Annotated in this window: 47 protein-coding genes and 2 pseudogenes (2 of these 49 only partly in view); 18 read left to right on the top strand and 31 right to left on the bottom strand. The window is 47.4% G+C overall.

What is annotated here, in order from left to right; translation table 11 throughout:
* From L4D19_RS05650 to L4D19_RS05635, 4 genes are all read left to right on the top strand, one after another.
* Window positions 1-5, top strand: partial view of a helix-turn-helix transcriptional regulator gene (locus L4D19_RS05650; protein ID WP_428451607.1) — the final stretch only. It extends 838 nt beyond the left edge of the window; 5 of the gene's 843 nt are visible here — the last part of the coding sequence; its start codon lies off the left edge, out of view; its stop codon occupies window positions 3-5.
* A 362-nt stretch (window positions 6-367) separates the two neighbouring features.
* On the top strand, window positions 368-682 hold the full coding sequence (locus tag L4D19_RS05645) for a PTS fructose transporter subunit IIB (protein WP_428451606.1): 315 nt from the start codon (window positions 368-370) through the stop codon (window positions 680-682).
* Between the two features lie 13 nt (window positions 683-695).
* Window positions 696-3,185, top strand: coding sequence for a phosphoenolpyruvate--protein phosphotransferase (ptsP, locus tag L4D19_RS05640; RefSeq protein ID WP_428451605.1), 2,490 nt, complete (start codon window positions 696-698; stop codon window positions 3,183-3,185).
* Window positions 3,186-3,340: 155 nt separating this feature from the next.
* A complete protein-coding gene (locus L4D19_RS05635; protein ID WP_428451604.1) occupies window positions 3,341-4,573 on the top strand; it encodes an iron-containing alcohol dehydrogenase in 1,233 nt (410 codons plus the stop codon).
* Here the strand turns inward: L4D19_RS05635 and L4D19_RS05630 are convergent.
* Together L4D19_RS05630 and L4D19_RS05625 are read right to left on the bottom strand one after the other, a co-directional pair.
* Entirely contained in the window at window positions 4,570-5,325 is a 756-nt protein-coding gene (locus L4D19_RS05630; RefSeq protein WP_428451603.1) for an alpha/beta hydrolase, read from the bottom strand. The genes L4D19_RS05635 and L4D19_RS05630 overlap by 4 nt on opposite strands.
* 4 nt (window positions 5,326-5,329) lie before the next feature.
* On the bottom strand, window positions 5,330-5,704 hold the full coding sequence (locus tag L4D19_RS05625) for a DUF2784 domain-containing protein (RefSeq protein ID WP_160648927.1): 375 nt from the start codon (window positions 5,702-5,704) through the stop codon (window positions 5,330-5,332).
* A gap of 817 nt (window positions 5,705-6,521) precedes the next feature.
* Here L4D19_RS05625 and amyS point away from each other — a divergent pair.
* On the top strand, window positions 6,522-8,054 hold the full coding sequence (gene amyS / locus L4D19_RS05620; RefSeq protein ID WP_428451602.1) for an alpha-amylase: 1,533 nt from the start codon (window positions 6,522-6,524) through the stop codon (window positions 8,052-8,054).
* A 105-nt stretch (window positions 8,055-8,159) separates the two neighbouring features.
* Here the strand turns inward: amyS and manA are convergent, their stop codons facing one another.
* On the bottom strand, window positions 8,160-9,359 hold the full coding sequence (gene manA, locus L4D19_RS05615) for a mannose-6-phosphate isomerase, class I (RefSeq protein WP_428451601.1): 1,200 nt from the start codon (window positions 9,357-9,359) through the stop codon (window positions 8,160-8,162).
* Window positions 9,360-9,678: 319 nt separating this feature from the next.
* Window positions 9,679-11,580 (bottom strand): PTS fructose transporter subunit IIABC, encoded by a 1,902-nt coding sequence (locus L4D19_RS05610; RefSeq protein WP_428451600.1) that lies wholly within the window; start codon window positions 11,578-11,580, stop codon window positions 9,679-9,681.
* 455 nt (window positions 11,581-12,035) lie between these two features.
* On the opposite strand from L4D19_RS05610, the gene L4D19_RS05605 reads away from it, so the two are divergent.
* Window positions 12,036-12,881 carry an AraC family transcriptional regulator gene (locus L4D19_RS05605; RefSeq protein WP_075766714.1) on the top strand — a complete coding sequence of 282 codons (846 nt, stop codon included), beginning with the start codon at window positions 12,036-12,038 and terminating at the stop codon, window positions 12,879-12,881.
* Here the strand turns inward: L4D19_RS05605 and L4D19_RS05600 are convergent.
* The 7 genes from L4D19_RS05600 to gltS all read right to left on the bottom strand — a co-directional run bounded on the left by L4D19_RS05600 (window position 12,850) and on the right by gltS (window position 27,945).
* Entirely contained in the window at window positions 12,850-13,689 is an 840-nt protein-coding gene (locus L4D19_RS05600; protein ID WP_428451599.1) for a PTS sugar transporter subunit IIA, read from the bottom strand. The genes L4D19_RS05605 and L4D19_RS05600 overlap by 32 nt on opposite strands.
* Before the next feature lie 37 nt (window positions 13,690-13,726).
* Entirely contained in the window at window positions 13,727-14,029 is a 303-nt protein-coding gene (locus L4D19_RS05595; RefSeq protein WP_075766716.1) for a PTS fructose transporter subunit IIB, read from the bottom strand.
* Between the two features lie 182 nt (window positions 14,030-14,211).
* Window positions 14,212-19,572, bottom strand: coding sequence for a hypothetical protein (locus tag L4D19_RS05590; protein ID WP_428451598.1), 5,361 nt, complete (start codon window positions 19,570-19,572; stop codon window positions 14,212-14,214).
* Between the two features lie 174 nt (window positions 19,573-19,746).
* A complete protein-coding gene (locus L4D19_RS05585; protein ID WP_428451597.1) occupies window positions 19,747-21,903 on the bottom strand; it encodes a type I secretion system permease/ATPase in 2,157 nt (718 codons plus the stop codon).
* On the bottom strand, window positions 21,903-23,288 hold the full coding sequence (locus L4D19_RS05580; RefSeq protein WP_428451596.1) for an HlyD family type I secretion periplasmic adaptor subunit: 1,386 nt from the start codon (window positions 23,286-23,288) through the stop codon (window positions 21,903-21,905). The genes L4D19_RS05585 and L4D19_RS05580 overlap by 1 nt, the downstream gene beginning before the upstream one ends.
* On the bottom strand, window positions 23,282-25,345 hold the full coding sequence (locus L4D19_RS05575) for a type I secretion system permease/ATPase (protein ID WP_428451595.1): 2,064 nt from the start codon (window positions 25,343-25,345) through the stop codon (window positions 23,282-23,284). Before L4D19_RS05575 ends, L4D19_RS05580 begins: the two co-directional genes overlap by 7 nt.
* Before the next feature lie 1,370 nt (window positions 25,346-26,715).
* Entirely contained in the window at window positions 26,716-27,945 is a 1,230-nt protein-coding gene (gltS, locus tag L4D19_RS05570) for a sodium/glutamate symporter (protein WP_428451971.1), read from the bottom strand.
* A 1,122-nt stretch (window positions 27,946-29,067) separates the two neighbouring features.
* On the opposite strand from gltS, the gene L4D19_RS05565 reads away from it, so the two are divergent.
* Both L4D19_RS05565 and L4D19_RS05560 read left to right on the top strand, forming a co-directional pair.
* A complete protein-coding gene (locus L4D19_RS05565; RefSeq protein ID WP_428451594.1) occupies window positions 29,068-29,883 on the top strand; it encodes a winged helix-turn-helix domain-containing protein in 816 nt (271 codons plus the stop codon).
* Window positions 29,884-29,938: 55 nt separating this feature from the next.
* Complete coding sequence (locus L4D19_RS05560; protein WP_428451593.1) at window positions 29,939-30,352, top strand: hypothetical protein; 414 nt, start codon at window positions 29,939-29,941, stop codon at window positions 30,350-30,352.
* A gap of 123 nt (window positions 30,353-30,475) precedes the next feature.
* Here L4D19_RS05560 and L4D19_RS05555 read toward each other — a convergent pair whose 3' ends face one another.
* The 12 genes from L4D19_RS05555 to L4D19_RS05500 all read right to left on the bottom strand — a co-directional run bounded on the left by L4D19_RS05555 (window position 30,476) and on the right by L4D19_RS05500 (window position 39,399).
* The gene (locus L4D19_RS05555; RefSeq protein ID WP_428451592.1) at window positions 30,476-31,252 is read right to left on the bottom strand and encodes a hypothetical protein; all 777 of its coding nucleotides are present in this window, start codon (window positions 31,250-31,252) and stop codon (window positions 30,476-30,478) included.
* Between the two features lie 10 nt (window positions 31,253-31,262).
* On the bottom strand, window positions 31,263-32,246 hold the full coding sequence (gene sctE, locus L4D19_RS05550) for a type III secretion system translocon subunit SseC family protein (RefSeq protein WP_428451591.1): 984 nt from the start codon (window positions 32,244-32,246) through the stop codon (window positions 31,263-31,265).
* Complete coding sequence (locus L4D19_RS05545; protein WP_428451590.1) at window positions 32,221-32,733, bottom strand: SycD/LcrH family type III secretion system chaperone; 513 nt, start codon at window positions 32,731-32,733, stop codon at window positions 32,221-32,223. Before L4D19_RS05545 ends, sctE begins: the two co-directional genes overlap by 26 nt.
* A 15-nt stretch (window positions 32,734-32,748) precedes the next feature.
* Window positions 32,749-33,249, bottom strand: coding sequence for an EscF/YscF/HrpA family type III secretion system needle major subunit (locus L4D19_RS05540; protein ID WP_428451589.1), 501 nt, complete (start codon window positions 33,247-33,249; stop codon window positions 32,749-32,751).
* Between the two features lie 12 nt (window positions 33,250-33,261).
* Entirely contained in the window at window positions 33,262-33,540 is a 279-nt protein-coding gene (locus L4D19_RS05535; RefSeq protein ID WP_428451588.1) for a hypothetical protein, read from the bottom strand.
* A 9-nt stretch (window positions 33,541-33,549) separates the two neighbouring features.
* Window positions 33,550-34,551 (bottom strand): DUF1521 domain-containing protein, encoded by a 1,002-nt coding sequence (locus L4D19_RS05530; RefSeq protein WP_428451587.1) that lies wholly within the window; start codon window positions 34,549-34,551, stop codon window positions 33,550-33,552.
* Between the two features lie 28 nt (window positions 34,552-34,579).
* Window positions 34,580-34,891, bottom strand: a complete 312-nt coding sequence (locus L4D19_RS05525; RefSeq protein ID WP_428451586.1) for a hypothetical protein — start codon at window positions 34,889-34,891, stop codon at window positions 34,580-34,582.
* Window positions 34,892-35,030: 139 nt separating this feature from the next.
* Complete coding sequence (gene sctV, locus L4D19_RS05520) at window positions 35,031-37,103, bottom strand: type III secretion system export apparatus subunit SctV (protein WP_428451970.1); 2,073 nt, start codon at window positions 37,101-37,103, stop codon at window positions 35,031-35,033.
* A gap of 5 nt (window positions 37,104-37,108) precedes the next feature.
* On the bottom strand, window positions 37,109-37,441 hold the full coding sequence (locus L4D19_RS05515) for a hypothetical protein (protein WP_428451585.1): 333 nt from the start codon (window positions 37,439-37,441) through the stop codon (window positions 37,109-37,111).
* A gap of 15 nt (window positions 37,442-37,456) precedes the next feature.
* Window positions 37,457-37,885, bottom strand: coding sequence for a peptide chain release factor family protein (locus tag L4D19_RS05510; protein ID WP_428451584.1), 429 nt, complete (start codon window positions 37,883-37,885; stop codon window positions 37,457-37,459).
* The gene (locus L4D19_RS05505) at window positions 37,878-38,300 is read right to left on the bottom strand and encodes a hypothetical protein (protein WP_428451583.1); all 423 of its coding nucleotides are present in this window, start codon (window positions 38,298-38,300) and stop codon (window positions 37,878-37,880) included. Before L4D19_RS05505 ends, L4D19_RS05510 begins: the two co-directional genes overlap by 8 nt.
* Complete coding sequence (locus L4D19_RS05500) at window positions 38,290-39,399, bottom strand: TyeA family type III secretion system gatekeeper subunit (RefSeq protein WP_428451582.1); 1,110 nt, start codon at window positions 39,397-39,399, stop codon at window positions 38,290-38,292. Before L4D19_RS05500 ends, L4D19_RS05505 begins: the two co-directional genes overlap by 11 nt.
* Window positions 39,400-39,671: 272 nt before the next feature.
* Here L4D19_RS05500 and L4D19_RS05495 point away from each other — a divergent pair, with 272 nt between their 5' ends.
* The 10 genes and pseudogenes from L4D19_RS05495 to L4D19_RS05450 all read left to right on the top strand — a co-directional run.
* A complete protein-coding gene (locus L4D19_RS05495) occupies window positions 39,672-41,000 on the top strand; it encodes a FliI/YscN family ATPase (protein ID WP_428451969.1) in 1,329 nt (442 codons plus the stop codon).
* Window positions 41,001-41,002: 2 nt separating this feature from the next.
* On the top strand, window positions 41,003-41,473 hold the full coding sequence (locus L4D19_RS05490; RefSeq protein ID WP_428451581.1) for a flagellar FliJ family protein: 471 nt from the start codon (window positions 41,003-41,005) through the stop codon (window positions 41,471-41,473).
* Window positions 41,379-42,044 (top strand): hypothetical protein, encoded by a 666-nt coding sequence (locus tag L4D19_RS05485; RefSeq protein WP_428451580.1) that lies wholly within the window; start codon window positions 41,379-41,381, stop codon window positions 42,042-42,044. The genes L4D19_RS05490 and L4D19_RS05485 overlap by 95 nt, the downstream gene beginning before the upstream one ends.
* Window positions 42,041-43,147: a hypothetical protein gene (locus tag L4D19_RS05480; RefSeq protein WP_428451579.1), complete on the top strand. Its 1,107-nt coding sequence runs from the start codon at window positions 42,041-42,043 to the stop codon at window positions 43,145-43,147. The genes L4D19_RS05485 and L4D19_RS05480 overlap by 4 nt, the downstream gene beginning before the upstream one ends.
* Before the next feature lie 3 nt (window positions 43,148-43,150).
* The gene (gene sctR, locus L4D19_RS05475) at window positions 43,151-43,807 is read left to right on the top strand and encodes a type III secretion system export apparatus subunit SctR (protein WP_428451578.1); all 657 of its coding nucleotides are present in this window, start codon (window positions 43,151-43,153) and stop codon (window positions 43,805-43,807) included.
* 24 nt (window positions 43,808-43,831) lie between these two features.
* Entirely contained in the window at window positions 43,832-44,098 is a 267-nt protein-coding gene (sctS, locus tag L4D19_RS05470; protein WP_075766738.1) for a type III secretion system export apparatus subunit SctS, read from the top strand.
* Between the two features lie 12 nt (window positions 44,099-44,110).
* Entirely contained in the window at window positions 44,111-44,887 is a 777-nt protein-coding gene (gene sctT, locus L4D19_RS05465) for a type III secretion system export apparatus subunit SctT (protein WP_428451577.1), read from the top strand.
* Window positions 44,884-45,918, top strand: coding sequence for a type III secretion system export apparatus subunit SctU (gene sctU / locus L4D19_RS05460; RefSeq protein WP_428451576.1), 1,035 nt, complete (start codon window positions 44,884-44,886; stop codon window positions 45,916-45,918). Before sctT ends, sctU begins: the two co-directional genes overlap by 4 nt.
* 164 nt (window positions 45,919-46,082) lie before the next feature.
* Window positions 46,083-46,430, top strand: coding sequence for a DUF6404 family protein (locus tag L4D19_RS05455; RefSeq protein WP_428451575.1), 348 nt, complete (start codon window positions 46,083-46,085; stop codon window positions 46,428-46,430).
* 591 nt (window positions 46,431-47,021) lie between these two features.
* Window positions 47,022-47,144 (top strand): annotated as a pseudogene (locus L4D19_RS05450) (methyl-accepting chemotaxis protein); the annotation flags it as partial.
* Between the two features lie 164 nt (window positions 47,145-47,308).
* Here the strand turns inward: L4D19_RS05450 and L4D19_RS05445 are convergent.
* From L4D19_RS05445 to L4D19_RS05410, 8 genes and pseudogenes are all read right to left on the bottom strand, one after another.
* A pseudogene (locus L4D19_RS05445) lies at window positions 47,309-48,258 on the bottom strand (IS3 family transposase); the annotation flags it as partial.
* A gap of 140 nt (window positions 48,259-48,398) precedes the next feature.
* On the bottom strand, window positions 48,399-49,244 hold the full coding sequence (locus L4D19_RS05440; RefSeq protein ID WP_428451574.1) for an OmpA family protein: 846 nt from the start codon (window positions 49,242-49,244) through the stop codon (window positions 48,399-48,401).
* A 2-nt stretch (window positions 49,245-49,246) separates the two neighbouring features.
* Window positions 49,247-50,851, bottom strand: a complete 1,605-nt coding sequence (locus L4D19_RS05435; RefSeq protein ID WP_428451573.1) for a hypothetical protein — start codon at window positions 50,849-50,851, stop codon at window positions 49,247-49,249.
* A gap of 32 nt (window positions 50,852-50,883) precedes the next feature.
* Window positions 50,884-53,088 (bottom strand): hypothetical protein, encoded by a 2,205-nt coding sequence (locus tag L4D19_RS05430; protein WP_428451572.1) that lies wholly within the window; start codon window positions 53,086-53,088, stop codon window positions 50,884-50,886.
* Window positions 53,085-55,928 carry a hypothetical protein gene (locus tag L4D19_RS05425; RefSeq protein WP_428451571.1) on the bottom strand — a complete coding sequence of 948 codons (2,844 nt, stop codon included), beginning with the start codon at window positions 55,926-55,928 and terminating at the stop codon, window positions 53,085-53,087. Before L4D19_RS05425 ends, L4D19_RS05430 begins: the two co-directional genes overlap by 4 nt.
* 5 nt (window positions 55,929-55,933) lie before the next feature.
* Complete coding sequence (locus tag L4D19_RS05420) at window positions 55,934-56,365, bottom strand: hypothetical protein (RefSeq protein WP_428451570.1); 432 nt, start codon at window positions 56,363-56,365, stop codon at window positions 55,934-55,936.
* 217 nt (window positions 56,366-56,582) lie between these two features.
* Entirely contained in the window at window positions 56,583-57,590 is a 1,008-nt protein-coding gene (locus L4D19_RS05415; RefSeq protein WP_428451569.1) for a hypothetical protein, read from the bottom strand.
* A gap of 68 nt (window positions 57,591-57,658) precedes the next feature.
* Window positions 57,659-57,671 carry the final stretch of a hypothetical protein gene (locus tag L4D19_RS05410; RefSeq protein WP_428451568.1) on the bottom strand. The gene runs 590 nt beyond the window's last position, so the window shows 13 of its 603 coding nt (coding positions 591-603); the start codon falls outside the window, past its right edge; it ends in the stop codon at window positions 57,659-57,661.

Genomic DNA, 57,671 nt, shown 5'->3' with positions numbered 1-57,671 from the left:
ATTAAACCTACGTTTTAATATAGACGTAACATAGTTAATTTTACTGACTGAATATATCTTAGTCCCATCTAATTCAATCACTACCCTCTTATCAAAAAATTCTCTGACATAAGATTTCCTTCGAGTAGCAAAGAGACAGTATCCATTACCGAAACAGAACTCTTTACACTGTTTTTCGCACGTTTTGTGCTACTTCATCAGTCGATACAAATAACGACGGCTTAAGAACACGAGAGTGATCACCATCACGCATATTTATCGTGGTTACAAATGTCCAGTAAAGGGTTGTTTTATCTTCTACCGTATAACAAGGCAACTTCTTATATTGGCACTATCACCAATAAATACTGTATGTAAGGAGACACCGATGAGAGTCGTCGCAATTACCGCCTGCCCTACCGGAATTGCCCATACCTATATGGCAGCAGACAAACTCACCGAAACCGCCAAGAAACTTGGCATTACGATCAAAGTTGAAACCCAAGGTGCGATGGGTATCGAAAATCGCCTGACCGAACAGGACGTCCAGCGTGCCGATGTGGTGGTAATGGCAACCGATATCAATATCGAGCATAGCGATCGCTTCGACAACAAAAAATGCCTGAAGGTGAATATCCAAGATGCCCTTCAACAACCCAAGCGTATTTTTTCCCAATGTAAGCAGCTGTTAGCGCATCAGTAATAAGGCAGTAACCATGAAAAACCAGATTCAATTCCGCTGTGTTCTCCCTAACGGCATCCATGCTCGCCCAGCCAGCCATCTAGAAAAAGTATGTGGCCAGTTCCAGTGCCAGATCAGCCTGACCAATCTGCGTAACGGCAACACCGCAGACACAAAAAGTGTCCTGGCGCTTGTCGGGACTGACACCCTGCTGGACGATGACTTTACCCTGTCTTTTGACGGCGAGGACAGCCAGCAGGCCATGGCAATGCTGGCCGACTATATCAGTAATGAGTTTCCCCACTGTGACGAAGCCCTAGATACACAGGCTGACGATGAATCTGTCACCTTACCGCAGTCTCTGCTGCGTCATCAGCCAACCTTGCTGCAAGGTAAGCGACTGGCACCGGGAATAGGCAAAGGGGTATTGGTCGGCTATCGCGATATTGATCTCAATACCTTTGTTACTGATATTCAAAATGACGAAGTGACCCGCTTTGAACAAGCGCATTTCCAGGTCTGTACCTTCCTTGAGCAGGCAGCCAGTAAGACTAGCGGACATGAAAAAGAAATCATCACGGCCCATATTTCTATAATTAATGACTGCACTTTTGTCGACGGTATCAAGGATAATTTAGCGTCCAACTCAACCGCCAATGCCATTCTCGCCGTGGTAGAGCAAATCACCACCCAGCTTAGCCAGTCGTCCAGCGCCTATCTGCGCGAGCGCGTATTGGATATCCGTGATGTAGCCATTCAGCTGCTGACTGCAGCATACCCAAGTATTGATATTAATACCGACTTCACCCTAACCGAACCAAGCATCGTTATTGCTAACGACTTAACCCCAAGCCAATTCCTCGGTCTTGATAAAGAATTGCTCCAAGGCCTAGTGCTCACCCATGCCGGTAGCACCTCGCACACGGTGATCCTTGCTCGCGCCTTCAATATCCCGACATTGTCTGGTATCGAAGCCAAGCAATGTACCGATGCCATCAATAGCCAGATCTATCTCGATGCCAACCTTGGCGTTGTCGCAACCCAGCCCAACGAAGGTGTCTGTCGTTATTTCGACCGTGCCATCACCCTAAACAAGCAACTGAGCGAAAAACAGCACGCTTTTGCTAACCAGCAGGCGCAATCCGCAGACGGTAAAACAATTGAAATTGCCGCCAATATTGCCTGTTCGATCGAAGCGCCAGCCGCCTTTGAAAAAGGGGCTGAAGGTATTGGCTTATTCCGCACCGAAATGCTGTTTATGGATCGCAGCGAAGCGCCGGATGAAGACGAACAGTTTGGCTATTACCGTGAAGCACTGGAAGCGGCAACCGAGAAGCCAGTGATCATCCGAACCATGGACATTGGTGGTGACAAGCCGATTGACTATTTGAACCTGCCTCAGGAGAACAACCCGTTCCTTGGCTATCGCGCGGTACGTATCTATCCAGAGTTTCTCGCTCTGTTCCACACCCAGCTGCGTGCTATTTTGCGGGCTGCCGTACATGGCAATGCCAAAATCATGATCCCAATGATCCAGAGCATTGAAGAGATCCGTTGGGTGAAAGAGCAGCTTGAGATCATAAAAGAACAGCTGGCTCAGGAAGACCTGGCATTCAACGCCGAAGTCCCGCTGGGGATCATGGTTGAAATTCCTTCCGTAGCCTTTATTATCGATCAGTTCTGCAAGGAAGTTGATTTCTTCAGCATCGGTTCCAACGACATGACCCAATACCTGCTCGCCGTTGATCGTGACAATGCCAGTGTTGCCAAGCTCTACAACAGTCTCGCTCCGGCATTCCTGCGAATGCTGAACCAGGTTGTCCAGACCGCCCACCAGCATGGCCGCTGGGTCGGCTTATGTGGTGAACTCGGTGCCGATGCCAAGGTACTGCCACTACTCATTGGTGCCGGTTTAGACGAGATCAGTATGAGCGCACCCAAAATTGCCGCCACCAAAGCAACGCTATGCAAGCTCAACAGCGAAGATTGTAAAGCACTGTTTGAGCAAGCCTGTCAGTGTCCGACAATTACAGATGTTCAGGCACTACTTGATAACGCCTCTGCCAACCAGGAAAGCAAGCCTCTGCTGGCCACAGAATGTGTCATGAAACCAGCCGACTTTGCCAGCAAAGAAGAAGTGATTCAGGCAATGGTTGGCAACCTCGGTTTGGTTGACCGCACGGACAATGCCTACAAGCTGGAAGAGGATGTCTGGGTACGCGAGAAGGTATTCTCTACCGGTCTTGGCCATGGCTTCGCCATTCCGCATACCAAATCCGATAACATTCGTCATTCGAGCATCAGTATTGCCCATCTAAACCAACCGATAGACTGGCAATCAGATTCTGGCGACGTCGACTTTATCATCATGCTGACCTTGAACAAGGCTCAGGGCGATCAGCATATGCGGATCTTCTCAACCCTGGCACGCAAACTGATCCATCAAAGCTTCCGCGATCAGCTCAGATCCAGCAAAGACGATGCAGAAATCATAGCGATGCTGAAGAAAGAGTTAGGGGTCTAATATCCTTAATCTAAAAAACGCGTTTATATAGCCGCTCTAGTTTAAAGCGACTTTGCAGCAATACTTATCACTAATGCGTAGAAATATGAACCCTATCTAATACAAGCCCATGCTTGACGCCTATAATTCAAACGTCTGTTTAAAAGGATTTTGATATGTTGATATATAAAGCAATGGTAGGCGTCAACAAACAGCTCAACAAACTCGTTACCATCCCCTTCCCTCACCTTGAAGCTGGGATAAACAGCCTCGAAAAAGCGGGCGAACTGATGGCATCGGCCGGGGCGAAGAAGGCCATGATTGTTACCGGCAGGAGCAGTTCTGCAGCCATCATTCCTGCACTTTGTGATTCACTGGATGAACATGGCATCGACTACGCTATCTTCAACCAAGTGATGCCCGACCCGACAATCGCAACAGTAGCAACCGGTGCCGATTTCTATAAGCAATTTCACTGCGATTCAATTATCGCCCTCGGCGGTGGATCACCCATCGATTGCGCCAAAGTGATCGGAGCTAAAGTGGTCAGAGACAGGCCAGTGAGAACCATGGCCGGAAAACTCAAAATCAGACGAAAACTACCGCTATTTCTTGCGATTCCGACCACGGCTGGCACTGGCTCGGAAGCCACTGTCGCCGCAGTTATTTCCGATCCAGCAGCACGGCAAAAGTTCGCGATCGTCGATCCTGCATTGCTGCCTGATTATGCGATCATCGATCCCAAGCTGATGATTGGGCTGCCGCAAGATATGACAGCAGCAACCGGTATGGATGCACTCACCCACGCAATAGAAGCATTTATCGGTACGTATAACACGCCACTGAGTGACAAATATGCCAAGCAGGCAATAGAGAAAATCTTCGAGTTCCTACCTAAAGCCTATAACAATGGCCAAGATCTGGAAGCGCGAGAGCAAATGGCGATGGCATCTTATGAGGCTGGCTGCGCCTTTACTCGCGCATTTGTAGGCTATGTGCACGCTATCGCCCACCAGCTCGGCGGTATGTACCATATCCCGCACGGACAGGCGAACGCGATCCTACTGCCCGAAGTGCTACGCTTGCTGCATCCATACTGTAAGGCGCGCTTGGAAGAGTTGGCGAAAGTCATTGGCCTAAGCAGCGGCAGTGAGTTCATTGAAGCGGTGGTTGAGCTCAATAAAAAACTCAACATTCCGAATGGATTTCCTGAATTAAAAGCCGAAGATATAACACTTATCAGTCAACGGGCACTGGCTGAAGCCCATGGTACCTACCCTGTTCCGGGTTACTTGAGCCAAAGTCAGTGCGAACAGTTGCTAAAGCAGTTTCTTGTTGTGACACCGGAAAAGGCTGCACCTGACGTCGAGGCTTCCAAAAAAGCCCTTACGGAACATGCCGAAGGCTAGTCCAGCGCCCGCTTAAGCCCTGATACATAATCAGGGAACTGAGAAATTGTATTGTGGCCTGCATTGTCCACAATAACTACCTCCACCAGCTGATCGCCAAAGTGAGCGATTAGCTGGTCGGTTCTGGCACGGGGGATCACCCGATCATTTTCGGCTATAAAGATGTAGGTTTGGGCAGTTATATCCTTAACTCGATCCGCTGAACGAAATGTGTCTTTGATCATCAGAGAGACAGGAAACATCCAGTAGATATCCTTTGCTACGTTCTCAATACTGTCGAACGGGGTAACCAGGATCAACGTATCCACGTTCCGGTTTACCGCCACATAAGTCGCTACACCGGTGCCCAAACTTCGTCCCATCAGAGATACCGAATCATGTTGGCTTTTTACTGTCTTATAAATATGAACAGCATCACTGTATAGCACCTGTTCAGTAGGACTTCCTGCATTGCTGCCATAGCCTCGATAGGGGATAAGATAAACGGTATAGTCGGGCACCACTGCCTCGAAGAAGGGGATGTTCGCTTCTATGCTTTCGGCATTGCCACCATAATAGATTAATGCCTTCGTTTGCCCCTTGTTTAACGCCCAGCCATTGAGTTGTACCCCATCCACGACAAAGCTAACATTCATCTCACCATATACATTGCTGGCAGGCTGAGGAAAATACAGAAATTTCCGTTGCAGGGAACAGAAAGTGAGAGCGAAAAGTGCATAGAGCACCACAACGGTTACCAATATACTTTTCATTCCCCTACCCAGCTCGCCTGTTCATATAGCAATAATAGACGAGCAAGTAGATTGCAATGTTGATCCCGACTGCAACAACACCCAGTACAACCTGAACATCAATACGTAGCCCGACCGGGTAGATAATGGGGATCAAATAATGTTCGACAAAGCCTCCAGAATATCCCTCGCCACCAGCTAAGTGCCTTAACCGGTTTTCCAACGGCGTTAATGGGCAAATCCAACCTTTGAAGCTGATCACTGCAACCCACAGCGCAGCAGGAATATGAAAAAGTAACAGGTAGCCTCGCCAGATCACCAGCAACCCACCCAATAGCGCGAAGACGATAAATACGAGATGAAAGATAACAACCAGATCAGCCAATATGCGATAGACCATGAATAACGACCTCTTATCTTAGGTCAAACATAGCCTATTAAAGGCAAAACGTTATCTACTTAGACATTGAGCGGTAAAAGTTATACCGACCCGAAACACGTGGCTTTCGAGGGTTATCAACAGAAGCTGGGGATAGATTATCTGGGATCAGATAAAAGAAAGTTGAGATAGAGGAAAGAAATCTTTTTCATCAAGCCTATGAAAACCTTGATCATAAATACCCCACTTCTATGCTGGGCATTTACTGAATCAAGTTTTCACTGACCTGACGGCTTACTATTTCTGTGTTCAATCAGAAACAGTAGAAATACAACGGGATACTATTGCTGAAATGTACTGTTCGCACGAACCGCAAACTGGCTACGGTCAAAGTTCAGCTGAGTTGAAAATAGTGACATGAAGTTACGTAGTTTTTTCATTTTAAGCTCCAAGTATTTATCTGTAACTAATAGTTCAAACTGATTGGCATTCTTACTTAACAGTTCGATTGTGTAACCCAATTCCGTAATTAAATTACAGATTAACTATATACGAGCTTAAAAGTGTGATCAAGATCTATTTGAAATGAATTTTAGCAACATTGCAGATAGCCGTTCAAAGCCTGCCCGTGGTAAGTGAGCGAATGACTAGATTTCACACTGACATCACATTTCGTAGCCCTACCGCACATTGGTCAAAATTTGCACTAAGATCAAAAACTTGCTTTTAATCCCCTCACCAAATGTTTGATCTATCAAGCATTTCCCACAGCGATATATGAAAGAAAAAAACAATGACTTATAAAGCGCGTTAATAATAAAAAACAAAGGTATAGAACATGACATGCTTTAAAATAAAACACGGCCTCACCCTATCCGTCACTCTACTGTTATCGCTTAATATCCATGACGCCTGTGCATCACAAAATGGCACCATGATGCAGTACTTCCATTGGTACAACAGCAATGACGGTAGCTTGTGGAACGAGGTTAAAGACAATGCCGCTTCACTCTCTGATAATGGTATTACCTCACTTTGGCTTCCACCGGCATACAAGGGCGCAGGCGGTAGTAATGATGTAGGCTACGGGGTCTACGATATGTATGACCTTGGAGAGTTCGACCAAAAAGGATCGGTACGCACCAAATACGGCACCAAGGCGCAATACCTTGCTGCAATTAACGAAGCACACAAAAACAATGTTCAAATTTATGGTGACGTTGTTTTCAACCACCGTGGTGGCGCTGACAAAAAGCTTTGGGTTGATACCGTCAGGGTCGACTGGGATGACAGAAACAAAGAGCTAGGCGATAAATGGATCGAGGCCTGGGTCGACTTTACCTTCCCGGGAAGAAACGACCAATACTCAAGTTTCCACTGGACGTGGTATCACTTTGACGGCGTAGACTGGGATGATGCTGGTAAAGAGAAAGCCATTTTCAAATTTAAAGGCATCGGCAAGGCGTGGGACTGGGATGTCAGCTCCGAGAAAGGCAATTATGACTACCTCATGTATGCCGATTTAGATATGGACCATCCTGAAGTAAAACAGGAGCTTAAATACTGGGGAGAGTGGTATCTCAATACAACGGGCGTCGATGGCTTTAGGCTAGATGCCGTGAAGCACATTAAATATCAGTATCTACAGGAGTGGATCCAATACCTCAGAGGCAAGACGGGCAAAGAGTTGTTCACCGTCGGTGAATATTGGAACTATGACGTCAACAACCTGCACAACTTCATCAGTAAAACCCAGGGCACAATGTCGTTATTTGATGCACCATTGCACATGAACTTTTATCAAGCGTCACGTTCTGGTGGTCACTACGATATGAGACGCCTGATGGATGGCACCCTGATGAAAGATAACCCCGTCAAGGCTGTCACAATTGTAGAAAACCATGATACCCAGCCACTACAAGCACTAGAGTCACCGGTTGACTGGTGGTTCAAACCATTAGCCTACGCCTTCATCCTGCTAAGGGAGGAAGGTTACCCGAATGTCTTCTACGCCGATTATTACGGTGCGCAATACTCCGACAAGGGACACGACATTAATATGGCCCCGGTACGTCACTTAAAAGAGCTCATCACGGCCAGGAAGAATTATGCGTACGGCAAACAACATAGCTACATGGATGATGCAAACATCATCGGCTGGACCCGTGAAGGCGATGCTGAACATCCTAAATCGATGGCAGTTATCATGACGGATGCAGCAGGGGGCGGCAAGTGGATGTATGCCGGCAAGCCAAGTACCGAATTCAAAGATCACCTTTCGAACAGAACGGAAAGTGTCTGGACCAACAGCGATGGCTGGGCGTATTTCCCGGTCAACGGTGGGTCCGTATCAGTATGGATAAGTCAGTAAAAAACACCTGAATGACAAACTAAAAAAAGCCAGTCACTTTGACTGGCTTTGAATCGATTTCTATAGAACAAACAATCGATTATTAAAGAAAATATCTTCTAAAACTCAATTGTAAGCACGGGCAAATCGTCCCGTTGAGCTTGCGGTATAACCCTTGGCATTAGTCGGAATAAACACGGACTCCCCTTTCTCGATAGTCAGAGTCTCACCGCTTGCATGTGTAACAGTTACCGCCCCATCAATCGCGAACAGTATTTCAGCGCTGGTAGCTGTCAACGCGATATTCTGCTGGCTGTGATAAACACTGAATTTAAAGTCAGGAACCGGGATCGGGTAATGCAAACCACCTTCCGATACGTCCGGAGCAAGCAACAGTTTATCTTCCGGCATCGGTACGAAGCGCGTACTTGCCACTAACTCTGCAATGTCGATGTGCTTAGGGGTTAGCCCCGCTCGCAATACGTTGTCGGAGTTCGCCATAATCTCCAGGCCCGTGCCATTGATATAAGCATGCGGCGTACAGGCATGCAGGAACATTGCCTCACCCGGCTGTAGGGTCAACACATTGAGCATTAGCGGCGAGAACAGGCCTATATCGCCCGGATACTGCCCGGCAAGTTCCAAGATTAAAGCAAACAGTTCATCGTCTTTATGTTGCTCGGCGTATGCCAGAAGCCCGGCCAAAGCAGTTTCTTTCACTTCCCCCTGAAGCGAGAGCATTGCCTCGAAGAACTGGCGCAAACCTGTTTCATTCTGGTTTTCTTCCAGTGCAACAACCAACTCGTGCAAGTCAGCAATTTCCAGACAACGGAACAGGCTAACAATCTGATCAATCTCGCGGAAGCCATTCATTGCCTGATACGGCGTCAAAGCATAGACCAGCTCAGGTTTGTGATTAGGATCTTTGTAATTACGGTGACCGGCGCTCAGGGGGATGCCAGCGTCTTGCTCTTTGGCAAAACCGACTTCGGCTTGTGCCTTGCTTGGGTGAACCTGGATCGACAGCGCTTTCTCGGCAGCCAGCACCTTAAACAGGTACGGAAGCTCACCAAACTGGTTATCGGTATCCACGCCAATAGTCGCGGCTTTATCTGCTGCGATAAAATCGGCAAGGCGGGTAATCTCACCCTCAACGTCTATCTGTGAACAACCGTTCGGATGGGCACCCATCCAGATTTCTGCCTGCGGATTACCCTCAGGATTGGCAATCCCAAACAGGGATTCAATGGATGTCGTGCTTCCCCATGCATAATCTTGGATAACATTGTGCATGCGGAAAAAACAAGGAGATGTGGAAACGGTCATTGTTTTACCTTACGTTAAATACTGATTTCATCAGTACAATTACTCATGGGATCAGTATCAGTCGCTATTTTACAGCGCTATTAAGCAACGCGAAATTTTAGCAGAATCTGATGATTTTGAAATGGGATTTGTCTGTCAATTGTTGAGCACTCATACCGAGTAAATTACCAGATAAAAAACGCCCTTCTTGCCCCATTAAGAGAGGAAAGAAGGGAGCATACATGCCAGCGTGGGGGTTAAGTACATATCACTCAGTGTACTGGCATGCTCTTATTACACTTTAATGGTTTGCTCTTTATTGACTTAAGCGAATCTTGACTTAGGCCAGAGCCGCCTGCGCTTTAGCCTGACGCATTTTCTTCAGAGAAATTGCTACCAGTGCTGTTACCACAGAGCCCGCAATCATACATACGATGGCCATTAGTGGTTTATTCATCGCACCCAGCAGGGCTACAACCGGACCACCGTGCGCCACACTGTTAGTAATACCGAAAGAGAATGCCATTACTGCGGCTACCATCGAGCCCAGTACGTTGGCCGGAATCACTGACATCGGGTCTTGCGCAGCAAACGGAATTGCACCTTCGGAGATACCCACCAAGCCCATAGCACTTGCCGCTTTACCGGCTTCAAGCTCAGACTCTTCGAACAGGTTAAGCTTACGGCCAATAATGGTTGCCAGACCCATACCCAACGGTGCAACCGGGATAGCACACGCCATCGCACCCATGAATTGTGTTTGGCCGCTGGCAATCATGCCGACCGAGAACAGGAAGGCAACCTTGTTAAACGGACCGCCCATATCAAAACCGGCCATACCACCCAGTACGATACCCAGCAGAACCACGTTACCTGTGCTCATGCTGGTTAGCATGGCGTTCAGGCCATCCATCAAGCTGGCAATCGGGGCACCGATAACAAAGATGAACAAGCTAGAGATAAACAGGCTACCTGCAATCGGTGCAATCATGATTGGCACCAAAGGCTGGATAAATTTGTGATAGTTGATGCTCACCAGCCACTTAACAAAGTAGCCTACCAGCAGACCAGCGACTATCGCACCAATAAATCCGGTACCCGCCTCGGCACCGTAGAATGAACCGTTATTAGCAATCCAGCCACCGATCAGGCCCGGAGCCAGTGCAGGTCGGTCGGCAATCGCGTAGGCAATGTAACCGGCCAGGATAGGGATCATCAGCGTAAAGGCCACCACACCGACATCGAGAACTTTCTGCCACATGCTACCTTCAGGAATAGCCATTCCCGCTTCAGATGGCTGACCGCCCAAGGCTAACGCCAAGGCAATAAGCAGACCACCGGTTACCACGAATGGGATCATGTGCGATACACCATTCATCAGATAGCGGTATAGATCTGAACGGGCCTGAGAGACTTTACTCTCAGTCTGTGCAGGTGCATCATCGCCAGACACTTGGTAAGTCGCAGCCTGCAGAGCCTGGTTGATGAGCCCCTTGCCATCTTTGATCGGCGCTTTCACACCAGTTTTAACCAGCTTTTTGCCTGCGAACCGAGTCATATCTACCTGCTTGTCGCAGCTGACGATAATCGCTTCTGCGCGCTCGATTTCTTCGGCTGTCGGGCTGTTCTTTACACCAATCGAACCATTGGTTTCGACTTTCATTTCGTAACCAAGCTCGGCAGCGGCTTTTTCCAGCGCCTCCGCAGCAAGGTAAGTATGGGCAACGCCTGCAGGGCAGCCAGTCACACCAATCAGCAACCCTTTGTCAGCTACCGGTGTTGTTTCACTCGGCTCTGTTTTTGCCAGCAACAGCTCAAGTGCCTCCTGCGCGCTTTTTGCCGACATAAATTCATCAATAAAACCGTCCTCAATCAGCTTCGAAGACAATTCGGCCAGCACTTCAATATGGTGATTTGCGCCGCCGTCTGGAGAAGCAATCATGAAAAAAAGTTTGGATGGCAGGCCGTCTTCCGCGCCGTATTCAATACCGCTGCGGCTAATACCAATGGCTACCGCAGGTTCGGACACAGCACCACTTTTCGCGTGAGGCAGCGCAACACCTTCTTCAAAACCGGTATTCCCCAGCTCTTCACGTGCGTGAATATCCGCTAAAAACTGGTCCTTGTCGTTCACTCGGCCTTGCTTGTGCAGCAAGTCGATCATTTCGACAAAAACCTCTTCTTTGGTCGTCGCCTGAAGGTTCAGGCAAATCAACTGCTCATTAATCAAGTTGGTGATCATGAGTGTTCCCCCTGTATTTATACTTTTAAGTTCAGCATTCGTGTTGCCGTTGGGGATATTTTCAGCGATCCGGCTCCACTCTTATAGTGTACCAGAGAGGCATTTACTGGATATTTGTAACATCAAAACCATTTTGTGATCTAACCCTCACCTCACCAACCTCAGTTCAACACTAATGGGAGTAACATGATATTCGTTATTAATTAATGGTTTAAATGCATATTTTATCTACTTTCCACAGCAAAAACGACAACTACGATTACTCCAAAAATAATAAAAGACTAGACAGTAGTAACCATAAAAACGAGGTCGACCAGAAAATTTACGTGACCCAGCTCACGGATAATATTCAATTCTATTTTCCGGGTAGCAACTCTACACCGGACAATGAATAATAATGCCGACAATAACCTAACCAATACGCTGAGCCAATCCCGCCAGGAGGTACCATTACCATGGGCAAGGTATTCCATGACCTTATCGATACCCTGCTTTCTGAAAGGGAGCACTTCAACCGCATTTGGTTTGCCGGGGATCAGGTCACGCCGCCTCCATTTAGCTATCAGGTTAACTTCCCGCGCCTGGAGCTGGTGATCAACGGTGAGTACATTAACGAGCTGGAAGATCCGGAGCTTGGGATCACAGAAGTCAAAATCATGGCTGGTGATGCGCTCTATATCCCGCCAAACAGCTGGAACAAGCCCAATTGGGATACGGATTGTTCAGTATTGAGTCTATTATTCGGTCGTCGCCAGCTAGGCTTTAGCCTGGTTAGTAAGGCAAAAGATCAAACCAACTTTCATGATATTCAAAAGCACAGTATCCAGACACGTACCGGTCATGCCATTGACCATATACTGTCGGCACTTAATGCCCTGTCCAAAGAACCACTCCAGCAACCAATGGACGAGCATCTGCTATTGGCCCTGATGAGCTATTGCCAGAGCATGCTTTCAGTGCCGGAAAATTCGACTAAAAAGCGTAGCGAGGATCTCTATCAGGGGATCTGTATTTACATCCAGGAAAACTTTCACCGGGCAATCAGCCGTGACAGCATTGCCACACGATTCAATATCAGCCCCAATCACCTCTCGCGCCTGTTTCGTCAACAAGGACATATGCGCCTGGCCGATTACATTACCTGGGTGCGGATCGAGCGAGCCAAGTTCATGCTAAAGAAATACACCTTCCGATTACACGAAGTGGCTACCCGATGCGGATTTCAAGATGTGAACTATTTCTACCGGGTATTTAAGAATAAAACAGGGCTTACCCCTTCGGAGTATCGCAGTTCGCTGTAAACGGGCGGGACAAAGTATGCAGCAACAGTGCTTTCAACGCCTCGGCCTGAATATTTTCCGTCAGCAAACGACAATACTCGGGGGCCAATAACGCCTGTGAAAAATGCGCAAACGCCTCGATATGTGGGCGCTGAGCAGGAAAAGGCAAGGCCATGGCGATCACTCTCGTCACCGGGCCACGATTTGAGCCCCATTCTATGGCTTGCGGTATCTGAATAAGCGCCATTGCAGGCAGCTTGATTTCTGATGACATGATATGAGGCAATGCAATTCCGTTCCCCATGCAGGTCGACGAGACGCGCTCACGCTCTTGCATCAACTGACGCAACAAGTCTGGATTTTCCGGATTAAGCATCCTGCAAAGGCGGGCTAGAACCATCTCTTTTGCTTCTGTTGGCTGTACGAGGCCTATCTCTTCAACTTGCAAATCGCGGGTTGAAATTGCCAGTTCAAACGGCAAATAAAAGGCCGTATTGGTCTTATCACGGCTATCGACACTGCAGGCATTACGGTTCTTTTTCTTACCACTGGTTTTCACCAATAGAAATTGCTCTGCGACAAAGTCAGTTAGCACCATGTAGGCCAGTTCGGCATCAGAGCCCTCAATAACCAGCTGGCACAAATCTCCCGGCATACAACCCAAGCTCATGATCCTAACCGGCTGCTCGGCATTAGCCTGGCACAAACGAGTGACATTTTGCATCACCACCACGGCACGAAAGTACCCAGCCAAGGTTTTCAGCTGATTGAGTTTCCAGGAAGGGATACCTTCATCACCAATAATGAAGGTGATACGACGTTCGATCATAGCGATTAAGTCATAACTTGTTAGTCAGGAGTTTGAATCAAAGTTCTTGGCAACGGCGCAACACGCTCGCCGGATCGGTCAGCACTTCTTCAATGGTAACGCAATGGATCTTGCTGCCGGTAAAGCGGGCACGGTGTTCAATTTCAATGTCGGAAGCAATCAGCACCACATCGGCCCGGCCAATATCCTGAAAGCTCAGCTGATTTTCTATCCCCATCGCACCTTGTGTTTCAACCATGATCTGGATACCCAATGGCTGCGCCGCCTTCTTTAGCTCGGCAGCTGCCATGTAAGTATGGGCAATCCCGGTCGGGCAAGCTGTAACCGCAACGATTCTCATAAATTCTCTATAGATAACGGTGTTTAGGGTGATTGTCTCGATCCGGTGGAGATAGTCAAGGAATCAGAAAGGAAAAACATATATCTCTGTGGTAAGTCATCTCGCACACAACTATTTTGAACAAGTTATGTTTGTCACTAAAATACAGGGGAGGCAAGCCTCCCCATTATCCTATAGGCTAATTATACAACTGCAGCGGTTAGTTCCGGCTGCAAATTATAACGGCCATCCAGCACTTCGTTGCCACTCGATGTCCCGTCATTGCTGCTATCAAAGGCAGCCATTGCTCCAGTCAGTTTGGCCAGACGAATGCTATCAGCATCGCTATTCGCTACGCTCGCGATCTGCTCAGAGAGCAAGGCATTACTGCTAACCTCTTCATTACCGGGTAACTCACCATGGTCGATAAAGTTAGCCAGATCATCGCCGTGAAGCCCGACATCACCAAAGCGAACTCCAGCGAGGATTCCTGACAGGTATTGACCCGCAGTTTGTGAGGTACCGTCACTGGTTGTAGGTATCGCTTCAGAGAAAAGCACGTCACTTCCGGCCTGCAGACGGACATACTTTTTACCCTCCACAGTGTCTTGATGAACAGTCACCGATGCTGCATCGACGCCAGCTAGGTTCAGGATCGCACTATTATCCGGCGTCAGTTCCCAGCGGTGAGTAAACGCCTCACCCTTGGTTCTTGCCGCATAGTAAGCATTCACATCCTTAACTAATATTCGGCGTCCGTTATCCTCAAAAATCAGACTCTCTGGTTTTTGCGGCAACGTCAGTTGACCGCCGTCTTGATGGATAAGTGACAGGCCATCTTGTCCCGGAGTCCACTCGTTAAGATCAGCATTGAGTACCAAGGAGAAAGTTGCATCTGGCTTTGACTTAAGCACCTCCAGGTTCGCTCCTGCATCCACTTCGATAGCATCGAAACCTTCAATATAAACTTTTGCCTGATTAGTGGCACCTGAATCGAATTGCAATGACAGCCCTTCGAGACGAGCTCCCCACTGACCAGCCCAATATTCCTGATCTTTACCAGCATCCGTCACTTCAACATAGTGAGTCTGGCTGCTGTAGTTTTGCAATGTGTGACTCACCTCGGCAACATCGGTAACCGTCTGCTCCCCGGTGCTCCATTGATGTAACTCATTACCGTCACTGTCCAGTAGCCTAACCGTCAACTTATAGCTATCGGCGGTATAACCGACCTTACGGAAAGTCTCCTTGATATTGATGGCATTGTTACCATAAGTACTAACCAGATTAGAAATATCGAAACGACGAGTCCGACTACACCAACCGTAAGAGGATGTCAGGCCGTTAGCATCAACCGCAAAACCATTACCACCATTTTGTACCTGCCAGCCGTTCAGGGAATTAGGATCATCTAGCAGTTCGATAAAGCGCTCTCCCGCCTGCGGCGCAGATGCCAGATCAGTATTACCGCTAAAATCAACGTAATCGTTGCCACTACCGGTATGAACCTCCGGCGTTCCCGCACCGATTAGTAGCTGATCATCTCCCCCTCCGGCATTGATACTCGTCAGGGCAACGCCAGCAGTCAGTATATTTGACAGCTCGTTACCACGAAGGGTGGAATCCGCTTGCCCGGCATGTGCTTCAACCAACTGGCTGCTCAACCAGTCAATCGTTTGCTGGCTCGAAAGTACCCGATCGCCAATACGGATTGTTGAGAAGCGACGAATGAAACCACTCAGTAATTCGACCGTCTGTTCGCTGGACGCTTGACCACCCCACTCGGTTAATTGGTCCCCGGAGGCAACATCTTCCACCAACGTTTGACCATTGCGACGATCAAATAACTGAATCCGGTGTGATTGCCCATCAAACCTCAAACCAACATCGGCCTTGCTGATCCCTTCGAGGATAATGGCATTCCCTTCGTCCGTGTCATCAATAATCGCGCTGCCACCCTCTGATACTTTGATTTGGTAGATATCTTTACCTGTCCCGCCAAACAAGTGATCTACATCTCCATCCGCCACCAGCACATCGTTATCACCACCGCCGCGCAGAATATCGTTTCCTTTGCCGCCATAGAGCACATTTTTGCCGTCATCACCAATGAGAGTATCTTCCATCTCGCCGCCAACCAGCCCTTCAATATGACTGAAACGGTCTAGCACGGTTTTCTGTCCATCTTTAACGGCATAAGAGATCCCTTCTGCAAGATCGACATATAGGGCGTTCTTACTATCTTGACCATTCAGGCTATAGTCCAGAATATCAGCGCCTTCGCCGCCATCGATAACATCCACCCCGTCACCCGCCGAGATACGATCATTGCCGCTGCCACCTCTTAACGTATCCGCGCCATCACCGCCAATCAGAGTATCATTACCTCCTCGTCCTTCTAGGGTATCCTGACCAGCGTTGCCAAACAGAATATTGCTCTCATTATCTCCCTTGAGGGTATCGGCACTGTTACTTCCCATAAGGTTTTCAAACCCCTTAAGGCTATCACCATCACTGTTTTCGCCGGTTTCAAGATCAACGGTTACTCCGTCACGATCCGTATAGGCCAACGTATCGACTCCGGCTCCGCCATCTAAGTCATCGGCACCTTTACCGCCATCAATCAGATCGTTGCCGCCACCACCGCGTACCGTGTCATTTCCGTCCTGGGCAAAAATCTGATTGTTTGAGTCATTACCTGTCAACGTATCGCCATGTGCAGAGCCAATCAGGTTTTCAATCCCTGCCAGAGTATCGGTATTATTATTGCCTTTGTGAGCCTGGCCGCTTTGCAAGTTCGCTGTTACTCCCTGATTATGAACAGCATAACTTGCAGTATCAGTACCTTCACCACCATCGAGGGTATTGTTGCCGGTACCGCTGCCATCCAACAAATCGTTACCACCGCGGCCATACAACTTGTCGTTACCGTTTCGACTAAACAACTGGTTATTGTTGTCGTCTCCCTTCAACACATCGTCGAACTCCGACCCAGCGACATTCTCCATTCCCGTCAGCGTTGCATTCGCGCCGACTTTCTCCATCAAATAAAGGAAGAACCCTGCTGCTGAACGGTAATTGCCTTCTTCGCCCCCCAACATCTGCTGCAAATTGGATGCATCGAGCTTCACATAGCCCATAACAGGATCAAATAGCATCACCTCTTTACCATCGGTCAGCACTTCCATTTTCATGTAACCGAAGTTTGGATCAAATTTAGTCAGAGCCTCCCCTAGCAGATAAACCTCACGCCCTTGTTCTTTCGCCTGACGCACAAAACTGTCATAAGCGGACTTAATCTGCGGATCTGGGTTATTGGAGAATAGGTAGGTATTCCAGCTGTCATGATGGTTATAGGCGATATAGCTGTCGACCGAGTTTTCCCGGAGCTGGGTCATCACAGAAATATCTGGCAGGCTGTCCAGTAGATAGTGGCTGGAAAAATCACGGTGATAATCATTCCAGGCACCATCCTTCTTCGCAAAGACAGTAGTGTTATACAGCCCGGCATCCAACGCACTGATCGCTTGTTGATTCGGATTTCCCGACGCTGTTCCAGCCTGTAGATCAACGTTATAGCCAATTGCGGGCTCGTGGTCCGGCGCATAGGCCGACCAGTTGGATTGATTTGCCACCTTTTCGGCAAGCTGATCCTGAGAAGACTTCCAATCCGGATTCAGCTCGCGGGACTCAAGGTTCTTGAACAAATCTTCAGTATACAAAGTATCTGTATCATCACCGCCATCGATACTATCGCTACCCAGCAACCCGATGACATCGTCATCACCTGGTCCCATGTTGATCACATCAGCACCAAGACCACCACGCCCAGTATCGTTACCCTCTCCGCCGTTGATCGTATCGTCACCGCTGCCACCATTGGAGTTGTCGTTACCGTCGCCACCATTGAGCTCGTCATTCCCGGCTCCACCCATCAGGATATCATTGCCGCCATGGCCATTGATGATGTCATTGCCACTGCGCCCATCCAGGTAATCGTCATTTTCCCGGCCGTTTAAGGTACGCCCAATACTCGAACCATCAATCAAGGCAATTCTCAGTTGTTGATCTTCCAGGTTTTTCTTAGCCTGATCAGTCAGCGCACGTGTCTCCTCCTTCCAGATGCTTGAACCATCAACACCTTCCTCTCCGAGACCAGCCGATTCGGCATCCACCATATATTTAAAGATGTCGTAGCCTTTTTCTTTGTAGAACTCACCTTGCTTGGTCATAAACTCCTTGAAGGCATCGGAGTCCAGATAGCTGTCGAAGTCCGCTTGCAGTTTCTCCTCTGGCGTACGGGTATCGACCATATCCGCAAAGAATCCCAACACGGTATTAATCAGACTCAAACCGAAATTAACAACATCCAGCACCAAAGAGGCCAAGTTACCGATCACAGGGATAAAGTCACACACCAAGCTAACGACATCGAGGACCATGCCAACGCCGTCGAGCGCGGCCATCACACCATACATCGCGGCACGGCCATGATTCCCGCCACGACGTGCCTCATCGGCGACCATCGCATTCTTTGCAATGCTGACAGCCCCCATACCGATAGCCAACGCACTACCAACACCAATAGCAAAACCAACACCGGCTTTTGTCAGGCCAGAAGCAGCATCCAGTCCCACATCTGCCACTTCCTTCGCCACCATGGTCTTACTCAGGAAGGTCGCCACATTTTTCGCCGTCCCTCCTCCTGCTCGCTTAGCAACCTGAGTCGCAACGACATTGGTTAGGGAGTAAAGCCCTTTTGCCATGCCGATCGTCCCACCGGCAATACGCAGGTCCTTCCCCATATCTGCCCCGGCTGCGATATTAATGCCGCCATGTACCACGCTGAACAAGGAGCCGGCAACCGTGGTACCGGTTCCGATGTTGTTCAATACACCTCGGGCTGAAAGACGACTACTATTTAACTCGGTACTTTCGTTGACAGCGTTTTTCAGCAAATTATGAGCCGTTACTGACGTAGGGTACTTCTTCAGGTGCCCGTCCAGTTCATTGACCAGGTTATCGTGCTTCAGCAACATTCCATTGAGTACAATGGAAGCGCCATCATTCAGATCGGAAGGCAACCCAACCATAGTTCCTCCGAAAGTCGATCCTGCTCCGGAGATATAATCACTGTATTGGTTGAGGGTCTTGACGTTGCCGTTCAGGCCGGGATCAATGGTAGGGCCTGGGTTTGGATTCGGCATCGCCGACTCAAAATCGGGAAGCAGCTCACCAGATGCACCGACATCAGCCATGTCAGCTGTACCCTCCAGCCCCTGATCAAAAGCCGTCAGCGCAGACAAGATCTCAGGATCCGTTGCCAGGCTCTTAAGCTGGCTGACAACCTCAGGATCCGCGCCTGACTTTCGAGCAGCCTCCGCCACCACATCAGCCATATCTGTCGGGCTCAGGGATGAGCTGTCTCCCTGGCCTGATACCATTCCCCGAATTGCCGTTGTCAGATACTCAGTAAAGCCCTCCATGAAGTTGGCCTGCATCGCGGTATTTATACTGTCGCCTGTATTGTTGATTGCATTACCGAATGAAGTAACTTGCTCCATCGTGCTCAATCCTCTTATTGTTAAGTTTGCACCCCGGTTGCTTCCTGTTCTTCAACCTGAGGCAGGTGATCCTCGCCTTAAAGGCAAGGTATGACCCATCACAGACATACGCAGTGATGGGAACATTCAGTAGACGAAATGGATGCGAGATCAGGCACCCACATCAAAGAGCAGCTATGAAGCTACCTGTAGCTTCCAGAGCCGGGCATAGGTACCTCCTTGCTCCAATAGCCAATCATGGGTTCCCTGCTCGACAATCTGTCCGCCATCGATCACCAGGATGCGATCAGCATGGCGCAAGGTATTGAGTCGATGGGCAATACTGATCACCGTGCGACCTTGGGTGATAGCCTCCATATTTGCCATCACTGCCGCTTCCGACTCGTAGTCCAATGCACTGGTGGCCTCGTCCAGCAGCAAGATACCGGGATCAGTCAATAGCGCCCGGGCGAGGGCAATACGCTGGCGCTGGCCGCCAGAAAGGCGCCCGCCCTTTTCACCCACCTGGGTCTCATAGCCCTGCGGCAATTCACGGATAAACTCATCGGCCCCTGACAGGGCTGCGGCCTCAGCCACCTCAGCATCAGTCGCCTGCGGACAACACAGACGGATGTTCTCGGCTACGGTACCCGAGAACAAAAGACTTTCTTGCAGCACCACGCTCATATTGCGGCGCAATGCCACCGGATCGGCGATGGCCAAATCGATACCATCCACCAAAACCTGTCCATGCTGGGGCACATACAGACGCTGCAACAAACGGGTAAGCGTTGATTTTCCTGATCCAGAAGGGCCGGTGATCCCCACAAACTCGCCGGGCTTTATCTCCAGATTCAAGTTGCGCAGCACTTCCTGACTGTCTTCGCTGTAGCGAAAACGCACGCCACTAAAGCACACACCACCACGCAGCTTGGGGACGGAGGCCAATCCGCCGTTGCCGTCTTCATCATCCTCGTCAAGAATGTCGCCAATCCGGCGCAACGAAATAAGGGTGTGCTGAAAATCCTGCCAGACCTGAGCAAGCCTCAGGATCGGTTGAGTGACATGTCCCGACAGCATATTGAACGCGACCAGCTCACCCGGGCTCAGCAGGCCGTCCATCACCAGGGTGACGCCCCACCACAGCAGCAGTGCCGACGTCAGCTTCTGGATCAATCCGATTCCCTGTCCGGCCCAAATCCCAACCACCTTGGCCCGGAACGAGGCTTTCACGAAACTTGCCAGCTGGCGCTCCCACTGATGGAGAAAACCGGACTCCGTAGCGGTTGTCTTGATGGTTTCAATCCCGGTAACAGATTCGGCCAGAAAAGCGGTATTATCCGCACCCAATTCGTACTCCCGGGTCACGCGGGCTCGCAGTACCGGGCCGACAGCCAGCCAGAAAAAGAAATAAACCAGCAACGAACCGAGTACCAGCCAAGTCAGCTTCGGGGCATAGCCAAACATCACGGCAAGAAATAAGCTGATGAAAGCCAGATCCAGCACCATGGTTAGTGCCGACCCGGTAAGGAACTGACGGATCTGGCCCATCTCTCTCACTCGGGCGATAATTTGCCCGGTTTGTCGCTGCTGGAAATAACCGAGAGGAAGGGCGACTAAGTGTTCGTACAAACGGCTGGACAGCTCTGAATTGACCTTGCTGGCGAGGTTGGCAAACAGCCAGGATCGGAGGAAGCCGTAAATGGGCTCGAACACGGCCAGAGCCAGCATCGCAATCCCCAGCACCTGAAGGCTGGAAAGGCTTCTGCTGACCAGTACCCTGTCAATCACGTTCTCAAACAATATAGGAGTAACCAGAGCAATCAGCTGCAACATCAGCGACACCAGCAACACCCGTCGAAACTGAATCACATGTTTGCGAATGGAGGGGACAAACCATCCAAAACCAAACTTTTGCTTTTTGGGCAGCTCCTCGGTATCGGCCAGCAACAGGGCTTCACCGCGCCAGTGCTGACCAAACACACTAATCGGGTAGCTCCGACTGTTCTCGGTAGAAGGGTGATACAGGGTAACCATATCGTCAGTAACTGCCTCCAGCACAACCCAACCCTGCTTTGTATTGAGCAACGCCGGTAACGGCAGTGCCGACAAGCGTTCCAACTGAGTGGAAATACACCGCGCCCGAAGCCCTATCCAACGCGCACACCGGCAAAGATCAAGGCTGTCCACCGCCCCCTCGCTTCGGCCAAGCTGATGTACCAACTGCTCGGGCTCTACCGCTAAATCAAAGCAACGTGCAGCCCGTACCAAGGCAAGTAGCGCCAGATCCCCTGTTGCTCGGTCAACATTCACAGCCAGATCATCTGTCTCAACCGTTTCTGCTACAGCCATTACCGCTCCCTCATAGCTTCAGACTGATACTGCTGCAAAGGGCTCAGCAGGTAGTCAATCACTCGGCGGTCACCGGTACGAATTTCTGCGGTGATGCTCATCCCCGCCTGTAGCGGGACTTCTTTGTCATCCACAGCAATCGTATGGCGATCTATTTGTACCCGGGCAGGAAAGACCAGGCCCATCTGCTCATCTTCCACTGAGTCTCGCGACACATGGGCCACTTCTCCGCTAATCGTGCCGTAGCGGGTATATGGAAACGAGTCCACCTTGATTTCCACTGGCTGTCCGGCCTGAACAAAACCGACATCCTTATTCAATATCATCACTTCTGCCTCAAGCGCGGCATCATCCGGTACAATCACCAGCAATTGCTGGGCAGCCTGGATAACGCCCCCGAGGGTATGAACTGACAGCTGCTGAACCACACCATCCACCGGCGATAGCAGGGTTTGCAGTCGGTGTTTCTCATTCGCCTTGACCAGTTCCTGCCTGATCTCGGCTATTGCACCCTGCGCCTGATTCAGTTTGTCGTAGTACTCTCGACGAATTTTGGACAGATAGCTTTCACGTTGCTCCTTCAGGCTCAGGTATTGCGCTTTCAACACATCAATCTCGGCGTGTTGCTTGGAGAGGGCACGCTCTGTTTCCAGTTGTTCTCGTTCCTGCTCCAGAAGCTCCATTCGGGGGATCAGCTTGTTGGCCGCCAAAGTCTGGCGAGCGTGAAGGCGAGCACGGATATTTGTCATCAGCATCTCCAACCCCGCGATATCGGCACGCCGAGCCTGCTGGTTGGCCAGGTTGACACTCATTTCACCATCGAGGCTGTCGAGGTTATTGGTAACCTCCAGCCACTCGCTCTGAAGGTGTTCATGAGCAGTAAGCGCCTGCACAGGAGAAACGCCATTCGGTAATTTGAATGACGCGAGCGGATCGCTTGTCAGCAGAGCCTGCAGCCGTGACTGCTCGAGCTGGCGGAAAACCAGTTTCTCCTGTAGCTCGCGCACTTCGGCCTCGACGCCGATGGGATTGAGGGTGATAAGGATGTCGCCGGCCCTAACTCGCTGGCCATCCCGGACATTAATCGCCGAAATTTCCCCTGACTCCAGCGACTGGATCACCTTGGAATGGCTGGAAACGATCAACCGTCCTGCGGATCTTGCATGGATATCGAGCCGGCCGATAACAGACCAGAGCAACGCTATAACCACCAGCAGCGTCAATGCCATCGCCGTCCGCCGGGTCCACGGAGCTGGCGGGCGTTCGACAATTTCCAGATACCCGGGCTGAAACTCATATTCGTCCCGCGAACGCTTCAAGGCCGACGGTGCCTGACGCTCCTGCTGCAATGCCTTTCGGGCAGTGTTGAAATGCTTGATTAACATGCGGCAGACTCCTTACGTAATTCCTGCTGTAACTGCCAGAGGCGGGCATAACAGCCTTTCAGGGCCAATAACTGCGAATGGCTGCCTGATTCAGTTATCCGCCCCTGCTCCAGGGTAATAATCCGATCGCAATGACGGACGGTTGACAGACGATGGGCAATGGTGATGACAGTTCGGCCGTGGGCGATCTTCGCCATATTGGCCTGGATCAGCGCCTGGGATTCGTCATCCAGCGCACTGGTTGCTTCATCGAAGATCAGGATCCTCGGATCAGCCATCAACGCACGGGCGATGGCAATACGCTGGCGCTGACCGCCAGACAAAGAGCTGCCGCCTTCTGCCAATACGGTGTCGTAGCCAAGGGGGAGCTGCAGGATAAAGTCATGGGCACCGGCCAGTTTTGCTGCTTCAACGACGGCCTCTAACGGTACAGTGGTATCTTTAATCGCGATGTTATTGCGCACACTGCGGTTGAACATGTAATTCTCCTGCAGTACCACGCCGATTTGGCTGCGCAGATAACCGGGATCCAGGCTATAGAGCGAATTACCGTCGATAAGCACTTCCCCTTCATCCGGGGTGTACAGCTTTTGCAGGATCCGGGTCAGGGTACTTTTCCCCGAGCCGGAAGGGCCGACGATCCCGAGGGTTTCGCCGGGCTTGATATGCAGGTTGACGCCCTGAAGAACAGGATTTAAGTTCGGCTGATAACGAAATAGCAAATTACGAATTTGTAAGTCGCCTTTAAGCGGGGAAGCCGGAAAAACATTGCCCTGCTCTTGCTCAACAGGCAGGTTGAGCATATCGCCGAGCTTGTCGACCGCAACACGTACCTGGACAAACTGCTGCCACAGCTCTATTAACTTGGTGATAGGCTGGCTGACATGGGAAACCATCATATTAAAGGCGATCAGCTGACCTATGGTTAGTTCCAGTGACATCACCATGTTTGCCCCTAACCAGATCACCCCGACACTGGTGATCTTCTGCAGGAGCATCACTCCGTGGCTGATCAAATTATTAATGCTCTGGGTGTTAAAGCCCGCCTCCACCATGTCACTTGTCTGAGCTTCCCAGCGACGCTGCATACGAGGTTCAACAGCCAGGCTTTTAATCGTTTCGGCTCCGCTGACTGACTCATTCAGAAAAGACGTATTCAGCGCCGAGGTTTGAAACTGTTTTTCAATACATGCCTGCAACCGACCTGTACTACGCCATGCCAGAAGGAAGTAAAACGGAAGCACCGCAAGAACAAGGCAGGTCAGTGGCAGCGACAACCAGGCCATGACTCCGAAGAACACAAAAGTAAACGCTACATCAACACACAAGGTCAGCATTGAACCGGTCAAGAATTCACGAATGCTATCGAGCTCCTGCACCCGAGTAATAATGGCGCCGACCTGCCGGTGTTTGAAATAGAGCAACGGCAGGCCCAGCAGATGGCGAAATAACTTGATACCTAGGCCGATATCAATCCGGTTGGAGGTGTGTGCAAACAGGTATTCGCGAAGCCCCTTGAGTACGACTTCAAATATCCCAACGACAACCAACACCACCACGAGCACATCCAGGGTCGACAACGCCTGATGCACCAGAACCTTGTCCATCACCACCTGGAAGAATAGCGGCGTTGCCAGCGCCAACAATTGCAACATCAGGGAAAACAACAACACTTCGGTAAACAAGCGACGGTGACGAACAAACTCAGGAATAAACCAGGAGACATCAAACCGAAGTGACGGTCCCTGCATACGGATCACTTCACCGCACCACTGCTCCTCCAGCTCTGTTAGAGAAAGGATTTTCGGTGAAGCACTTTCGGTCTCCTGAACCAACACCTCTCGCCCAGAAATGCGTGCAGCAATAACAAATTCACCCTGTTTGTTTTTATAGGCTAGCGGTAATTTGTCTGGTGTTAGCTGACTCAGCTTAAGTTGACCTAATGTAAGCTCAACACCGTTTTCTTTCCCATATTCATTTATTGCTTTTCGTATTTTCGCCTGAGAATTATCAAGTACAACATCTGAAGGAGTCCCACCAGAAAGCAGTATCAACATTCGACTACAAGCTAAAGCAGAATATAAACACTCTGAGTCATGCGATGATCCAAATAGCTTTTTCATTTGTATATATACTTATATTTTATAAATCAGCTCACATCGCTTTGAAGATGTAAGATTGTTGTGCAAGCTATCAATACAGCGATTGAAATGATATACCTCAACTATAAGGGTATTTTTCAAATAGCTATTATCCCCCCCAATCGAAGGCATCAGGAGTATAGATATAGCTACAAGTCAGTTCGATAATCTTTATAAATTATTAGTTGATTATATCTTCGAGGAAATCTTTCAAACCAGCCACAAATAGTAGAATTCAGAAATATAACAGCAAATAATCGCATGTATATATTAATACAACAGTAATAAGATGAGCATCACATTATGTATACAAATATAATTCTCTTTTAATTTTAGCTATTACTTATAAAGCTTTTCGTAATATTCGAATTAATCCTATCAACTCGTTAAATTTCCACCATATTATATGCAACTCTATCAATGCAAATTGATGAATATTACTTTATCTTTATTTATTAAACACTTACAAACGAAGAAACAACAGCCATCCGCTTATTTACACTATCAACCTGACAGCTTAGTTCAGGCTCTTACCAGCTGGTGCACTGACAAAATATCAAGATTCGCTTTGGAGAGCACCATATCGAGTATTAGCAGCAGGCTATAGATAGGTTTAATTTTCTGGCAAGAACAGAGTTATAAAGTAGAAGTATAAGTTGAAGTATTAAGTGTCTCTGTTTCCTTCATTATCGTTATATAAATTGAATATTTTCAAAAATGAAATCACGATCTTGTTTTAACTGATATTGTTGATTCAGTGTTGAGTATCCCATTTCTGTCATATACATATTAGAGATAAATTAGCATCAGGCCCCACCTTAAAAGTGGTAAAAATTATACTTGTTTATTTCAAGAAGAATAATCAACTTCTAAACTTTGGACTGAGGTTATCATTCTATTCTTCTTGTCGTATCACCTTTTACTCTTTCGCGGTAATAGTAAGCAGTAGCGAGCGATACACCTTAGAAGTAGTGAGTAGCAAAAGAGCAGAACTTTTTCTGTGGCAGTACAGCTCCTTAGTATCAAGTTTGAAGTGATGCATCATAAAAACTAACCATATAGCTAACACTCAATGAAAGGTGTGTTCTATAAAGTTATATCAACCCCATAAGATTAAGAGTTGACCTTACCCTTGTTGGAAAATGTAGGCCATCAACCGTTTCTCTATTCAAAGCTCCTCTAAAAAACCGCCAGAAGCCCAGCTAGCTAGGCACAAAGCCACCCCATCAAAACAGCCACTCCCAAAAAAATGGAGTGGCTGTTTACCTTATCTTCCTAAGGCCAAATTAGAAGTTCGCCAGGAAGTACGGAATGATCAGCGCATTGGCCAAATCGATAAAAAATGCACACACCAGCGGCACGATAATAAACGCCTGATGCGAGTTACCATAACGCTGGGATACCGCAGACATGTTGGCCATTGCCGTCGGGGTCGAACCAAGCGAGATACCACCAAAGCCCGCGCACACAACAGCGGCATCGTAGTTTTTACCCATAACAGGGAATACAATAAAGATATTAACCACAATCGCCACAATGAACTGCGCACCGAGAATCGCAAAGATCGGCCCTGCCAAGTCCACCAAAGTCCACAACTGCATACTCATAAGCGACATCGCCAGGAATGTACCCAATGACACGTCAGCAATTAAGGCTATTGCAGGTTTACGTGATGGCCACTTAGTGCCGGAGATCCGAGGGTAAGCATCAGGAACAAGATTGGTGATCACAATCCCGGCAAACAAACAGGTGACAAACAATGGCAGCTGCAAACCTAATTCAGCAATGGCTTCGTTGAGTATAAAACCCAAGATAGCACAGACATGAATAGCAAAAATCGCATCGAGAAAATCGAAACCGGTTATTGTTCCGTCACCGTTTTGCGACTCGTCAGCAACACCGACATCCAGCTGCTCTTTGTGATCAGGCTTGAGATCGTAGCGAGTGATCAGGAATTTCGCAATTGGTCCCCCCATCAAACTGGCCAGGATCAGGCCAAAGGTCGCACAGGCAATACCAATCTCCATAGCATTGCTAATGCCAAACCCCTCCGAAATGCGGGGAGCCCAGGCTATTGCCGTTCCATGACCGCCGATCAGAGAAACACTACCTCCCAGCATACCAACGGCAGAATCCAGACCAAACATAGCGGCAACACTGATCCCGGTAAAGTTCTGGACCAGCATGTAACCGATTGTGATAGCTAGCAGTACTACCAGAGGGATCCCGCCCTTAAGCAGATCCTTGAGGCTGGCATTGATACCGATAGTGGTAAAAAAGTACACCAGCAGGATATCCCTTGCCATCAGATCAAATTCAATTTCAATACCAGCGACGACGTAAACTAGCGCGATCAAAATTGAAAAAAGGATCCCGCCAGTAACTGGTTCGGGAATACTAAACTCGCGCAGCGGCGCGAACATCTTGTTGAGGCGACGACCGACAAAAAGAACAAGAATACCTATCGTCACTGCAAAAAAAGAACTTAGCTTTAAGACCCCATTGGCCCAGTCCATTTCCATTACTCACCCACCCTAATTCGCATCTAGTTGATAACAGCTAACAAGTAAGATTTTTCTTTGATATCAATTCCCATCACTAACATTAGCCAATGAAAATCAATTAAACAGAAAATCACGGCTCAATTATTAACTACAAGAGCTTAACCAAGGGTAAATTAGTCTGATTTATCAGACACAAACATTTAAATGATATGCACGTTATAATTAATTCAGACTTCAAATTAATTCCGCTGACCAGACAATTTTTTGGATTCATAGCTTCAAGGTATGGATATGCCAGGATACATGTGCATTGATTAATTTATTTCCAGCGAAGCAACATAGAGCACTGCAACTTGAGTATAAAATATATTCCGATCGCGCATAGGTCGTGTGCCATTATCCATCTTCGTGATGACGTACGACAATTACTCTCAATACGCATATCCGACTAATTTCAACTCAGCTATTGAGACGGATTTAAATCACAGAAACGTTGTGAACATAACACACCTTTCATCAATATATTTGAGCTAAAGCATATACATTTAAGTACAACAAAATGGTATTAAAGAATTAAAAGTTAAAAATATTACCAAGTTAAAAATTACGTTGACATAAAAAAATCATATTATAATTTGCTTCATTTAATAAATTCATTTTTTATAAATGAACTCATTTTCTACATAAAAGAACGATAGTGCTATTCCACTTCACTTATCAGCGGTAACTGTCTGTGCTATATAAATGATGAAACGCTAATATTTGCAATTGCTAATATAAGACATTCATTCAAAAAAACAGCACTTTCATTGAACACCGAGTTAGACTTTTGAATCTACTCTATATGCATCACAGTTACCACAACTTCAAACTAAAATGTTTGAACAATTCAAATTTATGAATAAGAAAGCTCAAATAACAATGACACCTAACGAGATGAAGCTTTTACTCTACTCCTATTTGTATCAAAAAAACATGATAAAATTAACAATTATGATTCAAGGAGCAATCAAACTAATTTAATAATGGTAATGTTGGGCACTCTTGTTATCGAACAAGTCAGTTGGCATACGATTAATAAAGCAACAAAAAGTAACTCTTACGTTGCGACTTGAACAAGAAGTGAGAGCTTTAATGTATAAAATAAAAGATTGGATTCTCATCAAAGATGCATCACTTTTGCGCCATTCCGAGACCAATGAAGAAAAGCGTATTGGTAGCCATGACTTTCTCGTCTTATTGGCACTCTGTTCTGAAGCTGGAATGGTTGTTTCTAAAGAAACAATCCTTGAAAAGGCATGGCCAGGGAAGATAGTCTCTGACAGCTCTATTACTCAGGCTATCAGTAATATACGTACTCTAATAGGTGACAACGGCAAGGAGCAAAAGTGGCTTAAAACCATCGCAAAAGTAGGTTATAAACTCGAGAGCGAAATAGTCAAAGACATCTCAAAAGAAGATACTTGCGAAGATAAGAATAACGATAGTGCAGCTATTGCTTCACCTATAAAGGCATCCTCATCACAGATAAATATTGAGCCACTTCATATTGCAAAGAAAAAGTGGCCTTATTTTTCTGGTTCTCTAATTTTTATGATTTCATTTTATTTAATAGGAGATGCTCCATACTTACCATATATTAGTGAAATTAAGCCTAGTAAATCAATTACACCTGAACAAGTTTACTCGGATAGCATATTAAAGATCTATTCAGATAATGATGAGTTCACTGATAGTATTTCAGACTCTATTAATAATGTATTAATTTCAACATCAAATAAAAAAAGACCAAAATCAATTTATTTGATGTTGAAAAAAGACTCTCTATCAATCGTAATTATTGATAGTAATAAATTGCCACACAATATGATTATCCTTCTTGAAAACAATGAATCCATATCTGAAATAGAAAAACTAACAATTAAAGAGGTCGGTCGTTTTGTATCTTAAAAGTTTATTTCTCGTTAGTTCAATGGCTGTATTTAGTGTCAGTAGTTGGGACTTCATGAATAAGAAACCAGCGATGGCATATAGTGGTACCTATGATTTAAAAACAACAGGAAGCTCTTACCACGGTAAAAAAAACCTCGAAGTGTTCATTGAAGATCAAAATATCGATATTACAACTATATTCTCAGAATCAGGGCTAAAAAACATCGTAGAAGTGCATACGAAGGGAACCCTCCAAAAGGACAACAATGGTCAGTACTCAATGAACATTATCGATGAAAACTACAGCAAAGGATTGATTGCCTCTGCAAGCGACATCCGCATGTACAATGACTTACTCAGTGCAGCGAGGAAGCTTCCAGGCCACAATAAATGGAAAGTGGTGGACTCGACAGATAACTACATTGTGATTGCGACCAACCATGGTGACGGGTACTTAATGGCACTGAATCGCTACCAAATCAACTAGGTGAACACCCTGCCTAAAAAACAAGACACCTCTAATGAGGTGTCTTTTATGTGACACTGTCACTAAACATTATCACTCTTATTAGCCAAAAACTACTCATCAACAACTTGGTGAGTAATCCCTTTAGGCTCTGACGATACTCTTCATCGATTCCTGCTGGCTTCGCATAACTTCTTCCAGCTTTTGGCGGGCGTCCCGAATGACATCAAGATAGAACTGCATTTGCTGGCCTTCGTCTTCCATTGCCGTCTCATGCACCTTCTGATCAGCCTCCAGCACCTTGCCGTCAGCCTGTTTCTGCTTGGCATGGTAATCGATCTGCGTCGTCAGTAACTGACCAACGCCTGTCAGGATCTGAGCTTTGGCCTGCTGAATACTATTCACCGTCTGCAGCTTGGCATCAGAGATGTTCATCTTCAGCGCTTTCACCCCTCCGCTCACCTGCATTGCCCCAGAAGCAATCGAAATACCAGCTGAGATCCAGCCTGACAGGCGCTCTAATTCAGCCTGTTCGCGTATCTTATCAGCCTGCCCCAGAATACTACCGACAGCGGCCTCTCGTTCAGTCATCCTGCTTTCGCGTGCCTGCTGGCGCTGCGTCGTCGCAAGTTGGTGCATCAAGGTCAAGATATCACTGATCTGGACCATCGTATCTTCATGATCCAGTTTGCTTATGTCCTTCATGGCCAGCGAGTAGTCCGCATCGTTTCTCGCTACTGGCAACTCCAACGACACAGCCCCAGCTGGCCGGTTGGCCGTCCCAGTGCTCGTCTGCTGCACCAGAACAGGCACGGTATTAACCTTCTTAGCCGCACTACTGCCAGTTAAGGAGGCTGTTTCATCAAGAGTCAAACCCTGCTGATGGAGACTTGGGCTTTGTGTATTTACTGGTGTTATCATTCCTTCCTCCTTATGCGTTGATATAGCGCGCCATCTGTGACCTTGAATCCTGGCCACTGGATAGAATCGCCATCACGTCAGAAACGTTATCCTGCATTTTCTGAAGGAGTTCCTGCACCCGGTCCATTTCCTCTTGCATCATAAGCTGCAAACGCTTGAGGTAGGCACTGATCTCTTTGGCATCGGCTCTGCTCATATCGGACTGGTATTTTGCCTCTGTCGAAACAGCCTGCGCCGTCCCTTGCCCGATAGCCGACACCCCGGCGGCAATCTTGGCCCCCTGACTGACGATTTTGGCAACTTTCATCGCGGTCGTAGTGGCTGCAGCCGCCGCTGTTGTGGCCCCCGCACCAAGACTCAGCGCAATACCAGCAACCATAATTGCCACATTAGCCGCAATTTGCGCCGACTTCTCATCCATACCAAACGCCTGAAATACCTCTGCCACAGCATCGTTCATCCAATTCCCTGTCTCAGAGGAAATTTGCTGTGTCAGCATCAGTGCCGCACCTGCCAGCATCATCGCCGCTGCAGGGGCACCCACTCCCGTTGCAATCAGGGCAACCGAAGCTATGACTGTTGCAATTGTTGCAATCCAGCCGAAAATCTTGGCGAAAAGACCGCCTTTCTTCGCTTCAGCCATTTTTTCAATGGACTCTTGAAGCTTTTCAATACGTTGCTCGTGCATGGCCTTGTTTTTGGCCTGCATACCTTTGATATCGTTGGTACTGAGTTTGAGTTGTTGATCTTGCAGTTTCATCTGCACTTCCATCAGCGCGCGGCTGACGTCTTCCTGATCGGCCAGTGGCATATCAAGTATGGGCGGTCGGATCGCAGAGGGAGCCTGCGCCTTGTCCGCTCCCCTACTCACCTCAACGGCCTGGGGTACAGATGCTTGAGTCACCGCTTGCTTGAGGTTTTCAACCAATGCTTGTTGATTGGTTTGCAAACCCGGAGCCGCAAACTTGTCACTCAGCGGATTCATTGGATTCATTCTCTGTCTCCTGAAGTGATGCACTTAGCTGCTGGTATATCGTGGCAGCCTTGTTGCACAATTCATCAAATTTCGAGTGCTTTTCTGATAACTGACTAGCCGCATAAAAACCACTGCTTGCCTTCTCGCGCTGTCCAAGAGCTAAGTAACATTCGGCAGCGTGGTACGGCGATCTTGGGTCTTTGCCATCCAGCAGACCGGCATAACTATATGACTCAATAGCCAACTGATACTCTTTCTGCATCTGAAGGCATGAGCCCAACGCGATAAAGTGGCGCAACCCGTAATGATCAAAGAGACACAGGAAACGAAAGACTTTTTCCGCCTCTGCATAGCTTCCTCCTTGATACAAGCCATAGCCCACCTGATAAAACGTCTCGATCGTATCCGGACTCAGGTCATATATCTCACCGAAGGTACCACCTCCGCTCAGATACTTTTCGATCTCGCCAAGCAGGGCCTGATTTGTTTCAGCTGCTGTCGTCATCTCACTCACCTCGAATTAACGCAAGTTACCGACAATAGAATCGATAGAAGAACCATACTTAGACACAAAGTTTGATAGCATCTCGAAACTGTTGTTGTACTTGCCCATCGTCGATTGCAGCTGAGCCATATCAAGCTGAGACGATGATGTCAGGCTCTCGGCCTTGTCTTTCAGGTTGGAAAGCTGCAGCTCCATGTCCTTACGGGTATAACTTCCCTTGGTTTCAAACTTGGTGAAGTTATTTTCCAGGTATGACACAACTTCCGGGCTCATTGAGCCTGTATCGTCATCCTTGGTACCAACCTTGCTCATATCGTTACGCAGTTTGGTCATAATGCCGTTCAGGCCCTGAAGATCTTTGTTCTTCGAATTAATGTTCTCGATTTTTTCACGTACCTGGGCATCGAGCAGGTTCGAGCGATCCATCATTACCATCATCATCAAAGAATCCAACGAGGCTTCGGACGGATTGAATGTATTGCCGGTAACGCCCGACGTAGGTGTAATCGCAGACATAATGTTTCTTCCTTAAATTGAAATACCACGCAGACGACGCGGTAAATGATTAGTAGATTGAGCGCTTGAGATGAGCACTGGCGTTTCAAGCTGCTGCAAGAACTGACGTTGCTCGTCATCTCGCTGTTTTTTCTGATTGGCTGTCAACTGCCCGTCAAGAATGACCTGGAGGCGATCCAGCTTGTACCGCTCGACCAGAGTCTGGTGTTGTTGCAAGGTATCGGCTATTTCGGCTAATTTAGCATCTTGATCGGCGAGAAAAGCGTCAATTGAACGTGTCTCTTCCATCATGTTGTGACCTTAACGAAGATTACCAACCAGTGAATCAATGCTTGAGGCATACTTGCTGGTGAAGTTAGAGAGCATGTCGTAAGACTGGTTATACTTATTCATCGAAGATTGCAGCTTGGCCATATCCAGCTGTGATACAGAGGTCAGGCTGTCACCGAATGACTGCATAGAGCTCAGGACATTTTTCCAGTCATCTTTGCTCAGGTAGCCATCTTCGTTGGTCGGGATCTCAATATTGTTCGCCTCTAGGAAGCTCTTCATTGCCTCGCTCATTTGCGGTGATGCCCCGATTGTCGAGTCCTCATTAATGACAGTGCGCCCGGCCATAGCCTGATCCGACGTAATTTCCGTACCAGCTTTGGTATTCCAATCACTGGCATTACCTGCTTCATAGAAGACGGTTCCGTCATTGGTATTTCTGTCGACACTCAATCCGTCAAGGCTAGGGCCCGATATCTTAGGGGTATCATTAGCAATGCCTGTCACCTGAATATGCTGGTTGCCCTTGGTGATCGTGAGCGTATCCGAGTAGGTCATACCGTTATTATTGCCCGTGGTACCAACGCTAATCTTGGTACCATCACCCAAGGCAAACGTCACACCATCTTTAAAGTCCCATTTACCGCCATCTTTTTCAGCCACATGCGGGTCGCCCCATATCCGAGTCGAGTTGCCTGCCGAATCTTTGATTGTCCATTCCTGGCTTGATCCACTTAGGGAAATTTCATAGCCGTTATCCAGCTTGATGGTTTTGTCATCAACCGACCATGTCGGGTTTTCAACAATATTGGTACCTTGTTGGGCCTGACGTGCTTCAGCCATATGCTGTTGCAGATCACGCATTTTCTGGTTCTGATCGTTGATATTGCTGATCCCGTCGCGGATCTGACCGTCCAAAATGTTGGTCCGGTCAATCATCACCGCCATCATCAAATCATTCAGTTCCGGTTTGTGATCATTCGCATACATGCTGACGGACTGCGCCCCAGCAAGGGCATTTACAGTTGCCATTTCGTGCTCCTTTTTATGGATGGAAAAATTAGATAAACACTCGCCCACTACTTCGTCCAATGCGTTGACGACCTAGCTTTTGCTGATCTGTCTTTTGCTGCATTGAGCTGACAGGTTCAGTACCAGCCATTGCATCAACCTGTGCTGTCGCCTGTTGTAAGTCGTTCGAAGCCGTATGAGTGTTTAGTAGTTGGGTTGCACGCGAAACCGTCACCGGACAATTCGCCACAACCCTTCCCCCTTGCCTCAGCTGTTGGGCAGCATCAGCAAGCAAGTTCTCGCTACTGGTTAAGGTGGAAGCCAGCGGTTCGGGTTCAAAATTGGCCCCATCAATTGGCATTCTCGGCCTCCCTGAAATCAATTGGATTCGCTTATCTGGATTCAGTTATCAAGAAAGCAAAAGATATTTAGTCACGAGAACAGTGCAGAATCGGGAAATGAAAAACATGAAAAAAAGCAAATTTAAGGAATTAATCTGCTCACAACCCTATTCGGTTTAAGGCCTGGACATTGACGCTATCACTGAGCTCCTGAAACGACAGCACTGGCAACTCATAGGCCTTAGGTTCAATCAGTTTCTTCACGTAGCGACGAATATCCATCGCTGTGATGACCACCGGCATGTGAGGACGGGATTGCAGATCGCCGATAATTGTCACAAGGTTATTGGTAAGAGTTTCAGACTGCGCAGGATCCATCGCAAGATAACTTCCGGCAGATGTTTGACGGATCGCCGCGCGAATGGTTTCCTCAGCTTCCGGCGTCAGCATAAAAGCGGGCAGCATATTTTGTTCATTACTGTATTTATGACTGATATAGCGCTTCAGTGAAATACGGACATACTCGGTAAGCTGAATCACCGACTTCTCTTTTTGGCTCCATTCGACCACAGCTTCCAATATGGCCCGCAGGTTACGGATCGAAATTTGTTCTGACACCAGCCGTTGCAGGATCTCGGTCAATTTGAAAACCGGCAACTGACGCTGCACCTCGCGAACCAATTCCTCAAATTCGCCTTCCATATGTTCAAGCAACTGGCGCGTTTCCTGTACACCAATAAAATCCTGCGCATGCTTGATCAACACCTGGTGAATATCAACCAGCACAGCATCAACAACAGGCATACAGACTAACCCGAGGCCTGCCACTTCTTGCTCTGTTTTGCCTTTTATCCAGAATAACTGCCGGCGGTTAAACAGCGCCTGCTCATAGTTCAGGCCGAGGATCTGCAGTTGCTGCTCTTCGGCATGTACCAGCACCGCATCGCCCAGTAACTCTCCCGACAAAACGGGGATCTCATGCACATGCAGTTGAAACTCGCCTTTTGGCCTCACACTTTGTTCAGAGGAATCATCGGCGGCCATGCCGGACTGACAATACAAGTGAATGGTCGGATAAGGAACACCGAGTTCTCGAGTTAGGTTTTGACGCAGCTCAGCCAGTGAAGAAGACAGAGCATCAGCTTGAAATCCGTGGCCTTCAAGCTCAACAATAGATAGCGACAATGGCACGGTCAGGGAGAAGCCTTCTTGACCACTTTCATTGGCCGGTGAATCAGGTGCTGAAGAGGATAAATGTTGGCCACTCTTTTGAGCGTTTTTTGATTGTTTTTTTAGCCATTGTGACGCCACTCCCAGCCCGGCCGCCAAGATCAGAAACGTGACGGTAGGAAAACCGGGCACCAACGCAAACAACAGCAAGATGATACTGGCAATCATCAAGGCATTGGGTTGATTGGTGATCTGGCTACCGATATCTTTACCCAGATCGGCCGACACCTCAGCCGATACCCGAGTCACAATCATGCCGGAGGTAATCGCAATAAACAGCGCCGGGATCTGTGAAATCAAACCATCACCAATAGTCAAAATGGCATAAATAGACAGGGCTTCCCCAGCAGGCAAACCGCGCTGCACGACACCAATCGTGATCCCGCCCAGCAAGTTCACCACGATAATAATCAAACCGGCAATCGCATCCCCTTTAACAAACTTCATGGCACCATCCATAGCACCGTATAACTGCGATTCTTTCTCCACTCGATTGCGCCGAAGCTGGGCTTCTTCCATATCAATCACCCCGGCGCGCATATCGCCATCGATACTCATCTGCTTGCCCGGCATGGCATCCAGACTGAAACGTGCCGACACCTCGGCAACCCGCTCCGCGCCTTTGGTGATCACCAGAAACTGCACAATCGTGATGATTAAGAAGATCACCGCGCCCACGACCAGGTTGCCACCCACCACAAAGTTGCCAAAGGTATAGACTATCTGCCCGGCATCCGCCTGTAGCAGAATCAGCCGCGTGGTGGTAATTGAAAGCGACAGACGAAACAATGTGGTCAGCAACAGTAGTGATGGAAAGACAGTAAATTCCAACGGGGTGTGGATGTAAATCGCCATCATCATCAAGATAACCGCAATGCCCAGGTTGATAGCAATGAGTACGTCCACCAGCTCGGTTGGCATTGGCAGGATCATCATAAAGACTACGGCTATCAACAGCAGTGCCAACAGTAGATCATTACGGCCGGTCAGGCGGCTAAGCATAATTTTCACAACAGCTCCTCAGGGGGACAACGAAGCAATACCTCTCTGGCCAACTGGTGATATCCCAGTGCATATAAGGCAGAAGCTTCAGCCCTGCGAACCACAAGGCAGTGCCGCAAGACAACAGGTACCACTGACAAGGCTTCCAGCGCCGACTCATACTCATCAAGATAGTTATGGAGCTGTGGACGTAAGGCACAGGCCATGTCATCACCATTGGCGGCTAACCAATGCGCAACAGGCATCGCCAACGCCCATTGCTGTTGCTCGAGAAAGTTTGTCAGCAAGGTTTGCATCGCAGACTTTGCTTGTTCAGAGTCCATTTGACTGGTGACCACGTTAACTCCCATTCGCTAAGGACCCATCAAGCCAGATTTGATCAAGTGGATTTCTCGTTGCACAAGCCATAATGCCTGAACAACTTCAAGCGCCTGCCTGGCCTCTGGCGTAGTCTGGGTTGTCAGAAACTGACCAAGCTGCTGAAAATGCAAAGCACTTATCGTGGCAGGGGTTGTGTCTTGCTCTGCCCGGTACCATTGGCCCAAAGCAATACTGGACAACGGAGAGAGGGCTTTGGCTTTGGCTTTGGCCCGGTTTTGAGTCTGGTGTTGAGCCTGGCTTTGAACTTGGCCTTGAGTTTGAATTGAAGTAAGACGGACTGCAGACGGCATGCGGGAAACAGGTAACGTCTTTATTCGATCGTGTCCGCCTGGCACACCTTGCCCGGCTTGCCCAGGCGCATCTGAACGGAAAAAACGGAACCGGAGAGGCAAGTTAACCATACGTCGTGTGTGACCTGTTCTGTAAACTAGCAGCCTTCTCTGTCAGCCAATGAAAATGCCGACAAAGGGAGCTGGTACGTAAGTTTTTTAAGGGAAGTTGGCTTACCAGCCACAGTCGCTCCTGCCTGTCGATCACAACCTGGACAGGCAGGGGTGAAGCGGCAAGCAAGAGCAGTAAATCTGCCGCTTTCTTTTCCGGTCCGCTGTCATTGACGGGAGCCACCAGAGACAGCCAATTTTGCTCCCAACGCAGTTCGATATGATTATTGACCGAAGGGCAAGTCGAGTAGCTATCAGGCAGTGTGATACTAAGAACGCCCGAGGGCTGATCGAATATTGCAGACTGGTGATCCGGAATGACATTTTCCAATACTGCCAGAAACTCCTTAACTGCAAGCTGAGCGTTACTGTCCATCCAACCACATCTCTTCTTTATCTATGGTCTCGTCGATGCACTGCTGCAAACTGTCCATCACCCGACTCCGCTGTTCTTGCGAGGGATAGAGGGCATCCGGCATTTCAGCGGCGAGTGTTTTGATACCTTGTTGCATCACAACCTGTGCAGACAAAGAGGCAACATTCAGACGCTGCATCGCCTGATCCATCTGACGGGTTGTTACAAACTGGCTATCAGGAATAGAAAGCACCTGCTCCATCAGTTGCTCGGCTTCTACGGGGGAAAAAAACTGATTTTGTACCTGGCGAGCCAAATCATTCACCTGCTCAAAAATCCCCTTTAGCTGTTTAAGCTGATTAAGGTTCTGCATTACCATTGCCAGCACACTTCGCTCCAGGCTGGGTTCCAGCGCATGGTAGTCTGCCGACAAGGCCCGTTGCTGAACATCGACAGCATTGTCAAAGGTGCCGTGCTGCTTCACCATAGCGACAAGCTGACGCCACACCTTACCGTGGCTCTGGTAATCAATAAGCTCCCGGTACGATTGCCTCGCAGATGACAGCTGCTCCACCGGTAAAGCCTCGGAGAAAACATGAGAGGTATTCAGGCCAGCCAAGATGGTTTTGGCATTTTTGGCCTTGAAATCACTGAGGGCATTTTCATAATGCTCTTTATCTTGAGGATCACTGGCCTCGACCAGCACCTGACCGGCCAAATACTGCAGCGATTCATCTTGGCTGAATGACTTGAGACTTTGAATGAAAGATTCTGTCGTTTGCGAGCGGCCCAGATTGGCAGAAACAAAATCCACCAACTTATGCTGCTTTTGCAAATCAGGGGCTTGTTCCAGATACTGCTGAATTTTCTGTATCCAAGCCAGACGCGCCTGATCGTTTTTATCCGACTTTCTTTCCGCCATCGACTTGGGGCGTTTTTCCGCCAGAGCAAAGCTCAACTCTTCAGCCGAGTCAGCCAGGCTAGTGTTTGCTAACACTGTGAAACTGCCAGCAGATGCCTGATTACCGGGCACAACTCTCTGCTGCCCGTTCGGCTGCCCGGCCTGTACACCGCCAGCAGCAGAAAAATTACCCGGCATGTGTCCTGAAATATCTGCCACGCCAACCCCTTGCTCAATCTACACAACATCCTCTACATAACTTCCATGTTGTATGAAATAAGCAGGTAAAAAGCCTAAAAAAAACCTCAAAAATCACTGTTATTGCGCTTCAGGAGTGATTCACAGTTTTATTAAGACTCTATTTTCCAACTGAGCCACAATCGCGCCCAAGAACCACGTTTTGTTGATGGGATCACCGATTGCCAAACCGCCAGAACCCCACAGACTCAATACCGAGTGATCGGCCAAGCGCAGACAAACTTCCAAAGACGCTGGCTGAACAACTCGCATCTCTTCGTCACATTGTTACGCGTCCTTACTCTTGCCAAAGTGCAGGCAAAGTAACGGGGGTAACAGGCAATATCATCCGCTCGGTGCTTCCCGGTGCAGCCATCGGTCATATGTGCCGTCTTGAAACACCACATCAACCAACCCTGTATGCCGAGGTTGTCGGGATCCAATCCCCTTATGCCCTGCTGACCCCATTAGGTGAATCACGAGGGATATCGAATCAAACTCTGGTCATCAACGAAAAACGCCAGCATGAAATTTGGGTCAGTGATGCCGTACTGGGAAAAATGCTCAATGGACTAGGCATGCCGATGGACGGCAGTTCACTTCATCATGCCCCTTCAAGCCTCAATGCCAACGGCCAATGGCGCCCGGTTTTTAATGCCGCGCCCAACCCGATGACAAGGCCCCCTATCAAAGCACCGCTCGCCTTAGGAGTCAGGGCGATTGATGCCATGCTCACCATGGGCGAGGGACAACGAATGGGGCTGTTTGCTGCTGCCGGTGGGGGTAAAAGTACGCTGCTCTCGATGATTCTTGCCAACACCGAAGCCGACATAATCGTACTGGCTTTAATTGGGGAACGTGGCCGTGAGGTCCGTGAGTTCGTCGAGTTACACATGAGTGAAGAGGTGCGGAAGAAAGCGGTATTGGTGATTGCAACCTCCGATCGCCCTTCTATGGAGCGAGCCCGGGCTGCACTTGTCGCAACAACCATTGCCGAACACTATCGCGAGCAAGGGCGAAAAGTCTTATTGATGATGGATTCACTTACCCGATTTGCCCGGGCAATGCGTGAAATGGGATTGGCGGCAGGCGAGCCCCCGACACGACGTGGCTTTCCGCCTTCGGTCTTTGAACAGTTACCGCTGCTGTTGGAACGTCCCGGCAACACAGAGCAAGGTTCAATCAGCGCGCTGTATACCGTGCTGGTCGAAGGAGACGACATGACAGAGCCCGTTGCTGACGAAACACGCTCCATCCTTGACGGACATATTATCTTATCTCGCGAACTCGCTGCCGCAGCCCATTACCCGGCAATTGATGTACTACGAAGTGCCAGCCGAGTAATTAACCAAATCACCACGTCTGAGCACCGCCTGGCAACCGAGAAAATTCGAAACTGGATGGCGACTTATGAAAAGAGCGAGCTATTGATTCGACTGGGGGAATATCAACGCGGTACCGATCCTGCTACCGATATGGCGATAAGCAAACAACCTGATATTCGGAGCTTGTTATGCCAAGCCACCCATGAGCGCAGTCCATTCAGCGATAGCCTGCAGCATCTACTCAATGTGAGCCGCTAAACATGTGGCAAACCCTCGTTGATATCAAAGACCGACGAAAACAAGCCGCCAAGTTACTGGTTAGCCAAGCGACCTCCCAACTTGCAGAGGCCCAGGCAAACCTCGCAGTACTGGAGCAACAGAAATCACAAATACAGCAGAGCTATCAGACACTGGCCGTTGCCCCGTTTAGCGAACAAGCCTTGATGTCGCAGCACGCCCTTGATAACTGGCGACAACAACTGGCAATTGAGCAACAACATATTAATGCGCTTACCCAACAGATAAGTGAACAGCATCAGCAGATTTCCCGGTTACAAACACAGTTAGACCAGCGTCGGGCTGATTACCAACAAGCACAATTTAAGCTAGAGAAATCAAAAGAGATCAAACAGCTATATGAACATGCCGATATTGCCCAGCAACGCCAGCAGGAAGACAACGCCCTCGACGAACTCCCCTTTCGCCGACGCTCAGCAGGCTTCGAGCTCTAGTCAAAAAGCTGCCTGCAAAAAACCGGGAAAGCAATATAACCAAAAGCAATGTGATGCCAAGCAACATAATGAGAACCGGGGCGATAAAAAGATTGAGGCAATGGGCGATCACCCTGCCGATATCGGCTTTTTTTCGCAGTTGCTCCATGGGGTGGAAGGCGTGACAACACCACAATCAATAACACCCGTGGTAAGCGCACCAAGTGAAGCAGAAGCCACACTAACGGCCAATCAAGCAGTAAGGGAAAATCAGGGAATTCAACAGATCAGGCAGTGGGCTGATCGCCTGTGGCTTAATGCACAGCGTGATAATTTGATTTTGACAACATCGATTGGCTCGGCACCAGTCACGGTCAAATCAGCCGTTGAGCAAGGCCTGGTCAATATTACGATTTACTGTGCCGATCCGACATTCACCGACAAGATGCGAGCAGAAAAACGTCATTTGGATCGCAAGCCCAGTCTCCAACATGTCAGAACCAGCATTAGATACCAAGAGCTAGACCAACAGCCGCCTACCTATGATTCTTCGCTATCGTCAGAAGGTGATATTGAGGAAATACAGGTATGAATCAGCTTTTTTACAACAATAACCAACAACACCTCAAACAGTGGGTCGGGCAATATGCCCAAAACCATCACTGCGAAGTCCTAGCAAATAGTTCCCAGTGGCATTGGCAGCTTTCGATAGCAAAACAATCACCATGCTGGTTGGTCAGCGGCATAATCGATAACGCAGCCTTTGAAATTCATTGCGATCCGCAGGCGTTGCTCAGCTTTATCAAGCCCGCCGTCACTCATGATGTGTTCACTGCCTTGCCGACAGCATTTCAGATGTTACTGGTACAGCAAGCTTGCGAGATCTGGTTTAGTGCAACTGCAACTGCCACCGTCACTAACCCAGCCTCAGTCTCAGTCCCGGCCCAATCGGAGCCACAGTCTGTCATCGTCGAAACATGCCAGCCTCTCAGCGACGACACAACAGATTCACTTCTCTGCCTGTCTGCCACCCTGCTGAATTCGGACACTTCGGTTAATGTCCAAACGAGCACCGCGCAGTTTTTCTTTTTGCCTGAAGAAGTAAACACCAACCCGCTGTTGTCAGCACTGTTTTCTGGCTGGCCCCCTCGACCAATCGCAGATCATCCTCAGCCTCCGGTTCGAGCCAACTTGCTAGCCGGATATCAATGGCTCACACTGCATGAGTGTGAGCAGCTACACGCCGGAGCCATATTGTGCCAAGGAGTGTACTTCTACCCGCAGCCTCTTATTTGCATTGAAGACAATAATAAGAACAACAGCGAAAGGGATTACAAGGGGTACTTAGTTTCAGAGGGCTACTTAGTGTCAGAGCAATCTGGCAGCTCAAACATACAAGTACTCGATCTCTCTCATCTCAAAATTAGCCCCCCGGAACCAGACAGCTACTGGCTGCTCATGGAGTCAGCGCCATTGCTGTTAACAGCCAAGCAAGCAGAGGGGCTAACGTCAGAAGCTAGAGGAATATCTCCCCTTCATAGCAACCACTCGCGTCCAAATGCCGTCGTGGATTTATATCTGGTTTCAGCCGCCAATAAGCAATGCTGCGGGCAGGGCGAAATCGTCGAGTATAACGATCAGCTAGCTCTGCAACTCATCCAATGGTATCCACTAGCCAGAACAACAAGGAGCTGACAGATGCTCAATATACCTGATCCCTTTACTCTGATTGCCGGGTTGGCAATGCTGGGGTTGGTTCCGTTCATCGCCATGATGGCCACCTCCTTTGTCAAACTGGTCGTCATCTTTTCGTTGATCCGCAATGCGCTGGGGGTGCAGCAGGTCCCGCCTAACATGGCCCTGCACGGTCTGGCTCTGATCCTGACTATCTTCATCATGGCGCCGGTCGGCTACCAGTGTTATTACGAAGCGTTAGATCTCACTGTCGACTGGAAGAATACCGAACAGGCCTTAGGTGCCATCGGCACCATACTCGAGCCCTACCGTCAGTTCCTCCTCAATAAAGTCAATCCGTCGGAAGTCAGCTTCTTCGCCGATACCGCCAAGCAGCTGTGGCCTGCCAATCAGCAAGATGTGATCACCGAACAAAACTTTCTGGTGCTGATCCCGGCTTATACCGTCGGCGAGCTTACCGCCGCCTTCAAGGCTGGTTTCCTGCTCTATCTGCCTTTTATTGCCATCGATTTAATCGTCTCGAACATCCTGCTGGCAATGGGCATGATGATGGTCTCCCCGATGACCATATCACTGCCCTTTAAGCTACTGCTGTTTGTGTTGCTCGACGGCTGGCCCCGCCTGACTCATGGCATTGTTCTGAGCTACCAGTTGAGTTGATGTTAATCATGCAAGGAGAAAAACATGGGACAGGCTGAATTAGTTGCAATGACGGCGCAGGCGATTCAGCTGGTATTGCTGCTCTCACTGCCTCCTATTGTGGCAGCCGCATTAGTGGGCACCTTGGTCGCCCTCCTTCAGGCGCTGACTCAGGTACAGGAACAGACGCTGTCGTTTGTGATCAAGTTGATCGCAGTGATCATGGTGTTGTTCTTCACGGCACACTGGCTCGGCGGACAGCTCTATCAGTACAGCCTCCATCTCTTTGACTCCCTTCCCGATGTACTCTAGAGATAACTGGCTATGAATGGACTCTCCGATCTGATCCTGGCTTTCAGCCTCTGCCTGCCACGTTTCTTTGTTGCCCTGATCTTAATACCCGGCTTTGCCAAACAACTGCTTGGTGGGGCCGTTATACGTAGCAGTATTGCCGCAGCACTTGCCCTCCCCCTGCTGCCAAGCGTGATCCCCCACCTTGACGAGGTGCAATCCAACGCCATGTTGATCGGACTCATCGCCAAGGAAGCCGTTATTGGCCTCTTTATCGGTTTCATCAGTGCGATACCGTTCTGGGCCATTGAAAGTGCCGGCTTTGTTATCGACAACCAGCGAGGCGCCTCGATGGCTAGCACCCTTAATCCACTTTCTGGGGACCAGACCTCACCGCTGGGTATCCTTTTCAACCATGCCGGTACCAGTTTGTTTTTCATCACCGGCAGTGTCTTGTTGTGGCTCAGCGCTTTTTACAAAACCTTTCTGCTCTGGCCCATGACCGACTTCCCGCCACAGCTGGTTTTTCACTCTGTCACACTGGTTTTCGAGAGTTTCTCAGAACTAATGAATATCACCTGGCGATTGGCCGCACCGGCTGTCATCACTATGTTCCTGAGTGAATTCGGCCTTGGCCTAATGAACCGGTTCACACCACAAATGAATGTCTTCTTTCTTGCGATGCCCATCAAAAGCGGGATTGCCCTGCTGGTTCTGCTGCTCTACATCAGCCTGTTTTTTGATGCCTTCTTACTCGAACTGGCCGATATCTTCCTGCTTACCGAGCAACTTAAGGCCTGGCTACCATGAGCGAAAAAACAGAAAAACCGACTCCCAAAAAAGTTCGCGACGCCCGAAAGAAAGGACAGGTTGCCAAGAGCAAGGAGATCCCATCGCTGGCAATCATGCTGGTCACGATGATGTGGCTGGTCATTGACCATAACAGGATCATGGGCAAGCTCGAAGCCTTGTTCACGCTGCCTACCCGCCTGCTGGATCTGCCATTCAATAAAGCTGCCGAAGTCGCTCTTGAACACACTTTTACCTTGATCTTCGAATTACTCGCCCCCTTTCTAATGGCAATTGCCGTTGTCGGGATCATTGCCAATATCGGCCAGTTTGGCCCAGTATTTGCCCCGGAAGCCCTGAAGATCGACCTGAACAAGCTCAATCCGGCATCTGGGGCGAAACGGATCTTTTCGGTCAAGAACGTCGTGGAATTTGTCATATCTCTGCTGAAAATCTTGATCCTCGGCTTAATGGTGACATTGGTACTGCGCTTTCACCTCCGGGATATTTTGCTGCTACCCTACAACCCGATTCAGGCATTGCTTCCTGTGGCCGGGCAGCTATTTTTATTGCTGTGCCTGTTCGTGATATCACCGTTAATTTTGATCGCTATGCTGGATCTGCTCTACCAGCGCTACAACCACGAAAAAGAACTTAAAATGAGCAAAGACGAGGTAAAACGGGAATACAAAGACAGCGAGGGAAATCCGGAGATTAAAGGCAAACGCAAAGAGTTTCATCGCGAGCTACAGGCCAACACAATGCCTAAACAGTTAAAGAAAACATCGGTCGTGGTAGCCAACCCAACCCACTTGGTCGTCGGCCTGTGGTACGACGACGAAGACTGTAAAATCCCCGCCGTCTCTCTTAAATATCGTGGCGTTCAGGCAAGAAAACTCAGAAAGCTGGCCGAAAAACAAGGTATCCCGGTACTGGAAAACATTCCCCTCGCCCGTACCCTTCATGCTGAGGCCGAAATGTACGAGACGATCCCGTACCACTTATTTGAACCTGTCGCTGAAGTGATCCGCTGGATGAAGAGCCTTGAATAAAGGTAACTATATCCACCACATATCCCACACAGGCATATGCCGCATCAAAAACTTGTGACTGAGCTCATAAACTGTTGAGGATGAGATGGGATATGTTTTGTCATACATATTTACCCAGTCATTATTAATTTTAATTTTAATTTTAATTTACATCAGGTTATTCAATGTCTTATCAAAGTAAACTTATAGCGACACATAAAGAGTTGAAGCAAGCTGGCATCTGGAAATCAAACTTTAATCCTCCGTTGTTCCGGGTGTTAAGAAAGCTAGGTGTTGAGTCACCCCCTCCTTACTATCGAAGCTTCCAATCAAATTTTTTCACCTCATTTGTATTTTTCACACCGGTGTGGGGAGTACTGATGTACTTTTTTGGTTGGCAGGCAAACGGAAAATCAATAATGGAATCCGCAATTATAGCTCTGGTGGGAGGCCTGCTGTACGGACTGACAACGGCTTGGTATTACAGCTGGAAATTTAAACAATGTAAGTTGACGAGATGGGACGAGCTCTAGATATATACCCAAGCTACCTCAAGATGCAGGATTCAGAGTGAGACCAGCGAGCTCAGTTCAAGGAAAATGACGGTAGGAATGGTAGCCCCTTTCAACGTCATTTGACACAGAAATGGGTTCGCTGGCTCACTCCCAAAGGGCGAGTTTACTTGGCCACTATGCGTTGTTTCCGATTATTGATTTAGAACCACTAGATCTTCTAATCGGAGCCTAGCCTAGAGGCCAAGTAACTCTCGCTGAAACGAGCATCTTGAGGTAGCTTGGGTATACAATTTCTACGAAACGTTTTCGTATTAGGCCTTACCAGTTTTCTTTCCATCAAAGTGATAACAACTATCACAGAGCCTCTGTCCAAACAAAGTGAAGTCTTATGTTTTCTGACCTTCTTTGTCGTACCGGCTGGATTTCACGTTCTGCTCAGTAAAGGATTTGAGCTGTTAATGTGGCTAGTCATCGTCAATAACGGAAACACCAGTAAAGCCAACGACTACGAACATTAGGTCGTAGTTGCATATGAATACTTAATTCGAAAGTTCCTTAGTTGGTGTACTCAAAATGGTTTGAAGCTTAGAGCCTAGAATTAAAGAGAGCGATGGCATTGTCAATGTAATTAGCGGCATATCCAAACAAATTAATTTGTTCATCCCAAATGCTGCAAGTGAAGCAACCCGCGCTGGCGAGTCGGAACGCGGTTTTGCCGTTGTTGCCTATGAAGAATGTTGTCAGTGATATAGCTGATGCAATTGAACACGGTCAACTCATTGAATCAGCTACCCACTGAGCTAAAATACTTTAAAGTCTGATTAAGCAATTTGAGCTAATACAAAAAGACCAACTAGCAAGTCTCAGCCAAGCACCACTGGCTGTGTAGTAGTCAACTAAAGCCGGGCATCGGCTTCAGCAGGCGGCAACCCGTCGTTATGCTGATGTGGGCGCTGCCAGTTGTAGTAATCCATCAGGTATATACCGACGTCTCGTCCCGCTTCACGAGCAGTCATGTACCTGTTGTGATGGAACCCATTCTGTCTTTAAGCTACGGAACAGGCGCTCCATTGGCGCACTGCCCTAACAGTTTCCTCTTCGGCTCATACTCTGTGTCATTTGATAACGCCATAGTCGTTGCCGTTGCCTGAACTTCCTGCTCGCATATTGGCAGTCTTGGTCTGAGTGAAGCATGACACCTCGAGGGCATCCTCGTTGATGATAAGCTATATCCAAAGCTTTCACGACCAAGTCTGCATCAAGCTTTCCGACATGGCCCAACCAACGGCTCGCCGCATATGAAGGTCGATAACGGCAGCCAAGTAGTGAACAGCTACCAGCCCAGTATACGTGATATCTCCGCACCAAACCTGATTAGGATTGGCAATATCGAACTGCCTCTCTAGTCGATTTGGGGTGTCCGATCGTTCCACCTGCGCCGATTTATATGCATGAGAGCCGGATTGCTTCGACATCAGCCCTCCCTCTTTCATCAGGTTACGCACCTTGAAACGGCCAACCAGATATCCCAACTCCTACATCATTGACTTTAGCGCTCGGCTACCAGCGGAACCACGGCTCGCCTTGAACAAGCTTCGAAGCTCACTACGGAGCTTCAGTCGCTCGGGATCGACACTGCTTTTTCGAGCCTTGTACTCATAGAAACAGGGCGTGGAAATATCGAAAGCGGAGCAGACCAGTTCGGTGGATTCTTACACTCTCAACTGGTCAATCAGGGCGTACATTCGAACTCATCCACCATCAAGAGAGCTGTGGCCTTTATTAAAATCTCTTTTTCACTTTCTAGCCGATTGATGCGGACCTCAAACTCTTGGAGTTTCTGCTGGAGTCAACCGTGAGCTTATTCTCCAGTTGACTTAACTCAAAAGCGGCTTTCCTAGTGTATCCTTTTGCATCAGTTAGCTTTGCATCTTCGGGGGAGTGGGCAAGATTTATTCCATAACTTCGAGTAACTCAAATAACCCTCTATTTAAAAGCGAACTTTAAATATGATGTTAACTGTGCAGGTGAACAAGGTGAATTAGCCTCTATAGCAGCAATGAGATCGACACGACGATCCAGCTGGTACATGGACTCTAACTGACTTAAGAGCCTCTCTCGCTCAGCAGGCAGCAATGACTCATCAAACCCTTGTAAGTACATCTCATCCCACTGGGCTATTGTCATATCACGTTGACTCAAATAGTTACGCAAGAACCTTGAACGGTTGCGACCATACCCCTCAACTACCATGCACTTATAAGGAATACCAAGTCTGTGTAGGGCATGAAGTATAGTCAAACTGCGGTTAACAGATAAATCCATGTTGCTATCTAGATTTTTATCAACTCCTGTAAATCGGGGTTCGGGAGAAGCATAACCGTGGATCCTGATAACATTAGCGTTATTGTTGCGGATATTGTCATACAACGGCATTAAATGCTTTTTCAATTCGGGAAGGTCCTGTTGACGCACATGCGACTGATTTCTTTCAAAAATTGCTAATGTTCCTTCATGTAACTCTAGTACACCACCATAAACAATACTCGGTTGTTTTTGAGAGGTTGCTTTTAGGTTTTCTAGTTCAAAGGTCAAAGTTTGAATTCGTCGTTGAGCATCCTGTAACTCCTGTCGTACAGACACAAGATCAGGTGCTGACTGGCAAGCATCACCTCGGCATACAGGCTCTACTTTCGGTTCAATGTCTGTAACTGAATAGCTCATTCCAACCACTGCCAAAATAGTGATAACAACAGACAGCAATGAAAGTACGAGATCCGTCCCTGGTCCCATTTCATTGTCACTATCTAGCTCTGTATTTTCAAACAGCACCACTACTCTCCACTTTCAGCAAAATAGCTGTGGATTTGCGACAACGTATTTTGCGCAGGTTCACCAATGGCGGCCATTCCCATTAACAACACAATACTGCCAATTACCCCTCCCAACAAACTCGTTGATAAATACCCGAGCGTACTCCGACCTTTGGGCTTCCGATCAATCGATTGCACTGCCAACATATCAAACTTGTCATTTAGGTTGCTAATAACAAGATCTAACTGGCCACCGCTGGGCACCTCAGGTGTGACATAACGACTCTGAGCTAACGTTTTAACTTCAGAAACTAGCTGCTGAATTGCATGTGTTTGAGCATCATTAATGACAGCCCGCTCTAACCTTTCCGTTAACACTTGAAAAGTACTAACTAGGGCCTCTGGCGTCACTTGTTGCGCGCCATTTAGCTCCGTTTTTATGGATGCTAGGCTTTGTTCCATAGAGCGACTTAAATTGTCCACACTCGAACTAACCTGCTTTATCAATTTATCATTGCGCTCACGCCCCAATTCATCAGCCTGAGCCAAGGCATCATTTAAAGTTGAGTTCCATCTCGACTCATATGATTTGATATTACCTGTTAAAGCGCAAAGCTCTTTCAAATGAGCTTCATGCGCCTGACCCAAAGTATCGATAGCGTACTGGTTAGCATCTAGCTTTTGATAGGTTTGAGCAACAATTTGGCGTTGCTCGCGCCCTTCTTCAAGCAACTTTTCAACCTGTTCAATCAGGTTACGGGTATGTACATTTACATTTTCACGATGTCGTTCAATTTCATCTGAGAGCCTGTCGACATTTGCGGGTAAATCACCCTCTAACCTAATAAAACTTAATACATGTCCCAGATCCATCCATGCGGACTCAAGTTGACGTGTCGTTCGACCATATTCTTTATCAACTAAAGTAACTAGGAACTGAATCATCAACGCGGCCCCAAGCCCAGCAATGCTAGTTCCAAACGCAACGGTCAGACCTGAAATCAACTCGCCAATGGCCTGCCGCTGATCACCCGATCCTTGAAACATGCTAGCGACGGGTTCGAGTCCAATTAACAGCCCGACAAATGTAAATAAGATACCGACGCGCAAAGCCACTTGCTGTGGTATCTGTACCGCAGTTTTGAAAGGCACAAGAGAGCGAACAAAAACCTGTGAAGTTAAATCTGAGTCACGCCGCATTTCTTTTGCATTTTTAATTAACAGCTGTACCATTAAAGACGCAATGGTCTCATTACCTGCCGCACCACCTTCATTACCAAGGTAATAGTCAGCTTCACGTTCACTGTCCGTCACGTCGAGTATTTGCTTATCACCTTTAGTAATAATGCTTTGCCTTTGTTTATTCGCTTTTTTAGTGACCCCTTTTAACAGGCGATGTTCTAGGTTGTAACGTTTACGTGCACGCCAACTCTGTATGTAAGCCCAGGTTAGTGGTAAAACATAGACCAATATGCTAATAACCAACTGAGTAATATTTCCGTTAAGTATATTATCGGGAATATTGCCCCACAGTACTGCAACGGGCAAAAAACACAAAAGTGGAAAAGCCCACCACCCCCAGGTTTGAAACCTGAGGGTTGTGCCTAATGTAAATGGTGTTTTCATAAATCCTTCTTAAATCCTGTTGATACGAAGTGTTACTCTTCCGTAAATCCTCTAGCCTCATGGCCTTGATGAGTTTTTGCCGGAGTACAATCTCGAAGGTCTGAACCAAAGGAACGATCTTCCAGGTTACGCTGACTTAATTTATGCTCCAGTTGTTGTAGTTTCTGTTCAACTTCATATTCGATCTGGCCATCGTTTTCGATGCTCTGAATTCTGCGCTTTTTCAGAGCTTGGTACGTTTCATAGTCTGCCTCAATGGCTAACGTGTCCGTATTAAACTCTTTCAATTTGGCATGTTTTAGCGCTTGTCGCTCTTTGGCTAATTTTACCTCTTCAACAAGGTGCCCCTTGTTTTTCCAATAATCCAACTTAGCCCACTCACTGACACCAGGGACTACAGACTCAATAAATATTCCAACACCTTGATTGCCTAGATCAGCACTAAGCTTGTCGTACAATCTCTTTTGCAGCGTCTTCTTCTCTTCAAAAGTTGAAGCGGTTAGTTCTGAATAGGGTAAGCCAGCCAAGATGCTTTTCATTTTATCTGGCAGCGATTCGACCAACTCATCTAATTTGAGCTGCCTATAGTTCAAATTGACAGCATTACCTCTACTCGGCTCATCAAATCGCCAACGAATAGCAATTGGGATCAGGTAATCGTCTCCTACATACCCTTCTGCCAAACCAGGCATCACCTCAATATCTGTCTGTTTGACGGCATCATTTTTTAGTTTTCGCAGATCTTCACGCATCTCTGGATCATTTTGTAAAATAGAGATGTATTGCGTTTCGAAATTAAATCGGTTTTTCAGCTCTTGTTTTATCGCACCTTCAAGCTTTTCTTTTACAGAAGGACTACTTCCTGCGCCTTCGTAAAAATGTTCGAAGTAATCACTTATTTCCACTTCGCGCATCACAATAGCAGCTTTATCTGTTGCAATTTTTTCAATTTGTTGCGCGACCGAGACCCCTTTGATAGAGGTCGCAAAGAACGCTGAGCCGATTGAAGCAATCCGTCCTTCTAAGTTAATTTTGAAGTTAGCTTTACTACCTGGATCGCTGGTCTCATAGTCCCTCGGCGTAAAGTCATAAATATTAGACTTAAGTAGCTCCCATTCAGGAATTGCAGGGTCTGGCACCAGCGTCATTAAACCAATACCATAACGGCTGGCTGTCTGATTCACCATATTGTGGACAGCTTCTCGAACCTCTTTGAAATTATCAGGACTCAGGCTGTCCGTATCACGTTTGAACAACACGTCTTCAAAGCTTTTGTCCAATACTCCTTGAGCAAACGCTTTTAAGCTGGGTTTGTCCATTTTGTCATATAGGCCAAGATCTTGAATAACAATCGCCAACTTAACATCAAACTTAAACGTTTGCCCCTTGGCGCTTGTCCAATTAACATGAAATATGTCTGACAAACTTTCCTCTTGAACCATGCGCGGTGTTTTCAATGTAAACCGCTGGATAGTCCATCCGATGTTAGCTAACTTTTCGTTTAAGTGTTCTTCCAGTCTGCGGTCAAAATTTGAATCCAAGTAGACTTTATTAAGAATTTCGTTACGTTCAACATAGTCTTTGGTCCAAGTTCTTATTTGCAGATCCCAATCCAACTTGCTTTTGGGCCCTGATTGGCCTTTGCCTTGTAATGGATCAATCCGCATATCAATAGTGACAGAGATATCTCTGTCTGAATCTAAAGTACGTACAGAGAAAGAGGGCGTTTTTACTTCCATGCTTGAAGAAACAAACTTCTTAGTCTCAAGAACACAGACGGCTTCCAAGTCCAGCGTTTCCAACTTTGCCGTTACCAGAGCTGTTAATGCAGAGTTTTGACTATGGGCCCAAGAGCCTAAGTCTTCAGTTCCACGCTGATCTGCTTCAGCCTGCAAAACACGTTGCATTACATTTTCAAGAGTATGGTGCACAGATTCGTTGGTGTTCACGCTCTCACGGATTAATGCCACGCCATCTCTCACCAAACTTGCCGCCCAGCGTATTGGAATATCGACATTTTTGTCTGCGATAAAATCACGAATTCGCACTGTAGATATACCTCCTTCAATGCGGTAGTCATTACGAACGGCAAATCGATGTGACGTTTTTAACCTAGCACCAAAGCCGGTAAGCACTTCCCCCCCCCTGCCTAATCGTACTAGTTTTTGATAGCTATCCGGTTCATCCTTTCCGGTAAGTTTCTTACAAATGCCATCGATTGGTCTTGAAATACTCATCTGGTTATTTCCTTTCCTGTTTTCTGTTGCAAGCCACCAAGATATTCGGCCATCTTGCGATACCTATTCACTTTGAATCGCATCAGTTTTTTCAGTTCTAAATAAATAACTTCTAAATGATGATTTGCCCCGTCGGGTCGGCTTGTTTCTCGCTCAAGCTGCTCTAAAACACTCGCTGTACTTTTCCAATGAGCACAAATTTGGTGAATGCTTTCTGGCTCAAACGTTTCATCCAGGGTTTCCAAATATACAGTGAGGATGTCCAAAGACTCTTGTGTGCTGTGATCTTTATTTAAACCTGCAGCCCCAGAGCCCCACTCGGCAAGCGCGGTAGAAAAGTACTGAACGTACACCTTCTGCTTTGTGGCATTGAGCTTGTCATGTGCCTTGACCTGAGAGATTTGTTTGTACTGCTTCATCAACACAAGTGGGTTTTGGCTATATCGCGCATGCTGTTTCTGGGCGACCTGAACTAAATATTCAGTAAAAAGAATTTCACTCAACTTAAGATGAAGGGTCTCAAAAGTAGAGGTCATGGTGTCACCTAAAGCGCTCTGTAACCCTGATAACATCATGTTGGCAATGTACTGGACTAGATACTGACTCCGAACACTAAAAGACACCAGTTCGGTGTTAACCATTTTGTAGTAAGACAATAGCCGAGAGATCTCTTGATAGTCTTTTTTCGCAATAACTTCAGAAAAACTGCCTTTCACATTGCTACTATAATTAGAGAAGTCAGAACGTATTGCATCAAACCATAGCCTTGAGTAGGTCATGTGTATAATGCCTTCTTCCTCCTGCTTTTTTGTCATGTCTCCCATTTGCTCAAGTACGCGGCACCTTTCTGTAAGGGAAGCACTCATATGGTAAGCAAAGACACGACGCATGTTTAACCAACACTTAGCGGCCTCTGAAATACTCTGCTTCTGACTAAAGCGCAAAAACTCAAACATATAATCCAAAGTCGCGAACTTTTTTTGAACCGCTAAAAGGCCAAATGCATTGATTAACAGCTTAGTTTTAAGGTGATCGCCTTTTGTTGCGTTTAAAGATTCACTGAGAAAAAGCTTATACTCTTCCTGCGATACACTGCTTCTTTGAATTGCTTGAATATAATATGCAATACCTGAAGAAACATAATTAAGAATGTTTTCGGACTTTGTCCTGCTCAGGTTCCCGTTAGTGTTAGCTCGTATATATCGCTCTCTGGCAATAACTACTTGGGTACCTTTTTCAAGCAGCAAAAAGAGAGTTGTGGAGATAGGAAAGTCCACGCTGTTGAAGCGATTTACACACATAAGTAAATGTGAAAAACCATTGGACTCCGAAATGGATGGTGCGCTGCTCCCTTCAGGCCCAGGGAACAACATATTCCGGTCTATAATATAATCGTAGATCTCCTGAGTCATGCTTGGGTATCGACGATAAAACTCTTCAACTAACCAATCTTCACTTAAGTTTACTACCCCTATTGTCAGCCCATATTCAGACGTGCGCTCAATAGAAAGATTACAGTTATCGATTAACTCATCGAAGTATTCCAACCATAAAGCACTCGCATCAGTATCCACATACTGGTGGTCAGATTTTATGGTCGTAGGTGATTCTCCCAAAGCCGCGTTACTCACCTCGCTCTGTTCATGGGTTCTTTGCTGAATAACTGGATATCTCACACATTTCTGTTGAAGAAAACAATACCCCCATGCTCTCAGCTCTTTGTAGCGAACTGGCTGGCGTTCAGACAAACAGCAATAAATCGCGAGGAGCATTTTCTTTAATGGCTTTTGCCACCCTTGTTCAACAATTTGCTTTAACTGTTGAGACTCTTTTTTCTGGCTGTCCTGAAATGCCTTTTGAATCAAGCTCTTGATATGATTAGTTTTTTCCTCATCTGATTTTTCAGCGGTTGATTCGATAGCTTGAGAGCACAAAAATGCCGCTGCACGTGGCGCTTTATTCAACCAGTTTGAGCGATTCTTTGGGAAAAGCCCCAGCAAGTATTGCTTACTTTTACTTTCAAGATTTATCGCGTCATGCCACTTATTAACTAGAATAGTTGTCCAATCAATATAGATAGATTCGGCCATTGCGCTAAGTTTACTATCCAGACTTTTTTCGATGGAATACTGCTCTCGATAAATACAAACAAGCAAGTAAGCTTCTCTGTTGGTAATCAGTGTGTTCAGTCTCTCAAAGTTTTCTTTCGCAATGAGCCAGCGGCATAGTTTAGGGTGACTATTTAATTGAATATTTACCCTTATGTTGTCACCTTGTTTTAGCTCACGTTCAAATAGCTCCAACAGTTCATCCACCGGGCTATGCAACAGCACATCGTCTTGTGGAATGTCTCTGAAATGAAGTTTTCCCGGAAATAGACTCGAAAACTCCTGTTCAACTCTTGTCGCAATGCTTAGGCTCACATCCTCAACATATGCCTCTCCATATACAACCAGAATAGAACTTTCAATGCTGTCCATCACCTCACAGGCAGCCACGTACTGTTCAGAGTATAGAACTTCATCAAGTTCAGGTAGGTGGACTTCATCAGCGTCAACAAGGTAAGCGCTTTGTCCATTTAGCTGCTCTTTAAACCCCACCGGCAACTGCATGTCTGCGTCTTCAAACTCATCAAGCTCTTGGTCTTCACTACTTTGCCCTGAGTTATGGTGTTCGCCTCGATCGGTTTGACTATTTTCATTCGCTTTGCCCAACTCTTCATAAGCACTTTGCTGAGGATCTAGAATCTCTTCCTCGATAACCTCCGATTGTTCATCAGTTGGAAAATCATTAAACGCCTGCCCAATATTGTCTTGATTCTGATTATCCTGAGAATCCATTTTCTTTATCCTAAATGTGCAGGTAAGTAGCTCAATACCAACCTAAATGTAGCTTTTGAGTGGTAATGTCGATGATGCATACTCTCTCTATGTAATTCTCCAGCATGGGAGTATACAGGGGCATATGCACTCGTCCGTTTTGGTGTCTCTGCCTTGCAGAATTCATACAGGCCTCTTGGCGTTAAGTTGATTTCTAGAGGATGTTTATTTTCGGCAGATCCTCTGTCTAGTACCCGAGGAATAATACTCTGATATTGGCCTTTTATTAGAAGCTCATACGTATTGTTTGCTGTGATAGCATCAAACCATTGTTCGTAGCTTGGCAATTGAAATTCCAACGAGTTTTCTTGTTGTAGTTGCTCAATTATCTGATCTACCCTTTCGAAGCTACTCCCTAAAAATGGAGTAGAGCCGTCTCCTTTGTCGAATGCTGGCATGACACTTTGCTGAATCCAGAATCCACTCTTTGCATCGCAACTACTTTTAGCTGAAGTAGCTGCAACAAAAACAAAAGTCTCAGTATAGCTTTTACCACCAAATTTAATGGGGATGTCAATTTTTTGACTTATTTGGTGATTATATTTTTCATCAAACGAAGATGGCTGTTTTTTTTCATTAAAATAGCTATTTTTCTTTTCTGGCTGACTGACCTGCTCATTCTCGACTATTTTTTTTTACCCTCTCAGCAATAAAACGAGCATGTGTTTGAGGCAATTGTAGTGGCGCATTTTGTTCATTCCTCACAAACACTTTAGCTGACTTAACAGCTTTGACAAAGCCATCTGTAGAGGTAGGTTCAACTGTTGTTGATAGATGTCCAAGGTACTTATCCAGTATCGTTTGAATATGACTAGGCTGAATGCTGGTCAACTGCTCTTGTAACTCATAAGCAAGCTGTTTATCATTATCAGAACGCAGTAACTTGTGAAGTGTTTCAACGGCAAGCGTAGAGCAAAGGTTCACAAATCCTTCGGCATAAGGTTCAAGTGGTATGATTGGCTCTTTTGTTATATTGAGTTTGTCATTTACTAAGCCAGAAAAAATCGAAAGCCGATCGCTACTTACACCTTCGATCTTCATTTCCACTTTTTCAGGCCAGCCCTGAGGCGCAATAGGCTCACGACTAAAATAAAAGCAGTTATCAAACACATTTAACAGCTTGCCAAATAACGTATTGTGCCTATAGTTTGGGCTTCTATCTGGCAACTCATGCAGTACTGCTTGGGCTGATAATACTAATCCATGAATGTGATTATTCTTTTTCTCTCGCTTTAATTCAGACACAAGTTCATCGAGTTTCTGAGTTATATCGCCCTGAATAACTTGTAGAGTTTTATTATTTTTCTGTAAATTCACAGCACGCGCTCTAGCTGCATTTGCTGCCTTGTCGTCATACTCAACTAAAATGGCTTTCTGAATTGCTGTTCGGTTTAAAACTTCTTCAACTTCTGACCCATCCGCTCCACCTATGCTGACAAATATATAATTTGATAACTCTTCGTTAGGACGTTCAAATTCGCTATGTAGTTTACTAATTACAAATTCAGCTTTCCTTGCACCTTCACCTTTAAAGATACCTTGATAATCAAAGTCTTCTTCTTTTACTTCGTCTGGAAAGTAAAAACCTCTGAGCAACAGCTCTAACTTATCTTTTATATGCATTTTATAGCTCTCTTTCTTTTCAAATTATTAAATCGCCAAATATGGTTAGCTCACAAAATACATATGAACTAATGGCCTGCG

This window comes from Photobacterium kasasachensis, from assembly GCF_050336885.1.
Lineage (GTDB): Bacteria > Pseudomonadota > Gammaproteobacteria > Enterobacterales > Vibrionaceae > Photobacterium > Photobacterium kasasachensis.
Note: the sequence above shows the minus strand (reverse complement) of the source record. Positions and strands in the feature narration are given on the sequence as shown.

Excerpts from the sequence above, each read along its gene's own strand:
- L4D19_RS05645 (WP_428451606.1), top strand. The coding sequence starts at position 368 with ATGAGAGTCGTCGCAATTACCGCCTGCCCTACCGGAATTGCCCATACC.
- ptsP (WP_428451605.1), top strand. The coding sequence starts at position 696 with ATGAAAAACCAGATTCAATTCCGCTGTGTTCTCCCTAACGGCATCCAT.
- L4D19_RS05635 (WP_428451604.1), top strand. The coding sequence starts at position 3,341 with ATGTTGATATATAAAGCAATGGTAGGCGTCAACAAACAGCTCAACAAA.
- L4D19_RS05630 (WP_428451603.1), bottom strand. The coding sequence starts at position 5,325 with ATGAAAAGTATATTGGTAACCGTTGTGGTGCTCTATGCACTTTTCGCT.
- L4D19_RS05625 (WP_160648927.1), bottom strand. The coding sequence starts at position 5,704 with ATGGTCTATCGCATATTGGCTGATCTGGTTGTTATCTTTCATCTCGTA.
- amyS (WP_428451602.1), top strand. The coding sequence starts at position 6,522 with ATGACATGCTTTAAAATAAAACACGGCCTCACCCTATCCGTCACTCTA.
- manA (WP_428451601.1), bottom strand. The coding sequence starts at position 9,359 with ATGACCGTTTCCACATCTCCTTGTTTTTTCCGCATGCACAATGTTATC.
- L4D19_RS05610 (WP_428451600.1), bottom strand. The coding sequence starts at position 11,580 with ATGATCACCAACTTGATTAATGAGCAGTTGATTTGCCTGAACCTTCAG.
- L4D19_RS05605 (WP_075766714.1), top strand. The coding sequence starts at position 12,036 with ATGGGCAAGGTATTCCATGACCTTATCGATACCCTGCTTTCTGAAAGG.
- L4D19_RS05600 (WP_428451599.1), bottom strand. The coding sequence starts at position 13,689 with ATGATCGAACGTCGTATCACCTTCATTATTGGTGATGAAGGTATCCCT.
- L4D19_RS05595 (WP_075766716.1), bottom strand. The coding sequence starts at position 14,029 with ATGAGAATCGTTGCGGTTACAGCTTGCCCGACCGGGATTGCCCATACT.
- L4D19_RS05590 (WP_428451598.1), bottom strand. The coding sequence starts at position 19,572 with ATGGAGCAAGTTACTTCATTCGGTAATGCAATCAACAATACAGGCGAC.
- L4D19_RS05585 (WP_428451597.1), bottom strand. The coding sequence starts at position 21,903 with ATGGCTGTAGCAGAAACGGTTGAGACAGATGATCTGGCTGTGAATGTT.
- L4D19_RS05580 (WP_428451596.1), bottom strand. The coding sequence starts at position 23,288 with ATGTTAATCAAGCATTTCAACACTGCCCGAAAGGCATTGCAGCAGGAG.
- L4D19_RS05575 (WP_428451595.1), bottom strand. The coding sequence starts at position 25,345 with ATGTTGATACTGCTTTCTGGTGGGACTCCTTCAGATGTTGTACTTGAT.
- gltS (WP_428451971.1), bottom strand. The coding sequence starts at position 27,945 with ATGGACTGGGCCAATGGGGTCTTAAAGCTAAGTTCTTTTTTTGCAGTG.
- L4D19_RS05565 (WP_428451594.1), top strand. The coding sequence starts at position 29,068 with ATGTATAAAATAAAAGATTGGATTCTCATCAAAGATGCATCACTTTTG.
- L4D19_RS05560 (WP_428451593.1), top strand. The coding sequence starts at position 29,939 with ATGAATAAGAAACCAGCGATGGCATATAGTGGTACCTATGATTTAAAA.
- L4D19_RS05555 (WP_428451592.1), bottom strand. The coding sequence starts at position 31,252 with ATGATAACACCAGTAAATACACAAAGCCCAAGTCTCCATCAGCAGGGT.
- sctE (WP_428451591.1), bottom strand. The coding sequence starts at position 32,246 with ATGAATCCAATGAATCCGCTGAGTGACAAGTTTGCGGCTCCGGGTTTG.
- L4D19_RS05545 (WP_428451590.1), bottom strand. The coding sequence starts at position 32,733 with ATGACGACAGCAGCTGAAACAAATCAGGCCCTGCTTGGCGAGATCGAA.
- L4D19_RS05540 (WP_428451589.1), bottom strand. The coding sequence starts at position 33,249 with ATGTCTGCGATTACACCTACGTCGGGCGTTACCGGCAATACATTCAAT.
- L4D19_RS05535 (WP_428451588.1), bottom strand. The coding sequence starts at position 33,540 with ATGATGGAAGAGACACGTTCAATTGACGCTTTTCTCGCCGATCAAGAT.
- L4D19_RS05530 (WP_428451587.1), bottom strand. The coding sequence starts at position 34,551 with ATGGCAACTGTAAATGCCCTTGCTGGGGCGCAGTCCGTCAGCATGTAT.
- L4D19_RS05525 (WP_428451586.1), bottom strand. The coding sequence starts at position 34,891 with ATGCCAATTGATGGGGCCAATTTTGAACCCGAACCGCTGGCTTCCACC.
- sctV (WP_428451970.1), bottom strand. The coding sequence starts at position 37,103 with ATGCTTAGCCGCCTGACCGGCCGTAATGATCTACTGTTGGCACTGCTG.
- L4D19_RS05510 (WP_428451584.1), bottom strand. The coding sequence starts at position 37,885 with ATGGTTAACTTGCCTCTCCGGTTCCGTTTTTTCCGTTCAGATGCGCCT.
- L4D19_RS05505 (WP_428451583.1), bottom strand. The coding sequence starts at position 38,300 with ATGGACAGTAACGCTCAGCTTGCAGTTAAGGAGTTTCTGGCAGTATTG.
- L4D19_RS05490 (WP_428451581.1), top strand. The coding sequence starts at position 41,003 with ATGTGGCAAACCCTCGTTGATATCAAAGACCGACGAAAACAAGCCGCC.
- L4D19_RS05485 (WP_428451580.1), top strand. The coding sequence starts at position 41,379 with ATGAACATGCCGATATTGCCCAGCAACGCCAGCAGGAAGACAACGCCC.
- L4D19_RS05480 (WP_428451579.1), top strand. The coding sequence starts at position 42,041 with ATGAATCAGCTTTTTTACAACAATAACCAACAACACCTCAAACAGTGG.
- sctR (WP_428451578.1), top strand. The coding sequence starts at position 43,151 with ATGCTCAATATACCTGATCCCTTTACTCTGATTGCCGGGTTGGCAATG.
- sctS (WP_075766738.1), top strand. The coding sequence starts at position 43,832 with ATGGGACAGGCTGAATTAGTTGCAATGACGGCGCAGGCGATTCAGCTG.
- sctT (WP_428451577.1), top strand. The coding sequence starts at position 44,111 with ATGAATGGACTCTCCGATCTGATCCTGGCTTTCAGCCTCTGCCTGCCA.
- sctU (WP_428451576.1), top strand. The coding sequence starts at position 44,884 with ATGAGCGAAAAAACAGAAAAACCGACTCCCAAAAAAGTTCGCGACGCC.
- L4D19_RS05455 (WP_428451575.1), top strand. The coding sequence starts at position 46,083 with ATGTCTTATCAAAGTAAACTTATAGCGACACATAAAGAGTTGAAGCAA.
- L4D19_RS05435 (WP_428451573.1), bottom strand. The coding sequence starts at position 50,851 with ATGAAAACACCATTTACATTAGGCACAACCCTCAGGTTTCAAACCTGG.
- L4D19_RS05430 (WP_428451572.1), bottom strand. The coding sequence starts at position 53,088 with ATGAGTATTTCAAGACCAATCGATGGCATTTGTAAGAAACTTACCGGA.
- L4D19_RS05425 (WP_428451571.1), bottom strand. The coding sequence starts at position 55,928 with ATGGATTCTCAGGATAATCAGAATCAAGACAATATTGGGCAGGCGTTT.
- L4D19_RS05420 (WP_428451570.1), bottom strand. The coding sequence starts at position 56,365 with ATGCCAGCATTCGACAAAGGAGACGGCTCTACTCCATTTTTAGGGAGT.
- L4D19_RS05415 (WP_428451569.1), bottom strand. The coding sequence starts at position 57,590 with ATGCATATAAAAGATAAGTTAGAGCTGTTGCTCAGAGGTTTTTACTTT.